Source organism: Pandoraea sp. CB10b_02 (genome assembly GCF_002216225.1).
In the GTDB taxonomy this organism is placed as follows: Bacteria; Pseudomonadota; Gammaproteobacteria; order Burkholderiales; family Burkholderiaceae; genus Pandoraea; species Pandoraea nosoerga.
Genome location: NZ_NJGW02000005.1, coordinates 114,815 through 170,606 on the forward strand (window position 1 = coordinate 114,815; position 55,792 = coordinate 170,606).

Below are 55,792 nucleotides of genomic sequence, written 5' to 3' on the forward strand. Positions count from 1 at the left end.
AGATGAACGGGCCGACCGTCTTGAACGGCAGACTCGGCAGGCTTCGCTGGACGGTGAAGGCGCCGATGTCGCTCAGGTGCGGCTTGAGCACGGCGAGAAAAGGACTGGAGGAACCGGTCATGGCGCATGTCTCCTGCGAAGGTCCGGTGTGGCACAAGGTGTGGCACAAAGTTTGGGACAAGGTGTCGGACGAGGTGTCATACGAGGTGTCAGACGAGGTGTCAGACGAGGTGTCAGACGAGGTGTCAGACACGGGGGATCGTGTCGGACGATTGTAGATGACATTCGGGCCGCCTTCCATGACATCCGAGGACGAGCGAAGCGCGGCGCTTCGCTCCTATAATGCAGGAATACCGAAACGCATACGCGCGCCCGTTGCGGCGCGCATGGACTTATGAACAAGGCTTTCGTCAAAGAAGACAACGGCGACGACGATGACGATCTCGACGCCAGCGCCCCCGAAATTCCCCCGGGCACCAAGAACTACATCACACCGGCGGGCTATCGCCGCCTCAAGGAAGAACTGCTCGATCTCATCGACAATCAGCGCCCCGAAGTGGTGAAGGTCGTGTCGTGGGCGGCGTCCAACGGCGATCGCTCGGAGAACGGCGACTACATCTACGGCAAGCGCCGCCTGCGCGAGATCGATCGGCGCATCCGCTTTCTCACGCGGCGCCTCGACAAGGCCGAAGTCGTCGACACGCGCCGCCAGGAGAACGTCGACCAGGTATTCTTCGGCGCCGAGGTGACCTACGCCGACGGCAAGGGCGACGAGCACACGATCATGATCGTCGGCATCGACGAGGTCGATCTCGAGCGCGGCCACGTCAGCTGGATTTCGCCGATCGCGCGCGCCATCACCAAGTCGAAGGTGGGCGACACCGTGCCGCTGCGCACGCCCGCCGGGCTCGAACAGATCGAGATCCTGGACGTGCGCTATCCGCCTTCGGAATGACGGTGAGTCGTCGGCGCAAGGGAAATCGTCGGGAAAGAGAATCGAAGGATCGCGCGGCCCGCACGCCTGAGGCGTGCGGCATGCCGCGTCAGTAGCTGCCGCGCTCGCGCGTGACGCGCATGGCGTGATTGGCGTGGACTTCCTCCTGATGCCGCTCGCTCGGGCGCTCCCGCGCCACGCGCATCACGTCCGGATTCACGCGAATGCGGCGCATCACGTTGGCCAGATGCACGCGATCGCTCACCTGGATGAGAAAGCGCAAGGTTGCCGATTCGTCCGGCACCACTTCGTCCATGCCGATGTGCACGATGTTCGCGTCCGATGCCGTGATATCGGCCGCCACGCGCGAGAACACGCCCCGGTTGTGACGCACCAGCACCTTGATGCCGACGTCGAACAGACGCCCCGGCTGCGGCGCCCATGCCACGTCGATCCAGCGCGTCGGATCCTTGCGATGGATGCGACGCGCGACCGGGCAGTCCGTCGTGTGGATCGCCATGCCCAGGCCAATGCCGATGTAGCCCATGATCGCGTCGCCGGGAATCGGCCGGCAGCACGCCGAGAACTGCACGGACATGCCCTCGGTGCCGGTGATGAGCACCGGCGGGCCGACATTCTCGTCACCGGTGCGCGGCGAATCCGGATCGTCCGGGCTGTCGGTGTCGTCGCTTTCCTTGCCGGACGTGAGCACTGCCAGACGCTTGGCCATGACCGCCGCCACGCGCCGGCCCAGTCCGATGTCGGCGAAGATGTCCTGCCGATCCTTGTTGCCCGTCCACTGCGCGAGCTTGTCCCACAGCTCCGGCGAGATTTCGCTCATCGTCAGGCCATAGCCCTTGAGCGCCTGCTCCACGAGACGCTCGCCGAGCTGCACCGACTCGGCAAAGCGCATCGTCTTGAGGTAATGACGAATCGCCGAGCGCGCCTTGCCCGTGCGCACGAAGCCGAGCCACACAGGGTTCGGCTTGGAATACGGCGCCGTGATGACTTCCACGATGTCGCCGTTCTTCAACTCGGTGCGCAGCGGCAGCAGTTCGTTATTGATCTTGACGGCCACGCACTGGTTGCCGAGATCGCTGTGTACGGAATAGGCGAAATCGAGCGCCGTCGCGCCGCGCGGCAGCGCCATGATGCGCGCCTTGGGCGTGAACACGTACACGGCATCCGGGAACAGGTCGATCTTGACGTGTTCGAGGAATTCGGTCGAGTCGCCCGTCTCGCTCTGAATGTCGAGCAGCGACTGCAGCCACTGGTGCGCGTGCTTCTGCACGTCGTTCATGTCGGCGCCGCCGTTCTTGTACAGCCAGTGCGCCGCCACGCCCGCTTCCGCGATCTCGTGCATGCGGCGCGTGCGAATCTGAAACTCGATCGGTGTGCCAAAGGGGCCGACCAGCGTCGTATGCAGCGACTGGTAGCCGTTGACCTTCGGAATCGCGATGTAATCCTTGAACTTGCCCGGCACCGGCTTGTACAGCGCGTGCAGCACGCCGAGCGCGAGATAACACTGCGCGTTGGACTCGACGACGACCCGGAAGCCGTACACGTCGAGCACCTGCGAGAACGACAACTGCTTCTCCTTCATCTTGTTGTAGATGCTGAAGAGCGTCTTCTCGCGGCCGAAGACGTCGGCGCTCACACCGCCGTCCTTGAGCGCCTTTTCGACGGCGTCGAGAATCTTGCCGACCACCTCGCGCCGGTTGCCGCACGCGGCCTTCACGGCCTTGTCGAGCACGGCGTAGCGACGCGGGTTGTAGTTCGCGAAGCTCAGGTCCTGCAGCTCGCGGTAGGTGTTGTTCAGGCCCAGACGATGCGCGATCGGGGCATAGATGTCGAGCGTTTCGCGCGCCACGCGGCGCTGCTTTTCCGTCGACGTGACGCCGAGGGTGCGCATGTTGTGCAACCGGTCGGCGAGCTTGACGAGGATGACGCGCACGTCGCGCGCCATTGCAAGCAGCATCTTGCGAAAGCTCTCGGCCTGCGCCTCTTCCCGGCTGCGAAACTCCATCTTGTCGAGTTTCGACAGGCCGTCCACCAGTTCCGCGACCTTCGGCCCGAATCGCTCGGCGAGTTCGGCTTTGGTAACGCCCTGGTCTTCCATCACGTCGTGCAAAAGCGCGGCCATGATCGACTGTGCGTCGAGCTTCCACTCGGCACAAATCTCGGCAACGGCAACGGGATGGGTGATGTAGGGCTGTCCGCTCTGGCGGTATTGGCCCAGGTGAGCCTCGTCGCTGAACTGGAAGGCTTCCTTGATCTGCGCGAGATCGCTTTCCTTGAGGTACTCCCCAAGCATGCCCTTCAGGCGGGCGATCGAAACGACCTCGTGCTTGCGCGGCTGCTCGGGCGTGGCGGTCGGACCGAACAGATGCCGGTACGACTGCTCGAGCAGTGCGTCGATGTACTGGCGTGTGGCGCTCTCGCCCTTTTTCTTCTTGCGCTCGGGCTTGGGCTCCCCCGCTTTGGGTTCATCCGCAGCGATGGACGCGGCCGGTGATTTCGCGTGACTCATACGTGTACCTGCGTCGTCGAGCGGCCCGGAACGTCACATCGCATCAGTGCAGTCTCCGATCAGAGCGGCACTTTCTTGAGCATCTCGATGCCGACCTGACCGGCCGCGATTTCGCGCAGCGCGACGACAGTCGGCTTGTCCTTGTTGTTCTCGAGCTTCGGCGTGTGACCTTGCGCCAGCTGACGGGCGCGGTAGGTCGCGGCGAGCGCGAGCTCGAAGCGATTCGGAATTTGTTTCAGGCAGTCTTCAACGGTAATTCGGGCCATAAGGAGGTTCCTTCTCAATGTAAGGCGTATTCTATCGCAGCCGACGCACCCTCGCGCAAAACGCTAACGCCGCACGCGGGCGCATCGTGCAATGATCGGTTACTCGTCTTCCTGGGGCGAATGAATGCCCAGTTCGACGAACAATTGCTCGTGGCGCGCACGCTGCGAAGCGAAGCGCAGACGCGTGGCCGTGACCACCGACTGGAGCTCGGCCAGCGCGCGCTGGAAGTCTTCGTTGATGATGATGAAGTCGGCCTCCGGCGCATGCGCCATCTCGCCGCCGGCGGCGAGCAGGCGTCGCGTGATCACGTTCGGCTCGTCCTGGCCGCGCTTTTTCAGACGCTCCTCGAGCGCGGCGATCGACGGCGGCAGAATGAAGATGCCGACCGCGTTGGTGAAGCGCTTGCGCACCTGTTGCGCGCCTTGCCAGTCGATCTCGAGCAGCACGTCGTGGCCGTCGCGCATCTGCTCTTCGATCCACACGCGCGAGGTGCCGTAGTAATTGCCATGCACTTCGGCGCTCTCGAGAAACTCTCCCTGCTTGCGACGCGCCAGGAACTCCTCCGTCGTCAGGAAGTGATACTGCACACCGTTGTGCTCGCCGGGGCGAGGCGCGCGCGTGGTGCTCGAAATCGACAGGCGAATTTCGGCGTCCTGCGCGAGCAGCGCGTTCACGAGCGTGGACTTGCCCGCGCCCGAGGGGGCCACCACCATGAACAGGTTGCCGGGATACTCGGCGTGCAGGGCGGTTTGCGGGACTTGCGATTGCGCGGACATGCTGACTTACTCCAGATTTTGCACTTGCTCGCGCATCTGCTCGATGTAGAGCTTGAGCTCCATCGAGGCATCGGCGAGTTCCTTCGAAGCGGCCTTGGAGCCGAGCGTATTCGCTTCGCGATTGAGCTCCTGCATCATGAAGTCCAGCCGTTTGCCGACCAGCCCCCCCTTGTCGAGGATGTGGCGCGTCTCCTTCAGGTGGGCATCGAGCCGCGTGAGTTCTTCGGCCACGTCGATGCGCACGCCGTACATCGTCACTTCCTGACGGATGCGCTCCGCGATCTCTTCCTTGCCCGGCGCCGTGCTGCCTTCCGGCACGACCACGCCCAACGCTTCCTGCAGACGATCGACGATCTTCTGCTGCTGCCGCGCGATCAGATCGGGCACCAGCGGCTGCAGTCCGGCGAGGATCGCTTCCATGCGCTCGATGCGCTCGATGAGGCTTGCCTTGAGCTGCGCGCCTTCGCGCCTGCGCACGTCGACCAGTTCGCCGATGGCGGCGCGGCCCGCGTCGATCACGGCATCGCGCAGCGCGTCGGCGCTCACCGACTCCTCGCCGAGCACGCCGGGCCAGCGCAGGATTTCACCCGTGCGCATGCGCTCCGCGTCCGGAAACAGCTTGAGGACCTGCTGCTCCAGGTCGGCCAGTTGCCTGACCGCGTCGAGATTGAGCGCGCCGCCCGCGCCGTTCTCCGGGCGCTGCACGTTGATACGAATATCGACCTTGCCGCGCGAGAGCTTGCCAGTGAGTGCTTCGCGCAGCACCGGCTCGCACGCACGCGCTTCTTCGGGCATGCGAAATGCCAGGTCGAGAAAGCGCGAGTTGACCGTGCGCAATTCGACCGACACGCTCGCGCCTGCGGCTCCATCGGCATGCGCAATGTCGCGCGTGACGCTGGCGTAGCCGGTCATACTGTAGAGGTTGTTGTCTTTCATCGGGGTGACCGGCACCACCGGCCCGTGACGGTTTGCCAGCGGGACGAAGCAGTAACCGGATTCGCATGCAATGGATGAAACGGGATTATCGCATTTTCCGGCCCGGGCGCGCCGGGAAGCGCCCGCGGCGCCGGGCCGTGCCGCCAAGCCGGGCGCATTTAGCGATACCATTCGGGTATTGCCGAATCCATTCCCCTCGCAGGACACTCACTCATGACGCAAATCACCCGCGCGGACGGCCGTGCGCAAGACGCGTTGCGCCCCGTGCGCATCACCCGCAACTACACCCGTTACGCCGAGGGCTCCGTGCTGATCGAATGCGGGGAGACCAAGGTCATCTGCACGGCGAGCGTCGAAGAAAAGGTGCCCAACTTCTTGCGCGACTCGGGCCAGGGCTGGCTTACCGCCGAGTACGGCATGCTGCCGCGGGCCACGCACACGCGCGGCGATCGCGAGGCCGCGCGCGGCAAGCAAAGCGGCCGCACGCAGGAAATTCAACGCCTGATCGGCCGTTCGCTGCGCGCCGTGTTCGACCTGCAGAAGTTCGGCCCGCGCACGATCCAGATCGACTGCGACGTGATCCAGGCGGACGGCGGCACCCGCTGCGCCTCGATCACCGGCGCGTTCGTCGCCGCGCATGACGCCGTCTCGAAGCTGCTCGCCGAAGGCAAGCTCGACGCATCGCCGATCCGCGCGCACGTCGCCGCCGTCTCCGTCGGTCTGTACCAGGGCCAGCCGGTGCTCGATCTGAACTACGCCGAGGACTCGGCGTGCGACACCGACATGAACGTCATCATGACCAGCGAAGGCGGGTTCGTGGAAATTCAGGGCACGGCCGAAGGCGCGCCCTTCACGCGCGCGCAGAGCGACGTGCTGCTCGATCTCGCGCATGCCGGCATCCGTCAACTGATCGACGCGCAAAAACGCGCGCTGGGAGTCTGACGATGGCCCTGCAAAAGATCGTGCTGGCCTCGAACAATCCGGGCAAGCTGCGCGAGTTCGCCTCGCTGTTCGAGCCGCTTGGCATCGAACTGGTCCCGCAGGGCATGCTCGGCGTGTCCGAGGCCGAAGAGCCGCATGTGACCTTCATCGAGAATGCACTCGCGAAGGCGCGCCATGCCGCCGCCGCGACCGGCCTGCCGGCGCTGGCCGACGACTCCGGCCTGTGCGTGCCGGTCCTCGGCGGCGCACCGGGCGTCTATTCCGCACGCTATGCCGCGCGCGCCGGCCGCGAAAAGTCGGACGCCGCCAACAACCGCCATCTGATCGAGCAACTCGCGCCGCATGCCGATACGCCGGGCTATCGCAATGCGTATTACTTCGCGGCGCTCGTACTCGTGCGCCATGCCGACGATCCGCAGCCGATCATTGCCGAAGGACGCTGGGACGGCGAGATCGTCGACACGCCGCGCGGCGCGCACGGCTTCGGCTACGACCCGCACTTCCTGATCCGCTCGCTCGACCAGACGGCCGCCGAGCTCGATCCTGCCGTCAAGAACGCGCACAGCCATCGCGCACGCGCATTGCGCGTGCTGCTGGAAAAGCTGGGCCGGGAGGCCTGAGCGAGATGAGCGGTCCGAGCCAGTCCCCGTCGCCCGTACAGAACTTCCTGCGGCCCGGCAAGATCAGTCTGCCGGCGCTGCCGCCGATGTCGCTGTATGTGCACTTCCCGTGGTGCGTGCGCAAGTGTCCGTACTGCGATTTCAATTCGCATGAGTGGCGTGGCGAGGGCGGCGCGCAGGCGTTTCCCGAACAGGCCTATCTCGACGCATTGCGGCAGGATCTCGAGCAGGCGCTGCCGCTGGTGTGGGGCCGCCCCGTGCATACCGTCTTCATCGGTGGTGGCACGCCGAGCCTGCTCTCGGCGGCCGGGCTCGATCGCCTGCTCTCGGACCTGCGCGCCCTGCTCCCGCTCGACGCCGACGCCGAAATCACCATGGAGGCGAACCCCGGCACGTTCGAGGCCGACAAGTTCCGCAGCTTCCGCGCGAGTGGTGTCAATCGACTCTCGATCGGCATCCAGAGCTTCAACAGCGAGCATCTGAAGGCGCTCGGACGCATTCATGATGGCGACGAAGCACGTCACGCCATCGAGATCGCGCAGGCGAACTTCGACAACTTCAATCTCGACCTGATGTTCGCGCTGCCGAACCAGACGCTGGCGCAGTGTCAGCAGGATGTGGAGACGGCGATCTCGTTCGCGCCGCCGCATCTGTCGCTGTATCACCTCACGCTCGAGCCCAACACGCAGTTCCACAAGTATCCGCCGGCGGTGCCCGACGAGGACGCCGCGGCGGACATGCAGGACTGGATCGCCGAGCGCACCGCGGCGGCAGGCTACGGGCACTACGAGGTGTCCGCATACGCGAAGCCGCATCGACGCGCGAAGCACAACGTGAACTACTGGGAGTTCGGCGACTATCTGGGCATCGGCGCAGGCGCGCACAGCAAGATTTCGTTTCCGCACCGCGTGCTGCGACAGATTCGTCACAAGCATCCGCAACGCTTCATGGAGGCCGCGGCGGCCGGCAATGCGATTCAGGAGACGCGCGAGGTCGATGCACGCGACCTGCCGTTCGAATTCATGCTCAACGCGCTGCGGCTCACCGAGGGCGTGAAGACCGAGCTGTTTGGCGAGCGCACCGGACTGCCGGTCGCGCGCATCGCGAAGGCACTGGACGAGGCCGTCAGGAAGGGGCTGCTCGCGGACGATCCGCAGCGTATCGCCCCGACCGAGCTCGGACAGCGCTTCCTCAACGATCTGCAAGGCATGTTTCTCGATCGCGAGGCCACCTGACGCGGCGGTCATTCGCGCCGCCCGCACCGCCCACCGGCGGCGCCGCAGCCAACGTCCGCCGTGCGAAACAATGCGACGCCATCCGGCGTCGCATTGTTTCGCTGCCCCCTCCCTCGCTCATCTCCCACCCATCCCCGCTCATCTCCCGCTCATCCCCCGACAACCGTCCCCATCTCCCGGAGCGCCTTGCGGATGATCTTGCCGGTGACGGTCATCGGCAACTCCGGCAGAAAGACGACCTTGCGCGGATACTCGTGCGCCGCGAGCCGGTTCCTGACGAAGCGCTGAATGTCCTGCGCGAGGTCGTCCGACGGCTCATGCCCTTCGCGCAGCACCACGAAGGCCTTCACGATCTCGGTGCGAAGCTCGTCGGGCTCGCCGACCACAGCAGCGAACTGCACGGACGGATGGCGGATCAGGCAGTCCTCGATCGGCCCCGGGCCGATGCGATAGCCCGCGCTGGTGATGACATCGTCCGAGCGTCCGGTAAAGGTGATGTAGCCCTGTTCGTCGATGAACCCGGAGTCGCCGGTGAGCAGGTAGTCGCCGCGAAACTTTTCCATCGTGGCGTCCGGGTTGTGCCAGTAGCCGAGGAACATCACGGGGTTGGGCCGCGCGATGGCGATATTGCCGACCGTGCCGACGGGCAGCGGGTTGCCGTCGTCGTCGACGATCGCCACGGCGTGGCCGCGCACCGCGCGCCCGATCGCGCCGGGCAGCGCGGGAAACTCGGCCGCGCATGACGACACGACCATATTGCACTCGGTCTGCCCGTAGAACTCGTTGATGTCGACGCCGAGATGCTCACGGCCCCACGCCAGCAACTCCGGCCCGAGCGATTCCCCGCCGCTTGCCACCGAGCGCAACTGCAGCGGCCAATGCTCGCGCGGCGACGGGACCGCGCGCAGCATCTTGAGCGCGGTGGGCGGCAAGAAGGTGTTGCGCACGCCGTGACGCGCCATCAGATCGAACGCCGCGACCGGATCGAACTTCTCGAACCGGCGCGAGAGCACGGGCACGCCGTGGTGCAGCGCGGGCAGCAGCACGTCGAGCAGCCCGCCGATCCAGGCCCAGTCGGCGGGAGTCCAGATCAGGTCGCCCTCTTGCGGGAAACCGTTGTGCGACGTCTCCACGCCCGGCAGGTGGCCGAGCAGCACGCGGTGCGCATGCAGCGCGCCCTTCGGCTTGCCGGTCGTGCCTGAGGTGTAGATGATCAGCGCGGGCGCATCCGCCCGGGTTTGGACCGCGTCGAAGTGGGTGTCGCGCGCGGCGATCGCGGGCCACAGGGCGAGCAGACCGTCTTCGGCAACGCCCCAGTCCTGGTCCTCGGCCACGTGGTGATGCGCTTCGGGCAGGTCGTCGTGCACGACATAGACAAGCCGCAGATCGGGCAGCTCAGCGCGAATGTCGTCGATCTTGCCGATGCTCGCGAGGTCGGTCACCAGCACCGTCGCACCGGAATTCTGCAGCCGGTAGGCGAGCGCTTCCGGGCCGAAGAGCGTGAACAGCGGCACGGCGATCGCCCCGAGCTTGTATGCGGCCACATGGGCGACGAGCGTTGCGGGCGACTGGGGCAGAAAGATGCCGATGCGATCCCCCGTCTTCACGCCGTTGGCGCGCCATTCGTTGGCAAGCTGGTTGGATAGTTGCTTGAGGACGTCGAACGTGAGACGCACATGCGAGCCGTCGGCGCTCTCGTGTATGAGCGCGAGACGGTTGCTGCCGTCGGCCCACTTGTCACAGACGTCGACGCCGATGTTGAACATCGTCGGGATCTGCCAGCTGAAGCCGCCGGCAGGGCAATCGACGAGGCGTTGGCCGCCGGCGTCTGAAGACGTCTCGTGGGCGGGGGTACGGGAGGTGTCGGCATCCATGCGCTGTCTCCGGGTCATGTCTGGCCTCGCACGGTGCGCGAAGGGCGTTCACCGCACGTCTTCAAGCATGATGCATGCCGGGCGCGGACAAGACAAGGGGCGAGGGCAAACTCGCGACAATCAGCGCAACGTGAAGCGATCTGGATGAGCTGAAGGCTTCATCAAGGCTTCACATGGCGCAATGAGCGGGTATAATGCGCGCTGCCGTGCGGTACCGCTGTGCGCCGGAAGTCCGGCGCCGATTCTCCCGGACCGCGCGCATCCCAGGCCGTCGCTCGAGACGGCATCTCCTGCCGCGACGCTGCGTCGCGCGCAACGCCCCGGAGGCGTGCCAGAGTGGTTTAATGGACTGGTCTTGAAAACCAGCGAAGGGGCAACCCTTCCGTGAGTTCGAATCTCACCGCCTCCGCCAGAACCCCGTTCGATGCGCGAGCCCGCGCGCGAGCCATGGTGCCCAGACCACCCGCGTCTGGCCATTTCTACAGGCCGCTGCAGTTTTTCCACTTCTCCCCCACCTCGCGGCATGGGCGCGCGCCGCTCGCCCTTTGGCATGGCAATTGCGTGCCCGTGAGCGGCACGTCAGTCGCTTACGAGGAGAGCCCATGGAAAGCTTGACGAATCTACTGGATGCAAAAGGCACGCCGCTCGACAGACAGCGGTTTACATGGAAAGAGATGGCCGGCAAGCCGATCAGCAAGCTCGACGACGACGCTTTCACGCGCGTGCGAGTGATTCTGATGAACGGCGTCGAGAGTGACGCATTGCGCCTCAAACACATCCTCTCGCGCATGTGCGGTGAACTGCGTCTGCCGCTCGCGCAGGTCCGGCGCGTCGAGCAGCACCAGGCCACCATGGTCAACTGGCTGCTCTCGGCCGATCATTCGCCAATCGAGACCACCATCGCATACGAGCAGGTCGCGGTGGAAGTCACCGCGGCGGTCGCGCAGGCCGAGCCCGACCCGTATCAGGCGCAAACCTATCGCTTCGGCCTGCTCGAAGACTTCGACCATCTCTATCGCTACTCGGCGCTGCTCGATCGCGTCGAAGGCAAGGACGCGAACAACATCCTGCAGGGCTATACCGACATCGTGCCCGGGCGCCCGACCCGCATCGAGCATCGCGCCCCCGAAGACGACATCCGCAACGCCTACGACCGCCAGCAGGCAGCGCTCATCACGAAAATACACTCGGCGATGATCACCGCAGCCGAATACCAGACGCACGACTACTACATGAACGTCGGGCCGACCTTCGCCGATCCGGTCGCACGCGCGCTCTACGCCGAGATCGCCTCCATCGAGGAGCAGCACGTCACCCAGTACGGCTGCCTGGCCGATCCGCGGGAATCGCCACTGGAGAAGTGGCTCGTGCACGAAGCAATGGAGGCCTACGGCTATTACAGCTGCGTCGCGCACGAACCCAATCCGCGCATCAAGGCCATCTGGGAGCGCTTTTTGGACTACGAGCTCGGGCACCTGAACCTCGTGTGCGAGCTGTTCAAGCAGCATGAGCGGCGCGACCCTGCCGAAGTGCTGGCCGGACCGTTGCCGAAACCGATCGACATGCGCAGCCAGCGCGATTTCGTGCGCGGCGTGCTGCACGCCGAAGTGCAGATGGGATCGAAGGGAACCGAGTATGTGCAGTCGACGCACGACTCGGAGGCCTCGCGCGCGTACCGCGACGGGCTCAACGCGGACGGCTCGCCGACCGACACCGTCGCCGCCGGCTACCAGTGGAAGCCCGGCACGGAACTCAACGTGAAGGCCGATTGATCGCCATTTGCGAGCCACCCGGGCCGTAGCCCCCACATACGACTTTGAGGAAAGACATATGAGCTCCCTGCCCAACGAAACGGTCAATCGAACAGGCTTCCTGTTCAATCCGGTCGACGGACGAGCGCTGCGCGACTTTGCCGAAGAACAGCCAGCGGACCCTGAGGGTCCGGTCACGTCCGTGGCGACCATGCGCGCGGCGTGCGCGGCCGAAGCCGACAGTATCGGCTCCATACCGGCCGACGGCGTTGCGGGCATGACGGCAACGAGCGGCTCCACGGACATCGCCGCGACCACGTGCTCGCCCATGTTCCTCGATCGGCTCGGAGAGCGGCTGGCGTTCGAGCGCAGCGGCGTGCGACTGTACGAAGCGCTGCTCACCAAGGTCGAGAGCCTTGGCGGCGATCCGCAAATGAAGGAGCGCCTCGCACACTTTCGCGCGGAGGAAGCCGAGCACTTCTCGCTGCTGGCCGAATGCATCGACAAGCTCGGCGCCGATCCCACCGCGCAGACGCCGGCCGCCGATGTCTGCGGGGTGACCAGCATGGGCTTCGTACAGGCGCTCTCGGATCCGCGCACCGACATCCCGCAGTCCCTCACGGCACTCCTTTCCGTCGAGGCAGCCGATCAATGCGGATGGGAACTGCTGATCACAATGGCCGAAGCCGAAGGACTCACCGAGATGGTCGAGAGCTTCGGCCGCGCACTCGAGCAGGAAAATGAGCATCTCACCACCGTGAAGGGGTGGCTCTCCGCCCTGGCCACGAGCGACGCCTGAGCCCGCGCGGGAAAGCGCCCTCCGTCCGCTCGCCCACTCGCCTGACCACGCGGCCCCTGCCCGCCGACCGACGAACCGGGAGCGACAAACTCAGCCGGCGCGCGAAGGGACGTGAGGGCACGTTCGGGACACGCCGCCGGGCAGGCCGACGGGCTGGCGCGCGGCCCCCCGGTGGGCGTCACGGTTCGAGATGCTTGCGCATCAGTTCTTCGAACCAGTCCAGGAATGCCGCCAGTCGCCGCGAGCGCTGGCGGCGATGCGGGTAGAGGAAAGAGACCGGCATCGCCGCCGCGCGGTGCGCGGGCATGACCTCCACCAGTTCGCCCGAGTCGAGCAGATGCTGCACGTCGAAGCGCGGAATCTGGATGAGCCCGAGCCCGGCGCGGCAACAGGCGATGTACCCTTCGGCGTTGTTCGTCACGACTTGGCTGGGCACGTCGAGCGTGCGCTCGGCGCCCCGCTCGTCCAGATATGTCCACGGCAATTCGCGTCCGGTCGTCGGCGACGCGTAGCCCACCATCCAGTGGTCCGAGAGCAGCTCCTCGGGTCGTTCAGGCGTCCCGTGCGTTTCGAGATACGCGGGACTGGCGCAGTTGATCAACGCGATCGTGCCCAGCGAGCGAACCACCAGGCTGCTGTTCTGCAACGCCCCGATGCGCACCACGCAGTCCACGCCTTCCTGCACGAGATCGACGGCGCGGTCGCTCGAGCGCAGGATCAGGCGCAGCCGCGGATGCCGGCGCAGCAGCGTCGGCAGCGCCGGTGCGATCCATCGGCGCGCGATGCGGCTCGGCACGTCGATCAGCAACTGGCCCGACACCTGACGCTGACTTGCGTGAAAGAGCAGATCGATCTCCTCGACGTCGGCGAGCAGCACACGCACGCGTTCGAGCAATTGCGTGCCATCGGCAGTGAGCCGTACCTGTCGTGTCGTTCGGTGCAGCAAGCGCGTGCCGACCTGCGTCTCCAATTGCTGGATGGCGGCCGACACCGACGCGCGCGGCACGTTGAGCGCATGGGCCGCCTTGATAAAGCTCCCCATCTCCGCGACCCGCACGAAGATCCGGTACTGGTCGAATCTGTCCATGTCCGATTATTGTTGGCAGCGCCTTGGCGAACGACAGACGCAAGCATAACCCGGAGCACCGCCTGACCGTAACGCGAGCGGCCCGCCCGCGCCCGCGCGCGCAGGCCTTGTTTCGGATTGCACGGCGCGGGGACTGCTGAGCCGAATCGGCGGCGCCTGGCGTCTACCCCACGCGACCCGGTTCGGCGGCGAAAGCCCCCGCGAAGGCGGCTCACTTGGTCGTGTACCCGCCGTTGATGAGGATCGTCTGCCCCGTGATCCACCAGCCGTCGCTCACCAGATGCCGGATGAACGGCACCACGTCCTCGATATCGGTAAGGCCGGTCTTGCTGAACGGCGACAGCGCGGCGGCCGTCTTGTGATACGCCACGGCGTCGGCGCCTTCGGCCGGATAGAAGAAGGGCGTGTCCATCGGCCCCGGCCCTACCGCGCTCACCGAAATGCCGCGCGCGCCGAACTCCTTCGCGGCGGCCCGCGTGAAGTGCTCGACCGGCGCCTTGGTGCCGGCATACGAGGCGTAGAACGGGGTGAAGGCGCCCAGCAGCGACGTCACCAGCGTGACGATCTTGCCGTTGTCGTTGACGTGCTTGCCGGCCTCGCGCAGGAAGAAGAACGCCGTCTTTGCGTTGACCGCGCTCATCTCGTCATATTCGGCCTCGCTGATCTCGACGAGCGGCTTCTTGAGCACCTTGCCCACGGTGTTGATCGCGATGTCGGGACGGCCCACGGCGTCGACGGTATCCGCGAAGAGCTTCTCCACCGCGGCAGCGCGCGTCAGGTCGCCCTGAAAGGCCACCGCGCGCGCACCCAGCGCCTCGATGGCGGCGACCGTCGCGTCCGCCTGCGCCTTGCTCGCCGCGCTGTTGTAGTGAATGGCAACGGCTTTGGCGCCCTGCTGCGCCAGATCGCGGGCAATCAGTCCGCCCAGGTTCTTGGCGCCGCCGGCAATCAGCACGACTTTGCCCTTGATGGAATGGTCTGCCATTTGGCTCTCCTTCACTGATCAATGGAGCCTCCAATTTAGCCATTGCCGGCCGGCGCATAAACCGGCCCAATCTGGATAGATCATCCAGAAAATCGTACTAATCACCGGCCGGCGAAAACGGCGCGAGTCGACGCCGGCGGCGCCCGGCGCCGCGGTTCCGAGCAGGCACCCATCCTTCAACTCTTATATAAGACATAAGACATTTGACCTTGCGAGCCGCAGGGACTAAAATCGCGATCAAAGCAGTACCCGCAAAAGCCGTGGAGGCCTGAACAGCCTTCCCCCGAAACGCACATCAGCAGGTCTCCCCATGCTTGAAAACTATCGTGCTCACGTGGCCGCTCGCGCCGCGCTTGGTATTCCCCCCCTGCCGCTCACGGCACAGCAGACCGCCGAACTGGTCGAACTGCTGACCAACCCGCCTGCCGGCGAAGAACAGACCCTGCTCGACCTGATCACGCACCGCGTGCCCGCCGGTGTGGACGAGGCCGCCCGCGTGAAGGCCGGCTTCCTGGCCGCCGTCGCCAAGGGCGAGACGGCCTGCGCGCTGATTTCGCGCGCCCGCGCCACCGAGCTGCTCGGCACGATGCTTGGCGGCTACAACATCCAGCCGCTCATCGAGCTGCTGTCGGACGCCGACGTCGGCACCGTCGCCGCCGACGCGCTCAAGAAAACCCTGCTGATGTTCGACCAGTTCCACGACGTCAAGGAACTGGCCGACAAGGGCAACGCCAATGCGCGCGCCGTGCTGCAAAGCTGGGCCGACGCCGAATGGTTCACTAGCCGCCCGGAAGTGCCGGAAAGCCTCACCATCACCGTGTTCAAGGTGCCGGGTGAGACCAACACCGACGACCTGTCGCCGGCCCCCGACGCCACCACGCGCCCCGACATCCCGCTGCACGCGCTCGCGATGCTCAAGAACGCCCGTCCCGGCATCACGCCGGAAGAAGACGGCAAGCGCGGCCCGGTGAAGTTCATCGAATCGCTCAAGGAAAAGGGCCATCTCGTCGCCTATGTCGGTGACGTCGTCGGCACGGGCTCCTCGCGCAAGTCGGCCACCAACTCGGTGCTGTGGTTTACGGGCGAAGACATCCCGTACATCCCGAACAAGCGTTTCGGCGGCGTGTGCCTGGGCAGCAAGATCGCCCCGATCTTCTACAACACGATGGAAGACGCCGGCGCGCTGCCGATCGAGCTCGACGTGTCGAAAATGGAAATGGGCGACGTGGTCGAGCTGCGCCCCTACGAGGGCAAGGCCCTGAAGAACGGCGAAGTCATTGCCGAGTTCCAGGTCAAGTCCGACGTGCTGTTCGACGAAGTGCGCGCCGGCGGGCGCATCCCGCTGATCATCGGCCGCGGCCTGACGGCCAAGGCGCGCGAAGCGCTCGGCCTGCCGCCGTCGAAGCTGTTCCGTCTGGCGCAGCAGCCGGCCGATACCGGCCGCGGCTTCTCGCTCGCCCAGAAGATGGTCGGCCGCGCCTGCGGTCTGCCCGAGGGCCAGGGCGTTCGTCCGGGCACGTACTGCGAGCCGAAGATGACGTCGGTGGGCTCGCAGGACACGACCGGCCCGATGACCCGCGACGAACTGAAGGACCTGGCCTGCCTGGGCTTCTCGGCGGACCTCGTCATGCAATCGTTCTGCCACACCGCGGCGTATCCGAAGCCGGTGGACGTGAAGACGCACCAGACGCTGCCCAACTTCATCAGCACGCGCGGCGGCATCGCCCTGCGTCCGGGCGATGGCGTGATCCACTCGTGGCTGAACCGCATGCTGCTGCCCGACACCGTGGGCACCGGCGGCGACTCGCACACGCGCTTTCCGATCGGCATCAGCTTCCCCGCGGGTTCGGGTCTGGTCGCCTTCGCCGCGGCCACCGGCACGATGCCGCTGGACATGCCGGAGTCGGTGCTGGTCCGCTTCAAGGGCAAGATGCAGCCGGGCGTCACGCTGCGCGATCTGGTCAACGCGATCCCGCTGTACGCCATCAAGCAAGGGCTGCTGACGGTGGCCAAGCAAGGCAAGAAGAACATCTTTTCGGGCCGGATCCTGGAAATCGAAGGGCTGCCCGACCTGAAGGTCGAGCAAGCCTTCGAACTGTCGGACGCTTCGGCCGAGCGCTCGGCGGCCGGCTGCACGGTGCACCTGAACAAGGAACCGATCATCGAGTACCTGAACAGCAACGTCACGCTGCTCAAGTGGATGATCGCGCAGGGCTATCAGGATCCGCGCAGCCTGCAGCGCCGCATCACGGCGATGGAACAGTGGCTGGCCGATCCGAAGCTGCTCTCGCCGGACGCGGACGCCGAATACGCGGCCGTGATCGAAATCGACCTGGCCGACATCCATGAGCCGATCGTGGCGTGCCCGAACGATCCGGACGACGTGAAGACGCTGTCGGACGTGGCCGGCGCCAAGATCGACGAAGTGTTCATCGGCTCGTGCATGACCAACATCGGTCATTTCCGTGCGGCGTCGAAGCTGCTCGAAGGCAAGCGCGACATTCCGGTCAAGCTGTGGGTTGCGCCGCCGACCAAGATGGACCAGAAGCAACTGACGGAAGAAGGCCACTACGGCGTGTTCGGCACGGCCGGCGCCCGTACCGAAATGCCGGGTTGCTCGCTGTGCATGGGCAACCAGGCGCAGGTGCGTGAGGGCGCCACGGTCATGTCGACGTCGACGCGCAACTTCCCGAACCGTCTGGGCAAGAACACGAACGTGTATCTCGGCTCGGCGGAACTGGCGGCGATCTGCTCGCGTCTGGGCAAGATTCCGACCAAGGAGGAATACATGGCCGACATCGGCGTCATCAACACCAACGGCGACAAGATCTACAAGTACATGAACTTCGATCAGATCGAAGACTTCAAGGAAGTCGCCGACACGGTGAAGATGTAAGTGTGATGCCCGACGGCGGCGCGTCCCTCGCAGGCGCGCCGCCGTTTCTTACGGGCCCAAGCGTTACGCGATGTGGTCCAGCGCCCTGGTGAACCGGGCGACGGCGCCGTCCACGTCGTGCAGTTTGTCCAGACCGAACAAGCCGATGCGGAAGGTCTTGAAGTCGTCGGGCTCGTCGCAGCGCAGCGGCACGCCGGCCGCGATCTGCAGCCCTTCGTCGGCAAACTTCTTGCCCGAGCGAATGCCATCGTCGTCGGTGTAGCACACCACCACCCCCGGCGCCTCGAACCCCGCTGCCGCCACGCTGCGGAACCCCCGCGCGCTCAGCAACGCGCGAACGCGCTTGCCGAGTTCGAGCTGCTCCGCCCTCACTTTTTCCAGGCCGTAGGCCTCGGTCTCCCGGATCACGTCGCGCAGCACCGCGAGGCTGTCCGTCGGCATGGTCGCGTGATAGGCGAAGCCGCCCTTCTCGTATGCCTCCATGATTTGCAGCCATTGGCGAAGGTCGCACGCGAAGCTCGTGCTCGTGGTCGTCTCGATCCGCTCGCGGGCGAGCGCGCTCAGCGTGACGAGCGCACAGCACGGCGAGGCGCTCCATCCCTTTTGCGGCGCGCTGATCAGCACGTCCACGCCGCAGGCCTGCATATCGACCCACACCGTACCCGAGGCGATGCAGTCCAGCACGAACATGCCGCCCACCGCATGCACCGCGTCGGCCACCGCGCGCAGATAGCCGTCGGGCAGCATCATGCCGGACGCGGTCTCGACGTGGGGGGCAAAGACCAGATCGGGCTTCTGCTCGCGAATCGCGGCGACGACTTCGTCGATCGGCGCGGGCGCGTATGCGGCCTGCCGCCCTTGCTCGACGGGACGCGCCTTGAGCACGATCGATTCGGACGGAATGCCGCCCATGTCGAAAATCTGCGACCAGCGGAAGCTGAACCAGCCGTTGCGAATGACCAGGCATTTCCTGCCGGTCGCGAACTGGCGCGCCACGGCCTCCATGCCGAAGGTGCCGCTACCCGGAACCACGATGGCCGATTTCGCGTTGTAGACTTTTTTCAGCCCGGCAGAAATGTCGCGCATCACGCCCTGGAAGCGCTGCGACATGTGGTTGAGGGAGCGGTCGGTGTAGACGACCGAATATTCGAGGAGCCCCTCGCGGTCGACATCGGGAAGTAGTCCTGGCACGTGCGCCTCCGGCAAATGAGGTAAATGAAGCCAAAGACCGATTCTAACGAATTCCGCCTGCGCCGGCCGCAGCCGCGAAGCCGCCAAGCCGTGCCATGAGAAGCCGCGAGAGAACATCGCACCACCCGCGGCCAGGCGAACCGGGCCGAGGGGATCCGAGCATGCATCAATCGTAGGCGCGCGCGTCCTCCACGAGCTTTCCGTCGGCGGGCAGCGTGCCGGCCGCGACGAAGTCCACTTCCCCGCGCAAGCGCGTCACGTCGCGCAGCGTCTCCCGCACGCGAGCCGCCAGCCCTTCAGGCGGGGCCCCGCTCGTCTCGCACAGCAGGCGCATCCGGTCGTCGCCCACTCGCCCTTCCACGCGCAAACGCACGCGCACGAGTTCGGGATAGCGCTTGCCGATCTCGCCAACCTGCCCCGGATGCACGAACATGCCGCGCACCTTGACCGTCTGGTCGGCGCGTCCAAGCCAGCCCCTGAGGCGCACGTTCGTGCGCCCGCAGGGGCTGATCCCCGGTTGGACGGCCGACAGGTCGCCCGTCGCAAACCGAATCAGCGGATAGTCCGGATTGAAGTTCGTCACCACCACTTCGCCGATCTCGCCGTCCGGCACCGGCTTCGTGCCGCCCGGCTCGACCAGTTCCACGAGCACGCTCTCGTCGACGATGAGCCCGGCCTGCGCGTCGCTCTCGAACGCGATCAGCCCGAGGTCCGCCGTGCCGTATAGCTGGCGCGCGGTAATGCCACGGCCGTTAAACCATTCGCGCAGCGAGGGCGGCAGCGCCTCGCCAGAGAGCGTCGCGCGCCGGATGCTGCTCAGGTCCGCCCCGGCCGCTTCGCCCTTTTCGATGAGAATCTTCAGGAATGAGGGCGTACCGGCGTAGGCCACGGGCCGCAGGTGCCGGATCGCCTCGAGCTGCAGCTCGGTCTGGCCGACGCCGGCAGGAAACACGCAGCAGCCAAGCCGCGCAGCGCCCGACTCGATCATCATCCCGGCCGGCGTGAAATGATATGAATACGTGTTGTAGACCAGATCGCCGCGGCGCAGCCCGGCAGCGTACATCGCCCGCGCGAAGCGCCACCAGTCGCTGCCGCGGCCGTCGGGTTCATAGATCGCCCCCGGCGACTGGTACACGTGAGCGAGCGATGCGATGGGCGTGGCATTCAAGCCGCCCAGCGGCGGGTGCCGCCGCTGGTGTGCGGCCAGGTCCGACTTGCGCGTGACGGGCAGCGCCGCCAATGCCTCGCGTGTGCGGATCTCGCTCGCATCGACCGCGCCGAGCGCCTGGGCGAAATACGGCGCGTGAGCGCGCGCGTGCGACACCTGCGCCGGCAGCGCCGCCAGCAGCGCCTGCTCGCGCGCCTCCGGCGCACGGATTTCGAGCGTGTCGAAGTAGTCGTCGTTCATGATGACGGGAATTCGTTGAAGTTTGACGGTCGGCTATGCGCGCATCGGTTCACGCGATCCAGCGTTTGCGCCGGCGGTAGCTCTTGACGTTGCGAAAACTCCCCGTGCTGCTGGCGCCGTCCTTGGCGATGCCCAGGTAAAACTCCTTCACGTCCTCGTTATCTCTGAGGGACGCCGCGTCGCCGTCCATCACGACACGCCCGTTCTCGAGGATGTAGCCGTAGTCGGCATAGCGCAGCGCCGCCATCGTGTTCTGTTCGGCGAGCAGAAAACTCACGTTCTCGCGCTGATTGAGGTCGCGCACGATGCCGAAGATCTCCTCGACGATCTGCGGCGCCAGTCCCATCGACGGCTCGTCGAGCAAGATCATCGACGGCTGCGCCATCATCGCGCGGCCGATGGCGCACATCTGCTGCTCGCCGCCCGACGTATAGCCGGCCTGCGACTTGCGCCGCGTCTTCAGGCGCGGAAAGTAGGCGTAGATGCGCTCGAGCGCGTGCTGTTGCGCGCTGCGCGAGGCGTGCCGCACATACGCGCCCGTGAGCAGGTTCTCTTCGATGGTCAGATGGCCGAAGCAGTGACGCCCCTCCATCACCTGGATCACGCCGCGCTTGACCAGACCGTTGGGCGAGAGCTTCTCGACACGTTCGCCGCGATAGTCGATGGTGCCCTTGGTCACTTCGCCGCGCTCGGCGTGGAGCAGGTTCGAGATGGCCTTGAGCGTCGTGCTCTTGCCCGCGCCGTTCGCGCCGAGCAGCGCCACGATCTTGCCCTGCGGCACTTCCAGCGACACGCCCTTGAGCACGAGGATGACGTGGTCGTAAATCACTTCGATGTTGTTGACGCGCAAACTCGCTTCCATGCTGCCTGGCTCCGTAAGTCGCTCATACCGGCGCTGCGCCCCGGCCGTGGCACTCGCCCCCACCCGCCGCGCCAGCGCGGCGCGGGCGAGCGAGACCGTTCATTACATCTTGTAGCAGGCGGGCGTAATGCCCTTCTCCTTCGCGTACTGCTTGGCGGAGGCCTCGAACAGCGGGTGAATCAGCCGGCGATTGCCCTCGATCCAGTCCGAGACAAGCACCCACTTCGCGCCGTCCCATTGCTGGATGCGGACCTTGCCCGAGCCTTCGTGATCGGTGCAGCTCGTCTTGATGTCGGGCAGCAGGCCGGTGGCACCCAACGCCTTGAGCCGTGCCGCGTCAATGTTCAGATTCTCGAGCGCCCAGCGGACCTGCACCGGCGTCATCACCTTGCCCTTGCCGAACTTGTTCTGGGCCGTATTGAGCGCCTCGACCGTGGCCACCGCCGCCGACACGCCGCGGTTGTACAGCACCGAGCCGACCTTCGAGGGGTCCTGCATGTTGCCCTTGCCCGCGCCGTAGACGACCTTCTCGATGTCGGCGATGAGCGGCACCTGCTTGCCCGCGACGTTCCAGGTGGCGCTCATGTAGCCCTTGGCCGCCGGGCCCGCGGGGACCGTGTCCTCCTCCGAGCCGGCCCACCAGCTCCCGATGATCTTCTCGCGCGGATAGCCGACTTTCTGCGCGGCCTTGAGCGCGGTCTGATTCATCACGCCCCAGCCCCAGAACACCACGTAGTCGGGGTTCTCCTGACGAATGCGCAGCCACTGCGCGCCCTGCTCGTTGCCCGGGTGCGCGACCGGAATCTCGATCAGATTGAACTTGTGGATCTTCGACTCGGCCTGCATGGCCACGATCGGCTCCTTGCCGTATGCCGAGTCGTGATACAGGAACACGATCTTCTTGCCGTTGAGCGAGCCGCCGTTCTTGTCGGCGAGGAACTTGATGATGGCCGAGGCCTGCATCTGGTACGTCGTCACCAGCGGGAAGGCCCACGGGAACACGGTGCCGTCCACCGCGTCGGTGCGGCCGTACCCCATCATCACGAGCGGCACCTGGTCGGTCGCCGTCTTGTCGATGAGCGCATACGAAATGCCCGTGGCCATCACGTGATAGGCCGTGCCCTTGGTGACAGGGTTCTTGCCCTTCAGACGCTCGTAGCATTCCACGCCCTTGGCGTTGTTGTACTCGGTCTCGCACTCCTCCCAGGTCAGCTTGACGCCGTTCACGCCGCCGTTCTTCAGATTCACGTATTGCAGGTAGTCGATGAAACCGCCATAGAAGGACTGCCCGTTCGCGCCATACGGCCCGACGCGATAGTCCGCCAGCGCGATGAACTGCTCGTTCGACTGCGCGAACGACGCGCTCATGCTCCCCATGCCGAGCAAGAGCGCCGTACCCAACGTGATCGCCAAGTGTTTCGTGTTCATGCTGTGTCTCCGTCTGTGGTTTTATTCATGGCAAGGCATACAAACGCCCCGGCGCGGCGCATGGCTCCCCATGCGCGCTGCCGGCGCGAAGTCAATGCGGGAAAGGCCAGATGCGCAGCTTCTCCTTGGCGATCTGCCAGAGCCGTGCGAGGCCATGCGGTTCGGCAATCAGGAAAAAGATGATGAGACCGCCGAACACCATCAACTGGATGTGGGAGACCGTCGCGTTGGTGAACGGCAGGTGCAGCACCGACGCGAGCGTGGGCAGCGCGCTGTCGAGCAGAATCGGCAGCAGCAGGATGAAGGCCGCACCCAGGAAGCTGCCGAGGATGCTGCCCACCCCGCCGATGATGATCATGAACAGAATGCGGAACGACAGGTCGAGCGAGAAGCCGTCCGGCTCGACCGAGCCGAGATAGCAGTAAGCGTAGAGCGCACCGGCCACGCCGCAATAGAACGAGCTCACCGCGAACGCCATGAGTTTCACGCGCATGAGCGGAATGCCGATGACCTCGGCCGCCACGTCCATGTCGCGCACGGCCATCCACGCGCGGCCGATATGCGAGCGCACCAGATTCTTCGCGACCAGCGCCATCACGCTGACCACGCCGAGCACGAACAGGTACTTGCGCACGGGCGTGTCGATGTCCACGCCGAGGATCGAGATCTTCTGCGCCGTAATGACGCCCGACGAGCTGTTGTTCGACAGCCATGGGAATTTCGTCAGCACCCACAGCACGAAGAATTGGGCGGCGAGCGTGGCGACCGCGAGATAGAAGCCCTTGATGCGCAGCGACGGCAACCCGAATGCGATGCCGACGAGCGCCGCGCATATGCCGCCGAGCGCGAACGACCCGAGGATCGGCATGCCCTCGATACGCAACTGGAAGTTGTATGACGCGTAAGCCCCCACGGCCATGAACGCGGCAGTGCCCAGAGAGAGCTGCCCGGCGTAGCCGGTGAGCAGGTTCAGCCCGAGCGCGGCGAGCGAGAACACCAGGAACGGCACCAGGATGGCCGTGAGCCAGTATTCCGACGCCACCCACGGCAGCACCCCGAACGCGATCGCCAGGACCGTGCCGAGCGCCACGCGGTCCTGCCGGATGGGGAATATCTGGCTGTCGGCCTGATAGGACGTCTTGAACTGCCCGGCTTCGCGATAGAACATGTGTGGCCTCTGCTATGAATGCTTGTGCATGCGTGCCGATGGCTTCCCGCCGGGAAGCCGGCCGGATCAGACGCGATCGATATGCCGCTCGCCGAACAGCCCCTCGGGCCGGACCAGCAGGAACAGCAGCGCGAAGACATACGGGAACCAGCCCTCGATGCCGCCGAAGTTGCCGGTGAAATGGCTTTGCAGCAACTGCGGGATGTAGATCTCGGCCAGCTTCTCCGCCGCGCCGATGATCAGCCCGCCGACGATGGCGCCGGGAATCGACGTGAAGCCACCGAGGATCAGCACCGGCAGCGCCTTGAGCGCGGTCATCGTGAGCGCGAACTGCACGCCGTTGCGCGAGCCCCAGAGCATGCCGGCAACGAGCGCGACGAACCCCGACACGCTCCACACCACTACCCAGATGCGCTGCAGCGGAATGCCCAGCGAGAGCGCCGCCTGATGATCGTCGGCCACCGCACGCAGCGCGCGGCCGATGCTCGTCGCCTTGAAGAACAGCGCGAGCAGCGCGACGAGAACCGCCGCTATGCCGGCCGCCGCCAGATCGAAGCTGCTCACGAGCAGACCGGTCGAGTCCATGATCGAGGCAATCGGCTCGTCGACGATACCCAGCGGCAGCGCACGCACCTCGTTGCCCCACAGCAGCGGCGCGAGCCCTTCGAGAAAAAACGACAGGCCGATGGTCGCCATGAACAGCGTGATCGGCGACTGGTTGACCAGCTTGCGCAGCACGAAGCGCTCCGTTGCCATGCTCACGAGCACCATGACCACGAACGCGCCGAGCGCCGCGGCCCAAAGCGGCAGCCCGTGCTCCATCAGCCCGACCACGGAAAGCGCTGCGAAATACACCATCGCCCCCTGGGCGAAGTTGAATACGCCGGAGGCCTTGAAGATCAGCACGAAGCCGAGCGCCACGAGCGAGTACATCACGCCCGAGAGCAGCCCGCCAATCAGGATTTCCAGAAAGAACTGCATCGATGTCTCCCTATCGCGAACACGAAGCCGGGCGGCCGCGGCCGCTCACGCCGCGGCGGCCGCGCCGTGCGCTGCGCCCAGATAGGCGCGGATGACCTCCGGGTCCGAGCGAACTTCGCCCGGCGTGCCGTCGCCGATTTTCTTGCCGTAATCGAGCACCACCACGCGATCGGAGATGTCCATCACCACGCCCATGTCGTGCTCGATGAGCACGATGGTCGTGCCGAACTCCTCGTTGACTTCGAGAATGAAGCGACACATGTCGCGCTTCTCCTCGAGGTTCATGCCCGCCATCGGCTCGTCGAGCAGCAGCTCGGGCTCGGCGGCCAGCGCGCGGGCGAGCTCGACGCGCTTTTGCAGCCCGTATGGCAGACGGCCGACCGGCGTTTTGCGAATGTGCTGGATCTCGAGGAAATCGATGATCTCCTCGACCTTCTCGCGATGCGCCATTTCCTCGCGCCGGGCGCGTCCCCACCAGACGGCCGTGGCGAGCAGGCCGGAGCGCATCTGCGTGTTGCGCCCCGTCATGATGTTGTCGAGCACGCTCATGCCCTTGAACAGGGCGATGTTCTGGAACGTGCGCGCCACGCCCTGGCGCGCGGCTGCCGTCGGATGCATGCGCTGGCGAACCTGCCCGCGAAACACGATGGTGCCCTGCTGGGGGTGATACACGCCGTTGATCACGTTGAGCATCGAGCTCTTGCCCGCGCCGTTCGGCCCGATGATCGCGCGGATCTCGTGCTCGAGGACGTTGAACGAGATGTCGGTCAGCGCCTTCACGCCGCCGAACGACAGGCTGATGTGCTGCAGGTCGAGCAGTACGTCGCCGGTCTTGCGTCTGTCATTGCTGCTGGTCGTGCCGTTCATGCCAACTCCCGCGAATTCGCTGCGGCTCGGTGCCGATGAAGGGGGACGCCGCTCACGTCAGGCCGCGCAACGCAAGCGCACAGGCGCAGGATCGTCGGCCGGGGAGCGAGCGCCGATCACGCGCGCCGCATGGATGGCGAGCGTGGCGCTCACGCTGCCCTCGCGACCGTCCTCGAACTTCACGCGCGTCTGCACGTACTGCGAGGTCTTGCCGGTGTAGAGCGCGTCGATCAGCACCTCGTACTTCTGCGCGATGAACGCGCGGCGCACCTTGCGCGTGCGAGTGAGTTCGTCGTCGTCCGGATCGAGTTCCTTGTGCAGAATCACGAAGCGATGGACCTGCGCGGCGGCAAAAGCCGGCTCGCGCGCCAGATCGGCATTCACCTGCTCGATGCAGCCAAGAACGAGTTCCGCCACGCGCGGGTGGGTGGCCAGGTCGATATAGCCGGCGTAGGCCAGATTCTGGCGCTCGGCCCAGTTGCCCACGGCGTCCATGTCGATGTTGATGAACGCGCAGACGTTATCGCGCCCGTCGCCGAAGGCCACCGCTTCCTTGATGTACGAGAAGAACTTGAGCTTGTTCTCGATGTATTTCGGCGCGAACAGCGAGCCGCAGGCGAGCTTGCCGACATCCTTGGCGCGGTCGATGATGCGAAGATGCCCGTCGGCGTCGATGATGCCGGCGTCGCCGGTGCGGAAGTAGCCCGCTTCGTCGAGTGCTTCGCGTGTGGCGTCCGGGCGCTTGTAGTACTCCTTGAGCAGTCCCACGCCGCGCACGAGCACTTCGCCGTTCTCGGCAATCTTGATTTCCATGCCCGGCGCGACCGGCCCCACGCTGTCGAAGCGTACCTCGCGATCGGGCTGCAGGCAGACGTAGGCGCATGTCTCCGTCTGCCCGTAGAACTGCTTCAGATTCACGCCGATGGCGCGGTAGAAGCGGAACAGGTCCGGGCCGATGGCCTCGCCGGCGGTGTACGCCGTGCGGATACGGCTCATGCCGAGCGTGTTGCGCAGCGGGCCGTACACGCACAGATTGCCCAGCGCGTACTGCAGCCGGTCGACGAGCGGCACCGGGCGTGCGTCGAGCACGGCCGCCCCGCAACGGTTCGCCACCGCCATGAAGTGCGAGAACATTCTGCGCTTCAGGCGGCTCGCGTCCTCCATGCGGATCATGACCTGCGTGAGCACGTTCTCGTACACGCGCGGTGGCGCGAAGTAGTACGTCGGCCCGATCTCGCGCATATCGGTGGCGATCGTGTCCGGCGACTCTGAGCAGTTGACGGTGAAACCCGCGACCAGCGCCTGCGCGTAGGAGAACAGATGGTCGCCGACCCAGGCCATCGGCAAATACGACAGCACTTCGTCGCCCGGGCCGAGCCGGTCGAATTCGCTGCCGTGCCGGGCCGCGCCGATCAGGCCGGCGTGCGAGTGGCATACCCCCTTGGGCTTGCCCGTCGTGCCGGACGTGTAGAGGATCGTTGCCGTGTCGTCGGGCGAGACCGCGGCCACCGCGTCGTCGAAGTAGCGCGGGTGCTGCGCGTCGAACGCGCGCCCCTGGGCGAGGGCGGCGTCATACGATTGCAGGCCTGCGGCGTCGTAGTTGCGCAGCCCGCGCGGATCCTCGTAGATGATGTGCGACAGACGCGGCACGCGCTCTCGCAGCTCGAGCAGCTTGTCGACCTGCTCCTGGTCTTCGGCGATGACGAAGTCGATCTCGGCGTCTTCGAGCACGTGGGCCATCTCGGCGGCAACGGCGTCCTGATACAGCGGCACCGCCACGCCCCCGAGCGCTTGCGCCGCGGTCATTGCCCAGTACAGCCGAACGCGGTTGTTGCCGACGATGGCCAGATTGTCGCCGCGCCGGAAGCCCGCGGCGGCGAGCGCGCACGCGAGCATGCGCACTTCGTGCGCGGCTTCCTGCCAGCTCCAGCACTGCCAGATCCCCAGGTCTTTTTCCCGATAGGCGATCTCGGCGCCTCGTGTGGCCGCATGCGCCAGCAACAAACGCGGGAAGGTGGTCCGCTCGTGCATGCCTGTCTCCTGTGTCTCGCCACGTTTCGACGTCCGTCGAGGGGCAGTGGCGTGGCTCGGTCGGCGCGCGTGCGCGTGGCACGCTGCTGATGCGTTTCGCGTCGGCAAACGACGCACTGTTCTTGTGGTACTGCCCTGTGGTCCTGCCTTGTGGTCCTGCCTGGTGGTCCTGTAATACGGCGCGACGGCTATGCCGGACAGCGGGCAGCTTCTATACTTGTGCTTCGGCGCCGTGCTTGCGCGCCAAGCGTGCTGTGTCTCGTCGTTGTCCGGCAAGGCGAAGATACCTCATGGCCCACGGCGGATTTGTCACCCGGATGACAATCGAGGGAAAATCCCTATATGTCGCTCGAAACCCTGTTGCAGCGCAGCGCGTGGGCGCAAGGGCTGACGCCCGAGCAGCGCGAGCGCGTGGTGTCGGAGATCCAGGTCCGCCCCGTCGAGAACGGCGGCTACGTCTGCCGCAAGGGCGACCCTACCGACGCCTGGTTCGGCGTCATCGAGGGTCTGGTGAAAATCACGACCGTGTCGGCCAGCGGCAAGTCGGTCACCTTCACGGGGGTGCCGGCCGGCGCCTGGTTCGGCGAGGGGTCGGTGCTCAAGCACGAAATCCGGAAGTACGACGTCATGGCGCTGCGCGACTCGGTGCTCGCCCACATGCCCATCGCCACGTTCGACTGGTTGCTCGATACCAGTATCCCGTTCAACCGCTTTCTTACGCTGCAGCTCAACGAGCGCCTGGGGCAGTTCATCGCAGCCGTCGAGCACGAGCGGCTGCTCGACACGGACGCGCGCGTCGCCCGTTCACTGTCGTCCATGTTCAATCCGAACCTCTATCCGTCGGACGACAACACCGTGCAGATCTCGCAGGAAGAGCTGAGCTATCTCGCCGGCGTGTCCCGCCAGCGGGTGAATCTGGCGCTCAAGGTGCTGGAACAGGCGGGCCTCGTGAAGGTCGACTACGGCGTGCTGACGATTCTGGACCTCGAAGGGCTGCGCGAATTCGGGATGTGACGGCCGGGGTTCGCCGCCCTGCCCACCCAAGGCAGCGCCGCCCTGCCCCCCTAAGGCAGCGCCGCCCTGCCCCCTAAGGCAGCGCCGCCCTGCCCGCCTAAGGCAGCACCGCCCCTTCGAAGCCCCCGCCCGCGCGTGCGATCACCACGCGATCCTTGCCGGAGCGCTTGGCGGCATAGAGCGCGCCGTCGGCCAGCGCCAGCCAGGCCGTCGGCGAACCGAGATCGGGCTCGTAGTTCGCCAGCCCGACGCTCAGCGTCACCGCGCCGGACGGGTCCAGCCCGCGCGTCGCTTCGGCAAACGCCGCGCGCACCCGCTCGAGCTTCTTGCGCGCCTTTTCGGCGGACTGCCCCTCGAACAACACGCAGAACTCGTCGCCGCCATACCGGCCACTGATGTCCTGAGCACCGAGTTGGTTCGCCAGCACACCGGAGAGCATGCGAATCAGCGAATCGCCTTGCAGGTGCCCGTGCACGTCGTTGATCTCCTTGAAGCCGTCGATGTCGATGAGCGCGATGCTCGCCGGACCGGTGCACCCGACACGTCCGACACGCCCGACACACCTGTCGGTGTAACAGGTCGTGAGCGCGCGCATCCAGGAGCGCCGATTGAGCAGCGAAGTGAGATCGTCCTGCTCGCTGATGCGCCTTAGCGTCCGCTCGCTTTGCGTGAGGCGTTTCGCGAGCCGGAAGCTCGTGAGACCGACGAGCGTGGGATAAACCAGCAGCAGCGGCAGGCTCGCGAGCAGTTCAGGCAGCGCGATGGTCGCCCTGAACGAGAAGCCGAGGACCGCGCCCGCGAGCACGCCGCCACAGAGCATTGCGAGCACGCCGTCGCGCAACAGGCGATAGCCGCCTGCCGACGCGTTGTGCATCAGCAGGACGGACACGAGCACCGCCGAGGGCACGCCGCTGAACTGCATGGCGACCACCCAGCCGCCGCCGAACGCGGAATCGCATAGTAGATTGCGTCGCTCGGCCGCGATCGGATCGGACGACGACATGGCGATGGCATGCGCGAATGCCGGCCACAGAAACGCGTTGAGCGCCCAGACGCCGTAGCCTAGATGTCCGAACGGGTGCGAGCCGCCGGCATGCCGGATCGCCGTGAAGACGGTGACGGCGCTCAGCGCGCAGCCCAGGCTTCGCAGTCCCAGCACGCGGCGCGAGAAGTCCCGCCCCCGTTGGGTCGAGGAGCGTGGCAGCGGGTAGGTCGATGGGTCCTTCATGTCGCCGGATTGGGAGGCGTGCTCGGGAACGGCCCGGGGGGCGAGCCGCGCGATGAAACGTCGCGGCCTGTGCGCCGCCACGCGCATTATGCCTGCGCACCGCTCGCGCTGCGCATGTCTCAAAACAAAAGGCCTGCGCACGTCCGCAGGCCTTTTGTTTTCGGGACGCCCGGCGCGCCGGCGCGCCACTCGTCTCGTCTCATCTCATCGCGTCGGTCATTTCGCAGCCGCGATCACGGCGATCTCCACGAGCAGATCGGGCGCGGCCAGGCGCGACTCGACGGTCGCGCGCGTCGGCGTGTTGCCCGGGCTCGTCCAGGCGTCCCACACGGCGTTCATGCCGGCGAAGTCGGACTCGATGTCCTTGAGCCACACCTGCGCCGACAGCAGGCGCGACTTGTCGATGCCGGCGTCCTTCAGATAGCCGTCGATCTTCGCCAGCACCTGCTGCGTCTGACCCGTGATGTCCTGGCTGCGATCGTCCGCGGTCTGGCCGCCGATGTAGACCGTCCCGTTGTGAACCACGACCCGGCTCATGCGTGCGTTGGTGTGATGGCGTTGAATATCGCTCATTGACTACGTCTCCAAAAAGTTCTCTACGTCAAACAAAAAAGGAAGCAGACCGGGATGCCCCGGAGATTGCGCCTACTTGGGAAAGCCCGCCCGCTCGCTCTGAAACGCCGGCGTCTCGACCGCATTCGCCAGCTCGCCGAGCGTGACCGGCTTGATCGGCGGCCGAATCCGGTAGTAGCCGACTTCGGGCACCGCACACCCTTGCGCCTGGGCCAGCAGTTCGGCGACCGTCTGGCCGCACAAGCGCCCCTGGCACGGCCCCATGCCGCAGCGCGAAAAACTCTTCGTCTGGTTCGGGCCCACACAGCCGAGCGCCGCCATCTTGCGCACGTCGCCGGCCGTGACCTCCTCGCAGCGGCAGACGATGGTGCTGTCGTCGGCCGGCGCCCGAAACGCCTCGGCCGGCCGATAGAGCGCATCGAGGAACGGACGGATCGCCGTGTGCGCGCGGAGCTCGCGGCGCAAGGTGAGCGCGCGCGAGTCGCGTTGGGTTGCGTCGAGCTTGCCCAGACGCGTCGCCGCCTGCAGCGCGGCAAGCCGCCCCGACGGCTCGGCCGCGAGCGCACCCGCGATGCCGGCCCCGTCTCCCGCGACGAAAATGCCCGGCAGGTTCGTCTCGCCCCATGCGTCAGTGCGCGCGCGCCAGCACAGCTGCGCCTCGTCCCAGACATGCTCGCAGCCGATCGAGCGCGTGACCTGCGTGTTCGGAATCACGCCCTGATGCAACAGCACCATCTCGGTGTCGATGCGCGAGGTGCGGCCGTCCACGACATACTCCACGGCCTCGGCGCGCGTCTGTCCGATCACCCGCAATGCTCGCACCTGCTTCACGTGCTCCACGCCGGCCGCACGAATCGCGCGAAGCAGCCTGAGGCCCTTCATGAGATAAGACGGTGCGCGCAGCGCGCCGCCGACATGGCGCAACGCCTCGCGTCGCCCGCTCGCTTCGGCCGTGTCGAGAATCGCGCGAACCGGCACCCCGGCGTTGATCAGCTGCCATGCGAACAGATAGAGCAACGGCCCGCATCCGGCCAGCACCGCCGGCGCCTGGGGCACGAGCGCGGAAGCCTTGAGCAGCGTCTGCGCCGCGCCCACGCCCATCACCCCAGGCAGCGTCCAGCCCGGAATCGGGAATGGGCGCTCCTGCGCGCCGGTCGCGAGCACGATGGCGCCCGCTTCGATCTGCAGCGTGCCGCCGCCCGGGCTCTGCCGCGTCACGCACACGCGCCGGTCGGCGCCGATCTGCCAGGCGAGCGTTTGCGGCCAGTAAGCGATGTCCTGCGCGCAGAAGGCATCGACGAGCGTGCGGCCGCGCAGGTAGTCCGGCCCGAGCACGCCGGGGTCGGCCAGCGGCGAGCGGCTCACGCTGCGATAGATCTGTCCGCCGGGCAGCGCGTTCTCGTCGATGACGAGCGGTGCGAGCCCATGACGCTTCGCTTCGAGCGCCGCGGCCAGTCCGGCCGGGCCGGCGCCCACGATCAACAGGTCGACGCGCTTTGCACTCATGCCACACTCCTCGCGCCGTCCATGCGGCGCAGCTGCATGCCTTCGCGCACCGGCGTCATGCAGCCCTGGCGGTTCGGCACACCGTCGATTTCCACCAGACAGTCGAAGCACACGCCCATCATGCAGAACGGCGCGCGCTCGCTGCCCGTCACGGGCGTGGTGCGGCAGGCCGTCACGCCGGCGAACAGCAGCGCGGCGGCCACATTCATGTCGCGCGGCACATCGACCGGCGCGCCCTCGATAAACACGCGCACGGTCGCACCATCCTGGCGCGCCAGCGACTTAAGCAGCGAAACGTTTGGCATAGAACTGATCCAGAAGCGCGGGTCGCGCAGCGCCGAGAATCCACGGCGCGATGGTTTCACAATGTGCGGCGGCAAGTGTCACGCCGCTGTGGCAGGTCGCAAGGAAGGCGCCGGGGCAGGCTTCGGACGCCTCGTAGATGGGCAACCCGTCGGCCGTCATCACGCGCAGTGCCCCCCACGCGCGCACGACGCGCACGTTCCTGAGCAGCGGGAACGGGGCAATGCCGCGCCGCGCGATGTCGGCCAGCACGTCGGGCGTGACGCCGTCGTTGAAGCCCACGTCCTCGGCCGAGTCGCCCAGCATGACCGAACCCTCGACGGTCTGGCGCACGTAGATGGTGGGGTAGGCGAGAAACGGCCTGACGCGCTCGGTCACGAGGATCTGACCGCGCAGTGGCTTGACCGGCGCGCTGAGTCCGACCATCGGCGCGAGCTCGCGGTTGCCCAGGCCGGCGGCCAGCACCACGCGTCCGGCGTCGATCGTCGCGTCGCCCATCTTCACGCGAAACGCGCCGCCCACGGGCCGGATATCGGTCACGCGCACGTTGGGCGCATATTCACCGCCCGCCTTCTCGAAGGCGTCGAACAGCGCGCGCAGCGTGTACAGCGGGCTTACGTGACCGTCGTTGGGCGAATAGATGGCGCCCGCCACGTCGGGCCCGATGGCCGGCAGACGTTCGGCAAGCGCGTCGTGATCGAGCACCTCGTAGCGCAGCGCCGGCTCGGCTGCCTGCAACTGGCGCATGCTCTCGACCTTGACGGCAAGCTCTTCGGGCGTTTGCGCGATGTTAAAGCCGCCCGGACGCTGAAAGCCGACCGACACGCCGGTCTTCGCGAACAGCTCGTCGGCAAAGCCCTGCCAGGTGTTGGCCGAATGCAGCGACCAGCGCGCGTAGTTGGTGCAGGTCGAGCCTTTGCCCTGCACCCAGACCAGCCCGAAATTGCCGCGTGCGGCCCGCAGCGAATTGTCCTCGCCGTCGCACACGAGCACGCGTTGCCCGCGCTTGGCGAGCCCGTAGGCAATCGCCATGCCGACGAGGCCGCCGCCGATGACGGCGATATCGTATGTTTTTTGCATGTTTCAGTGATTTCCAACCAGAACCTTGTTGAGCCCGTAGATGCGATCGAGCACCAGCATGACCGCCAGCGTGAGCCCGATGAGCAGTGTCGAGATCGCCGCGACGCTCGGGTCGACCGTCTCGCTCATGTTCATGTAGATGCGCACCGGCAGCGTGATCGTGGTGGGCGAGGTCACGAAGATGGTGGCGGTGAGTTCGTCGAAGCTGTTGATGAACGCCAGCACCCAGCCGCCGGCCACGCCCGGCACGATCGCCGGGAGCGTGACGCGCCGGAAGGTTGTCCAGCGGCCTGCGCCCAGCGAGCGCGCCGCGCGCTCGGCCTCGTCGGCCTGGCCCGCCAGCGCGGCCATGATGAGCCGCAGCGCATACGGGAAAATCAGCAGCGCGTGGCATGCGACCAGGCTCACGAACGAGCCGCCCATGTCGAGCAGCGTGAACAGGCGCAGAAATGCAATGCCGAGCACCACCGGCGGAATCATCAGCGGCGAGAGCAGAAACGAATTGATGGCGTCGCGCCCCGGGAAGCGATAGCGCGCGAGCCCCATCGCCGTGGGCACCGCCAGCGCCGTGGACACCGTAGCCGAGCTCACGCCGAGCCACAGGCTCGTGCGCAACGCCGACTGGAAGTCCTCGTCGCTCATGAGCGACGTGAACCAGCGCAACGAGAAGTGCCGCGCCGGAATCGAGAGGAAATTGTCCGGCGTGAACGCGACCAGGCACACCACCACCAGCGGCGCGAGGATGAAAACGAGGAACAACGTGTGGAACGCGAGTGCGGCCGCACCGTTGCGATCATGCTGAGTCATATGCGCTCCTTCTCCCCTGGTTCAGCCGAGACGGCGCGTGAAGCGCTTCTCGAGAGCGCGGTTGTAGCCGCTGATGATGGCCACGTTCACGACGAGCAGCACGATCGCGATGGCCGCGCCGAGCGGCCAGTTCAGGGTGCCGAGGAATTCGTCGTAGGCGGTGGTGGCCACGACCTTCAGACGCCGTCCGCCAATGAGCGCCGGTGTCGCGAAGGCGCTCGCCGTGAGGGCGAACACGATGAGACTGCCCGACAGGATGCCCGGCGTGATCTGGGGCAGCACGACGCGCCACATCACCGTGGCGCGGCCCGCGCCCAGCGAGCGAGCGGCGTTGGCCACGGCCGGATCGAGCCGCGTGAGCGAGGTCCACACCGAGAGCACCATGAGCGGCACGAGCACGTGCACGAGCGCCACCGTGACCGCCCCCATCGTGAACAGCATCTGCAGCGGATGATCGATCAGTCCCAGCCGGGCGAGCACGGTGTTGACGAGCCCCTCGCGGCCGAGCAGGATCGACCAGCCCAGCGTGCGCACGACGACCGAGATCAGCAGCGGGCCGAGCACCAACACCAGGCACAGCGAGCGCCACGGATCGCGCATGCGAAACAGGAAGTACGCCTCGGGCACGCCGACGAGCACGCACAGCAGCGTAACGCCCACCGAGAGCAGCAGCGTGCGCAGAAAGATTTCGTAGAAGTAGCTGTCGGTCAGAATATCGACGTAATGCTGCAGCGAGATCGTGGGCAGCACGCCGCCGAGGTTCGCGTCGAAGCCATGCAGGCTCAGCACGAACGTGAGCACGAGCGGCACGGCCAGCAGCACGATGAAGTAGAGCGTCGCCGGCACGACCAGCGCCCATCCGGCCCGACGATGCCGGGCCGCTTCAGGCGACAGCGCGCGCACGGCCTTCATGTCCGGCATGGCGGCCGCTTCGGTAGCGCCCGGCGAGCCCGGTCTCGATGTTGCGGCGTTCATGCGCCCTCCTGCACGAGACGCAGCGCATCGTCGGCCCAGTCGAGGCCTACCGCGTCGCCATCGTTGGCGGCCGCCGCGCCGTCGTTTGCGACGAGCACGCGCAGCTCGCCCAGCGCCGTGCTCACGGTGAAAACCCAATGATTGCCGTGGAAACTGCGCTGGCCGACGCGTCCGGCCACGCGCCCTGCCGTGGCGGACGTCAGGCGAATGCGCTCGGGCCGCAGGCTGAAGGTGGCCGTGCCCGCACGACTCGCATGCGAGGGCAGGCGCGCGCCGGGCGAGACGGCGAGCCGGTGCCCGTGCGCGTCGAGCACGGCGACGTCGCCGCGCACGTCAAGCCGGCCCGTGATGAGATTGGTCTGACCGATGAAGTGCGCGGCGAACGTGGCGCGCGGATCTTCGTACACGTCGTGCGGCGTATCGATGCGCACCACGCGCCCCATGTTGAGCAGCACCACGCGGTCGCTGATCGCGAGCGCCTCGGCCTGATCGTGCGTGACCATGATGGTGGTGGTGCCGACCTGGCGTTGAATGGCGCGCAGTTCGTCCTGCATCTGCTCGCGCAGTTTCGCGTCGAGATTCGACAGCGGCTCGTCGAGCAGCAGCACGGGCGGCGCGATCACCAGCGCACGGGCGAGCGCCACACGCTGGCGCTGACCGCCCGAGAGCTCGCGCGGGTAGCGCTGCGCGTGCTGGCCGAGATGCACCAGCTCGAGCGCTTCGCGCACACGCCGCTGTTTGGTCGCGGCGTCCACGCGGCGCATGTCCAGACCGAACGCCACGTTCTGTGCAACGCTCATGTGCGGGAACAGCGCGTAGCTCTGGAAGACGATGCCGAGCCCGCGCTTTTCCGGAGGCACCGGCGTGAGATCGCGGCCTTCGAGCAGAATGCGCCCGACGCTCGGCGCGACGAAACCGGCAATCATCTGCAACGTCGTGGTCTTGCCGCAGCCCGACGGGCCAAGCAGCGAGATGAACTCGCCCTGTGCGATCGACAGATCGACGCCTTCCACGGCCACGGTCTCACCGAAACGCTTGCCGAGTTGTTCGAGACGCAAATATGGGGTGCTCATGACGTTTGTCATCTCCTGCGCGCGGTTCGGTCAATCAACGTTCGATCTGGCGGTTCCAACGCTGCGTCCAGTCGGCGCGCTTGGCGTTGACCACGTCCCAGTCGACGCGCACGAGCTTGTCGATCTGCGCCGCCGACGGCACGCGCGAGGCCACCGCCATCGACAGTTGCGTCTTGCGGTTGGACGGCGCCACGCCCTGACTTTCGGCGAGTACGGCCTGCGTCTGCGGCGAGAGGATCGTCTGCACGAACTTCTGGGCAAGCGCGTCGTTGGCCGACTTGTTGACTACGCACATGCCCATGCCGAGCGCCACGGCGCCCTCCTTCGGATAGACGAACTCGACCGGAATGCCCTGCTGGCGCAGCGCCTGCACGCGGCCGTTGCCCCACACGGCGAGCGCGACTTCGTCGGCCTGGAACAGTTCGGCGATCTTGCCCGGCGACGGATCGAACGACAGCACGTTCGGTGCGATCTTCTCCATCTCTCGAAAGCCGGGGTCGATGTTGGCGTCGCTGCCGCCGTTGAGCTTCGACTCGACGAGCAGCGCGTGCAGGCCGTAGGTGTTCTTGATGCTCGGCATCACGAGCTTGCCCTTGTACTTCGGATCGGACAGCTCCTTCCACGAACTCGGCGCCGGCCACCCCTTCGCCTGGAACAGGCGCGTGTTGTAGGCGATGCCCGTCGCGATCAGGCCGGCTGCCACGGCGCTGTCGTTCTTGAACTTCGCGATGTCGTACAGATCGTGATAGACCGGCGCGTCGGCGAGCTTGCCGCAGAAGCCCATCTGGATCGCCTGGTACATCGGACCGTCGTCGAGGAAGACCACGTCCATGCCGGCCTTGCCCTTTTGCGCCTGGAGCTTCGCGAGCGTCGTCGTCGAGTCGCCCGGCACGATCACGACCTTGGTGCCCGGATTGGCCCGTTCGAAGCCGGGAATCACGTCCTTCTTGAGCATCTGTTCGAACGAACCGCCGTAAGCGCCCACGTATAGCGTGGTGTCGGCCTGGGCGGCGGTCGCGCCGAACACGAGCCCGGCGCAGGCGGTAACGAGGGCGGCGCGGCCCACCTTGCGAAGCGTTTGGGGAACGACAGTCTTCATCGGGAAGCTCCTTGCGTGTTGCGGTGTTATGTGATGTTATGGCCCGGCATTACGAGGAAAACTCAAACATTTGCGTTGTTTTCGTAGGGTCATTTTCGACACACTCACGGTCAAATCACATTTTTTTACCCGCCCATACAAAAATGTTATGGAGTGGAATGGCGAGGCTTCGATGAAAATCCGGCAACTGGAGGCATTTCGGGCGCTGATCCTGCGCCAGACGGTCACGCGGGCCGCCGAGATGCTTCACGTTTCGCAACCGGCGGTCACGCGCCTGATCAACGACCTGGAAGCCGACATAGGGTTTGCCCTATTCGACCGGATCAACGGGCGGCTGAATCCGACGCCCGAGGCACTCGTGCTGTTCGAGGAGGTGGAGCGCTCGTTCGCGGGGATCGACCGGATCGCGCAGACGGCCGAGCAGATCAAGTCGCTGCGGCGCGGTTCGCTGCATATCGCCGGGGCGCCGGCGCTGGCGCTGGAGTTTCTGCCCACCACGCTCACCGGCTTCATGCGCGAGCATCCGGGCGTGCGCACCACGCTGCTCGTCCACGCGTCGAGCAACGTGGTCGACATGGTCGTGGGCCGGCGGTGCGACGTCGGCTTCATCGCGCACCCGCTCACGCACGCGGGGGTGAACATCGAGACGCTGCATCGCGCGCCGATGCGCTGCATCCTGCCGCACGGCCATCGTCTCGCCGATCGCGACGTGATCTACCCCGAGGACCTGCGCGACGAGTCGTTCGTGTCGTATCCGAAGGAGTTCGACGGGCGGATGTACATCGACAGCATCTTCGCCGAGCGCCGGATCGATCGCGTGATGAGCGCGGAGTCGCAACTGTCGGCGGCCATCTGCGTGCTGGTCGAGCACGGCGCGGGGGTGTCGATCATCGACCAGGTGACGGCGAAGTATGCGGCCGGACGCGTCGTCGTCAAGCCGTTCGAGCCGACCATCCTGTCGGGCTTTTCGCTGGTCACGTCGAACCAGCATCCGCCCTCGCAGCTGGCCAAGGCCTTCGTCGAGTACACCAAGCAGCGCATGCTGGCGCTCTTCCCGGGGTAAACGTTAGTTCCTCCCAGCAATAGAGAAGGTGGCAAACGCTCCTAATTGTGCGTTTTTGCGCGGCACTACCATGACTTCACCGCGACTGTGTTTGCGGGCGATATCACGATTCTCAGGAGACATGGCAATGCTTCACGACCTTCCCGCGCGCGCCGACACGGTGCACTGGGGCTACTTCAATGCGGCGCAAAAACCGGTGCTGACCGTCAAGAGCGGCGATTTCGTTCGCGCCGAGGCGCTCACCCATCACGCCGGCGACGCGCCCGATCTCATGATGGACGCCGCCGTGCGCACCGTCTATGACACGATTCCCCACGAGGACCGCAACCCCGGCGTGCACATCATGACGGGGCCCATCTACGTGGAAGGCGCGAAGCCGGGCGACATGCTCGAAGTCCGCTACCTTCAGATGATCCCGCGCTTTCGCTACGGCGCGAACGTCGCCGCTCACTGGGGCCAGCTCTACGACGACTTCCAGAAAGAGCGCGTGACGATCTACGAGCTCGACGATCGATCGAACACCGCGCACGCCCTGTTCGCCTTCGACTATCCAGGCAAGCTGACCACGCCGGGCAAGGTGGTCGATCACCGCGAATGCTGCAAGCAACCCGCGCTCGCCGGCGTGCGGGTGCCCGTGCGTCCGCACCTGGGCACCGCGGGCGTGGCGCCCGATGCGACCGGACGCGTGAGCACCGTCGAGCCGGGGCTGCATGGCGGCAACATCGACAACTGGCGCATCGGCGCGGGCGCGACGATGTACTACAAGGTCCAGGTCGACGGCGGCCTCTTTTCCATCGGCGACCCGCACATCTCGCAAGGGGACGGCGAAATCAGCGGCACGGCCATCGAGGCGTCGCTCAACGTGCTGTTCCAGATCGTGCTGCGCAAGGACTTCACGTTCCCGTCGCCGTTGCTGGAGACGCCGGACTGCTGGATCGTCCACGGCTTCCATCAGGATCTGGACGAGGCAGGCAAGAATGCCGCACGCGACATGATCGAACTGCTCACCGAGCAGCAGGGGCTCTCGCGCGACGATGCCTACTCGCTCATGAGCGTGGCGGCCGACTTCGGAGTGACGCAGGTCGTCGACGGCACGCAAGGGGTGCACTGCACCATGCCGCGCAGCCTGTTCCCGCCCAGATCGTCAGACTCGTCGGACTCGTCGCAACCGACGGACTCGTCGCACTCGTCGCACTCGTCGGACCTGTCCGGCTCCGGCCGGAGCTCGGGCGCCTGACCCGGCACCGGCACGCGCCTGCATGGCAGGCGCTGCGTGCACCGAACGCCGGGCGCCCGCCGCCCGCACCACCCACTGGAGGTTTCGCATGCAATACGTCTACGTCGGGCGCACGGAGATCGTCGCCCTCATCGTCGGGCTGGTCACCGGCACGCTGTACTCGTGGCTCAACCTGCCCATTCCCGCGCCGAACGTGCTGGGGGGCATCTTCGCCATCATCTTCACGTATGCCGGCTATCTGATCGTGAACGCCTGGCGCCGCTCCGTGACGTTCGGCCGTCCGCCGGAACAAGGTTCGCTGCGCACGCGCGCGTCGTGAGGAGGCCATCATGGTAGAAATCACGTTGGGCGCCACCGAGCTGCAGGCCGCCGCCGTCGGGCTGGTGACGGGCGTCCTGTACACCAGCGTGCGCGCGCCGATTCCCGCGCCGAACGTGCTGGGCGGCATCTTTGCCATCGTTGGCACGTTCATTGGGTTCGTATTCGTGGCGGCGGTACGAGGCCAGTTGCACATCGGCTAACGCACCCGCACTATGAACGACGTTCCCGGCGCGGCCCCGGGCTTCTCCACCCCACGCCGCGACCGGGGACGTTCGTCATCATCGAGGGAGACCCGCTTTGGACCGCGCGCATTTTTCCACCGAATCGTATGCTCACGATCAGCGCGGACCTGCCTGGCAGGCGCGGTTGCTCGACGCGCGTCTGCATTTCCGCTCGCCTTCGTCGCGCGAGCCCTTGCACGGCACCTTACTCACGCACCGCACGCCCGGCGGCATCGAACTCTCGGTCATCGCGGCGACCCCGCAGATCGTGTCGGCCAAAGCCGGCGGCGAGCGCGGTTTTCTGGTGGTGATGTGGCTCGACGGCGAGGCGGAGCTCTCGTGCAACGGCAACAGCGAGCCGCTCGCTGCCGGCGACATTGCGTGCGTTCCCGGCAGCCAGAGCGCCGACTTCGTCGCAAAGACGCCGTTTCGCCTGATCTGCGTGCATGTGCGCCACGCGCTCATCGCCCCGCGCCTGGGCGGCACGCCGCCCGTGCATACGGGCAAGCTGCCCGCGAGCGTGGCGCCGCTTTTCGGCGGATTGCTCGGCGCTCTGGCCAGTCAGCTCGAAACCTTGCAGGCGTGCGGCCCGCAGGCGCTCGAGCCGGTCGAGAACGTGATCCTCGAATGCCTGGCCTCGGCGCTCGCGGCGGCCAAACCGCGGGCTGCTTCGGGGCTGTCGGCGTCGCGCGCCGTGGTGTTTGCGCGCATCTGTCACCGCATTCAGGCGCGTCTGGCCGAGCCTGACCTGTCGCTGTGCGCCATCGCGAAGGACGAGCACGTCTCGGATCGCTACCTGCGCAAGCTGTTCGAGGCCTCGGGGCAGAGCTTCTCGTCGTATCTGCGCCACAGCCGCCTGGAGCGCTGCTACGCGGATCTGCACAACCCCGCCTACGATCAGTTGCCGGTCTCGGACATTTGCTATCGATGGGGCTTCAACGACCCCTCGTACTTCAGCCAGGCGTTTCGCGAACGCTTCGGCATGTCGCCCAAGGCGAGCCGCGATCAGGCGCAGCGCGCTCGCGCACTGCCCGAGCGCTCGCGCATCTCGCGCGGACATCCCGACGTGCCCGCCAGTCTTGCACAACGCGCGTTGACGGCGGCAGGCCACGGGCATCGCGCGGCACACGCGGGCGCCGCAGCGCACGCGGCACGCGCGCATGGCAAGGCTCCCCACGACGCGGGACAGCACCACTATCTGCGCGCGACATGCGACACGGTGCATTGGGGGTATCTGAGCCATGATCTCGCGCCCGTGCTGACGGTAAGCTCCGGCGACACGGTCACCATCGAGACGCTCACGCAGCACGCCACCGATGATTGGGAGCGCATGGTCGAGGGCGATCCGGGCGCGCAGAGCGTATTCCACTGGACGGCCACGCAGAAAAACGTCGACCGACGCGGCGCCGGGCCGATGGATGCGTCGGTCTACGGGCGCGGTGCGGGCGAGGGCTTCGGCGTGCACATCTGCACCGGCCCCATCGCCGTCGAGGACGCCATGCCGGGCGACGTGCTGGAAGTGCGCATCCTCGATCTCTGGCCGCGGCCCAGCGCCAATCCCGCCCATGCGGGCAAGGCGTTCGGCAGTCATGCATCGACATGGTGGGGCTTTCATTACCAGGACATGCTCACGTTGCCGCGCGAGCGCGAAGTTGTCACCGTCTTCGAAATCGACTGTCACGGTGGCGGCGATGAAGGGCACGGCGGCCAGGCCGGCGCGGGTGGCGCGGGCGCTCATGGGGGCGCCCATGGCGGCAGTAGGAGCGGCGACGGCGTCGCGCGGGCGCTGTACAGCTTCCGCTGGACGCCGCAAAAGGATCCGTTCGGCGTGGTGCATCCGACTATCGACTACCCCGGCGTGCCGGTCGACCACGCGCGCATCACGAAGAACCATCGCACGCTCCGGCACGTGGAGATTCCACTGCGTCCGCATTTCGGCGTGCTTGCCGTGGCCCCGGCGCAGGACGGCCTCATCGATTCGATCCCGCCGTCGAGCTATGCGGGCAATCTCGATAACTGGCGGGTGACGCGCGGGGCAAGTGTATTTCTCAAGGTTGCGGTGCCGGGCGCATTGCTCTCGATCGGCGACCCGCATGCCTCGCAGGGCGACGCCGAGCTCGGCGGCACGGCAATCGAATGCTCGCTCACGGGCAACATCCAGTTGATCCTGCACAAGAAGGCGACGATCGCGCTCGACGCCCCGCACGCCGATCTGACCTACCCGCTGGTGGAAACGCCGACGGAATGGATCATTCACGGCTTCAGCTCGCCCAACCATCTGGCCGAACTCGGGCAGAAGGCGCAAAGCCAGATCTACATGAAGTCAACGCTCGACAGCGCCCTGCGCGATGCCTTCCTCAAGGCTCGGCGCTTTCTCATGCAGGTGAAGCGGCTCACCGAAGACGAAGCCACGGCCATCCTGTCGGTGGCCGTCGATTTCGGCGTGACGCAGGTGGTCAACGGCAACTGGGGCGTCCACGCCATCATCCGCAAGGGAATGTTCAGGGATTGATCGGGCCGGGCAGGCCCGCGAAAATGCGCAAAATCGGCAAATCGCCAGCCGATACATTGGCGGCCAAGGAGCGCAAATGAAACCCGAGACCCGTATTCGTTATGCCGAGCGCATGGCCCCCGTTCTGCGCTGGCTGGCCGATCATCCCGATGCCGCCCCGGACCTCTGTCATCTGGCGGACCTGGCCTGCCTGTCGCCGTATCACTTTCATCGCGTCTATCGCGCGCTGATGGGCGAAACGGTGAACGCTTCGGTGCAGCGCATTCGGATGCATCGCGCGGCGGTCGCGCTTGCGGAGTCGGACGCTTCGATGCGTGTTGTGGCCTCGCGTGCCGGCTATGAATCGGACGCGGCGTTCAACCGGGCTTTCGGGGCGTTTTTCGGCATGCCGCCGGGACGCTACCGCAACACCCGCTCCGCACCTTTCGATCCTCAGGAGCCCGCCATGTATCCCATCGCCGTCGAATCATTCCCGTCCACCACCCTTGCCGTGATCGAGCACACCGGCAGCTATCAGGAAATCGGCCCCGTCTTCGCGCGCGTGTTCATGCTCGCGGCCGCCCACGGCCTCGCTCGGCCCGACGTCGCAGGCTTCGGCGTCTACTTCGACGACCCGGAGCAGGTCCCCACCGACAAATTGCGTTCGCTCGCCGGCGTGCCCGTCGCCGCCGACGCGAATCTCGGCGGGGGCCTCGAGCGCTTCGACATCCCGGCCGGGCGCTGCGCCGTGCTGACCTACACCGGCCCCTACAACGAGATGAGCCAACCGTATCAATGGCTCTTTTCGGAGTGGCTGCCCGCGAGCGGTCTCGAGCCCGCCGACTTCCCGATGTTCGAGCAGTACCTCAACGATCCTCGCTCGACGCCGCCGGCGCAGCTGCGCACCCGGATCTGCCTGCCGGTGAAGTGAGCGCGAGCAGGGCCTGTGCCTGCGCGCGCAGGTCTTGCGCCATGGGATGGAAGGTAAACGGTATCGCGTGCGCGAGACCGCCCAGCATCTTGCGCGAGCTGCGCGAATACGCCGGGTCGTAGTGCTTCGTGATGAGCGCTTCGAACAGCGCGCGGCGCTCGCCGCGCTCGAGCAGCGTGAGCCACTGCTCCACCACCGCGCGGCCGTGCAGCGGCACGAGCTTGCGCAACTGCCCGCGAAAAGCGTCGGGATTCGCGAACAGATGCGCGTAGTCCTGCATCAGCAGATCGATACGTTCGGGCTGTGGCGCGCTCACCTCCACACAGCGCGTGCTGCGCATCGCCGTCATCAGCGATTCGGGCAGCGTAATGCGTCCGATGCGTCGGCTCTCGGCTTCGACGAACACCGCACGCGCCGGGTCGAAGCTGCGCAGCAGGCCGATGAATGCCGTGTCGAACGACTTCTGCGATGGCTGCCGCGCGTCGGGCATCGCCCCGAGCAGCGAGCCCCGGTGCACCGCGAGCGCTTCGAGATCGAGCGTCTGCGCCCCCGCGTCGGCCAGGGCATGGAGCAGACGCGTCTTGCCGCTGCCCGTGTGCCCCGCGAGCACGATGAGCTCGAGTGCGGCGGGCAAGGTGTCGAGCTGCGTTACCACGTCGCGCCGGTAAGCCTTGTAGCCGCCTTCGAGCTGGCGCGCGCGCCAGCCGATCATGTTCATCCACACCGTCATGGACTCGGAACGCTTGCCGCCGCGCCAGCAATACACGAGCGGACGCCAGTTGCGGGGACGATCGGCGAAGGTGGTCTCCAGATGCGCCGCGATATTGCGCGCGACCATGGCCGCTCCCACGCGCGTGGCCTCGAACGGCGACACCTGCGCGTACAGGGTGCCCACGATGACGCGTTCTTCATTGCTGAGCACCGGCGCGTTGATCGCGCCAGGCATATGGTCCTCCTCGAATTCGAGGGGCGTGCGCACGTCGACGATCTCGTCGAATTCCCCGGCACGCGAAAGCGGTACGCGTAGCGAATTCATCGTGCCTCCGCCGCGAGCGGTGCGCAGTGCGCGCCATACGGCGTGCGCGACGTCGCCTGAGGCGCCATGGCGGCCCCGCGCACGCTGGCCCGGACTTTCGCGGCCCGGTCGATAATGCGTGTCGCCGCCTCGGCGTCGCCCTCGCCTCCCAGCGCCAGCGCGTAGTCGTCGAGCAGTTCGGCATAGACGTAGGGCGCCTTGCTCTCGGCTCCCGCGCGCTCGAGCGAGCCGACGGCACGGCCGAAGTACGTAGCCGAGCGCGCGTACTGGCGCTGCGCCAGCGACAGGCGCGCCAGTTCGATCAGTGCGGGATAGCGATAGCGTCCCGTCAGGATGTCGAGGTCGTAGGCAAGACTCAGTTCGCGCTCGGCTTCGGCATAGTAGCAGCCCACGCCGAGCGCTCGGCCGTAGTGCAAGTGCATGGCCGCGCGCTGTGCGGCCGGCCAGGCCGACTGGTCCGCCACGAGCACTGCCTGCCCGAAGGCGCGTCGCGCCGCGTCCCAGTCGCCGCGCACCTCGGCCGCGCCGCCTTGCGCGGCGTAATCGGGGCCCGGCGGCCCGGGCGGCGGCGTACTACAGCCGGCCGCCGTCAATACGGCGCCCAGCGCACAAGCGGCACTCAAACACGTCAGGGATCGGATCATCGGTAAGAACATCGCTACCAGCTATTTCGTGGCGCGGGACGCCTCCGCCCGCGCTCGCCCGACAGGATACACTTGGCGCGCCCCGGCGCGGCGCCATGCGATGCGGCGCGCCTTGCGAGCGCGGTCCAAAACCGCGATGATCGACCTCTGGCCGCCCGCGCCCCAAAAGGAGACATCACCATGCCACGCAGCACCGCCGAAAAACGCGCCGCCTTTCGCGAACTCCATCTTGCCGGTTGCTTCGTCATCCCCAATCCGTGGGACGCCGGCAGCGCGAAATATCTCGAACACGCGGGCTTCAAGGCTATCGCGTCCACCAGCTCGGGCTTCGCGTGGTCCACGGGCCGCGCCGACAACGGCGTGACGCGCGAGACCGTGCTTGCGCACCTGCGCACGCTCGTCGAGGCGACCGACCTGCCGGTCAACGCCGACTTCGAAAACGGCTTCGGGCGCACCCCCGACGAGGTGGCCGAGAGCGTCAAGCTCGCGGTGGCGACCGGCGTCGCGGGCCTGTCCATCGAAGATTCGACGGGTGACGCCAACGCCCCGCTCTTTCCCATCGACGAAGCGCTCGCCCGCCTGCGCGCGGCGCGGCGCGCGATCGACGACGCCGGCGGCGACACCCTGCTCGTGGGCCGGGCCGAGAACTTCTTCGCCGGCGTGCCCGACCTCGAGGACGCCATCGCGAGGCTGCGGGCCTATGCCGCGGCCGGCGCCGACTGTCTGTACGCGCCCGGCATCCAGTCGGCCGAGCAGATTCGCGCCGTGGTCACCGCCGTGGCGCCCAAGCCGGTCAATGTGCTGATCGGGGCGACCTCTCCCTTCACGCTGCAGGATCTCGCCGACCTCGGCGTGCGCCGCGTGAGCGTGGGCGGCGCGCTCGCGCGCGCGGCATGGGGCGGCTTCATCCATGCCGCGCAAGCCCTCGCGCAGGGCCGTTTCGACGGTTTCGACGGCGCCGCCAGCGGCGCCACTCTCAACGGACTGTTCGGACAGAGGGTCTGACGGCCGCGAGCACGGCGGCCATGCGTGGGCATTGCATCGGCCTTGCACCACCCTTCGCAAGCGCGCGCGGGACAGCGGTATATGACCAGTGACTTTTCGTCGATGGACGCCGGCAGGGCGCGCCGGGACAATGCGTTACCGGCCGACGCACCGCGCTCGCCGCCCGTGGGATTCACGGCGCGCGCGGCATGCGCGGCGCCTCATTCGACGGAGTGTCCTCATGAATCAGCCCCTTCCCCCGGGCGCCGCGCACGACGCCTTTGCCATTCCCACGCCGCTTGGCGCACCGCTGCCCAGACCGCGCGTCTTCGATAGCGTCGAGGAGGAGCGCGCCGACCGGAAGCTGCGTCTGGCCGTCGCTTTCCGGATCTTCGCGCGCTTCGGCCTGGCCGAAGGCATCGCCGGGCACATCACGGTGCGCGATCCCGAGTTCCACGACCGCTTCTGGGTCAACCGCTACGCCCAGCACTTCTCGTCGATTCACCCGGACGATCTGATTCTCGTCGACGAAGCGGGCCGCCTGCACCACGGCGACGGCCCGGTCAACGCCGCGGCCATGGCCATTCACGCGGGCATCCACGCCACCCTGCCCCATGTGACGGCCGCCGCTCACACGCACACCACTTACGGCCGCGCCTTCTCGGCGCGCAACCGGGCGCTCGCGCCCATCAACCAGGAGGCATGCCTCTTCTTCGAGGACCATGTGCTGTTTCGCGGCGACGTGCTGGTGCTCGGCGCCGAGGAGGGCCGTCGCATCGCGCAGTCGATGGGCCACAAGCGCGCGGCCGTGCTGCTCAACCACGGCCTGCTCACGGTGGGCTCCTCGGTGGATGCGGCCGCCTATCGTTTCCTCGCGATGGAGCGCTGCGCGCAGGTGCAGCTGCTCGCCGAAGCCGCCGGCCCGATCGAGGTGCTCGGCGACGCCGAGGCGCGCGAAGTGCACCGGCTGCTCGGCTCGGATTACGTGGCCTGGCTCGGTTACCAGGGGCTTTACGAGCAGGTGCTGCGCGAGTGTCCCGACCTGCCGGCGCGATAGTCGTTCACGGCGCGGCGCAGCCACGTATCGAACTGACGCAGCGGCGCCCAGTCGCTGCGCTGCGCCGGCGTCGAATAGTAGATGGTCTGAGGATTGGCCAGCGTATGCGCATGCGCCTGCACGAGCGCGCCGGTGGCCAGCTCGCGCTCGACGAGCACGCGCGGCAGCAGCGCCACGCCCAGTCCCGCAACGGCTGCGTTGATCGCCATGATGAACATGTCGTAGCGCTGCGCGCTGCGTTGCGGCTGCACCGTCTCGCCCGGGGGCAAACCGAGCGACGCGAGCCAGTCGTCCCATGCGCGCGGCAGGTCGCGCGCACAGATCCACGACAGCGACGCGATCCGCTCCAGCGAGAGCGACGGCTCGCCCTCGAGCAGGCGCGGCGCGGCCACGAGCATGAGGATGTCGTCGGTGATGAGCGCCGTGCCGGGCATGCCCGGCCACAGTCGCGTGCTGAAATAGATGGCGGCGTCGAACGCCGAATCGTCGAAAAAGGCCGGCTGGTCGCGCCCGAGAATGTGCAGCCGCACGTCGCGCGTGCTCGCGTAGAAATCCTCGAGCCGCGGGATCAGCCACTGCGCCGCGAAAGTAACGCCCACCGCGATTTCGAGCGCGGTCTCGCGCCCGTGCTGCACCACGTCGAGCGTGTCGCGCCGAATCTGGTCGAGATGCACGCGGATGCGCTTGGCGTATTGCGCGCCGGCCGGCGTGAGTACCAGCCGCTGCTTCACGCGCTCGAACAGCGCCACGCCGAGATGCCCTTCGAGCTCGCCCACCCGCTTGCACACGGCCCCGTGCGTGAGCGCGAGTTCCTGCGCGGCCCGCGCGAAATTCTGGTGACGGGCGCTGGCCTCGAAAGCCTGCAACGCCGAGAGGCTGGGGACGCCCAGACGCATGCTGTCTCCTGCGGGAAAACGATCTTGCCCGACAGTCTATGCGAAGGGGCGTGAGACGACAAAGCGGCCTGCGGGCCGGACCATGGAAGCCAGGTCCGGGGCCCGGGCCGCCGTGCGGCGAACAACGAGCGGGCTTATTCCACGTGCGCCACGCCGCCCGGGAGCACCGCGCCGGCTGCGACCTCGCGCGGCAGTGCCCACGTCATCCAGTTCGAGCGCAGCGCCAGCACCAGCAGAAAGGCCACTGCCGCCAGCGCGCCGAACGTCGCGAAGCCCATCTGGTAGCTGCCCGTCGATTCCTTGGCAATGCCCATGATCACCGGCAGATAGAAGCCCCCGATGCCGCCGGCCGCGCCGATGATGCCTGACATCAGGCCCGTTTTGCCCTGCCAGCGCTGCGGCACGAGCTGGAACGTCGCCCCGTTGCCCAGGCCGAAGCACACGTAGACGAGCACGAGCAGCGCGATGCCGGCGCCCTGCGGCGGCATCCATGCCGCGAACACGAAGTCGCAGGCCGAGATGGCCGCGAGCAGCAGCACGAGCGCACGCACGCCGGAGATGCGGTCGGCGACCAGCCCGCCGATCGGGCGCACCAGCGCGCCGAGGAACGCCAGCAGCGACATGAACAGCCCGGCTTCGATGCGCGGCATGCCGTACAGCGAGATGAGCAGCGTCGTCACATAGGAGGACATGCCGACGAAGCCGCCGAACGTGATGCTGTACACGAGCATGATCACCCATGTGTCGCGCTCGGCCAGCACGCCGCGATAGTGGCGCGGCAGCACCGCAATGGCGAGCAGCGCACCGAGCACCGGCAGCAGCAGCACCCCTGCCTTGCCTTCACCGAAGGCGCCGGCGTGCACGCACAGGACCAGCGCGATCAGGCCGGCCACCGTGATGAAGAAGCTCGTGAAGGCGCGCGGCGCACTGCCCGACTTCGCGCCCTGATCCTTGGCCCAGAACACCAGCGCCAATGCGGCGAGCGCGAGCAGCGGCAGCGCGGCGCCGGCCGCATGCGCCCAGCCGAAATGCTCGGCGAGCCCCGGGAACATGAAGCCGTCGAGCACCGCACCGACGTTGCCCGCGGCGGCCAGTCCCAGCACCAGCCCCTGCACCTTGGGCGGATAGTTGCTGCCCGCCATCGGCAGCGCCACGGCGAAGCTCGCGCCGCCGATGCCGAGGAACACGCCGAGGACGAGCAGCAGCGTGTAGGACGGCGTGCCGGGCATGAGCAGCAGCACGACCGACGGAATCGCCGAGAGGGCGAGCCCCATGAGCGCGATCTTGCGGCCGTCGTATGCCTGATAGAGATTGCCGAGCGTGACGCGCAGGATCGCGGCGCCGAGCACCGGCACGGCCACCAGAAAGCCGGTCTGCGCCGGCGTCATCGTGATGTCCTTGCCGATGAAGGGCGCCAGCGGGCCGAACATCACCCAGACGGTGAAACCCGTGTCGAAGTACAGAAAGCACGCAACCAGCGCGCGCCAGTTGCCACTTTTCAACGATTGCGTGAGCGTGCTCATGGAGTTCCTCGTGTTCGTGAGCCGAAAAAAAAGCGCCCCGAAGCCGTGCGCCTGCGAACAGGCTCGATGACTTCGGGACGCCGTTGCCCCGTCTGGATTCGGTGCGGAAAATTCGCTTGCCTTCACTCGGCCGCCATTGGCCTTGCATCACCTTTAGCAAGCAGCGTGCCAGGCGCCCGGGCGTTGAACACGGGCGTCCGGTAAACGCCCGGGCCACGGGGCTTCGCGACGTGCGAGCCGACAGCGGTGCGGCGTGGCGGCGCCCGAGCGTGGCGCCCACGCCCGGCGCGCGCATGACATCTCAACGGGCACGATGCCGCATCGCGATGCGGCGGCGCACCATTAACGTGCGACGCCGCGCTCCAGCGTGCGCCGCCGTGCTCGAGCGTGCCCACGCCCCGCGCCCGCTGGACGCCTCGCCGGCGGCGGTGTACCTTGGCCGCGAGCCGCCCCTCGTCACGCCTGCTCTCGAACGCATCGCCTTTGCCGCCATGAACGCCGACTTTTTCCCGCACCTGCTGCGCTTTCACCCTCGTTTGCTGCTCGCCATTGGCGTGGGCATTCTCGCGGGCGTGTTCGCGCAAGGGCATTTCAATGGGGTGACCCGCACGCTGATCGGATGGAACGCGGGCGCGTGGGCCTACCTCGCCATGATCTGGTTCATGATGGTCACGGCGCCCAAGCGCAGCATCGAGCGCTTCGCCGAGCAGGAGGACCAGAGCGCGGTGCTCGTGCTGAGCGTCGTGAGCCTCTCGGCGATCGCCAGCGTGGCCGCCATCGTCCACGAGCTTGCCAGCGCGAAGTCGGGCGCCCCGCATCAGACTTCCGAGCATGTGCTCTTCGCCGCCGCCACGCTCATCGCCGGCTGGTTCCTGGTGCCGACGATCTACACGCTGCATTACGCCCGCCTGTACTTCACCGATGCGCAAAAGCCGTTCGCGCTCGTGTGGCCCGACCGCGATTGCGATCCCGACTACTGGGACTTCCTGTACTTCTCGTTCACGATTGCCGTCGCCTCGCAGACCGCCGACATCGCGCTCGCCTCGCGCCGCATGCGGCGCGCCGTGCTCGCCCAGGCCATCCTCTCCTTCTTCTTCAATCTCGCCGTCCTCGGCCTGTCCATCAACATCGGCGCGAGTCTGCTCAGCTAGCCACGCACCGGCCCTGGCGGCACGCGTCGGCGCATGCGCTGCGGCATGGCGTCGCAGGGCCGGCCGACATGAAGCCCTTTGAAAACATACATCTGAGGCGCGCCCCGGCGACCGGCGAGGCCGCGTCAATGCGCCGCATGTGACGACTTGTCACGCGTGCTGCACAGCAGCATCTCCTAACATGTACGCAAAACAAGCGGCAATGAAATATCAGAATTGCCGCACATGACAGGGTTTATTTGCCTACATAGAGCGCAACATGACTGCCGCCCCCGACGCCCTTGACCTGGCGCGCCTGCAATTCGCATTCACGGTCTCCTTTCACATCGTCTTTCCCGCCGTCTCCATCGGCCTTGCCAGCTTCATTGCCGTGCTGGAGGGCCTGTGGCTCAAAACGCACGAGCAACACTATCTCGACCTTTGCCGTTTCTGGTCGAAGGCCTTCGCCGTGTGCTTCGGCATGGGCGTGGTCTCGGGCGTGGTGATGGCCTATCAGTTCGGCACGAACTGGTCGGGCTTTTCGAGCTTCGCGGGCGCGGTCACCGGGCCGCTGCTCACCTATGAGGTGATGACCGCCTTCTTCCTCGAGGCAGGCTTTCTCGGCATCATGCTGTTCGGCTGGAATCGCGTGAGTCCGCGCGCGCACTTCGCAGCCACGCTTTGCGTGGCCATCGGCACGCTGATCTCGACGTTCTGGATTCTCGCGTCGAACAGCTGGATGCAGACGCCACAGGGCTACGAGATCGTGGACGGCCGCGTCGTGGTGCTGTCATGGTGGGACGTGATCTTCAATCCGTCGTTTCCGTATCGCCTCGCACACATGAGCATTGCCGCGTTCGTGGTCGCCGCGCTCGTCGTGGCCGGCACCGGCGCCTGGCATCTGTTGCGCGGGCGCCGCGATCCGGCCGTGAAGACCATGTTCTCGATGGCGATGTGGCTGCTGTTGATCTTCGCGCCGCTGCAAGCCTTCGTCGGCGACCTGCACGGGCTCAATACGCGCGAGCATCAACCGGCGAAGCTCGCGGCCATGGAAGGCCTGTGGGAGACGAAGACGGGCGGCACGCCGCTCAACCTCTTCGGCTGGCCCGACATGCAAGCGCAAACGACGCGCTACGCGCTCGAAGTGCCGCATCTGGGCAGCCTGATTCTCACGCACAGCTGGGACGGCGAAGTGCGCGGCCTGAAGGAATTTCCGAAGGACGAACGCCCCAACGTACCGCTCGTGTTCTGGAGTTTTCGCATCATGGTCGGCCTGGGTCTGGCCATGATCGCCGCGGCGCTCGCTGCGGTCTGGCTGCGCCGCCGCGGCACGCTGTTCACCTCGCGCGGCTTCGCGCGGGTCATGCTTTGCATGTCGCCGGCCGGGTTCGTCGCATTACTCGCCGGATGGGTCACGACCGAGGCGGGTCGCCAGCCGTGGGTCGTCTACGGCGTGATGCGCACGGCCGAAGCGATTTCGCCGGTGAGCGCGCAGCAGGTCCAGGTGTCGCTATTCGTGCTCGTGCTCGCCTACGTCCTCGTGTTCGGCACCGGCGTGTACTACCTGCTGAAGATTCTGCGCAGCGGCCCGGCGCTTGCGGCACAGGCGCACGAACGCGTCCGAGCTCGCGGGGCCCGCCGCGCGCCGCAGCCCCTCGCGAACGCCGCGCCCGAGCCGGGCGCGTCCGGCCGGCGGCAAACGCCTGCGGCGCCGAACGCTTGAGCGCGGCATCGCATCGACTTCCTTCGAGACTGTTTCCGGACTTTCCATGGACCTGACCTTAGCCTGGGCCGCCGTCATCGCGCTCGGCCTGTTTCTCTACGTCGTGCTCGATGGCTTCGACCTCGGCATCGGCATTCTCTTCCCGTTCTTTCCCGATGCGCGCGAGCGAGACACCATGATGAATTCGGTCGCACCCGTGTGGGACGGCAACGAGACCTGGCTGGTGCTCGGCGGCGCCGGCCTGCTCGCCGCCTTCCCGATGGTGTACTCGGTGCTGCTCTCGGCGCTATACCTGCCGCTCGTGCTGATGCTGGTGTGCCTCATCTTCCGCGGCGTGGCATTCGAGATTCGCGGCAAGTCCCGTCGCACGCGGCAGTGGTGGGATCTCGCCTTCATCGGCGGCTCGGCGGGCGCCACGTTCTTCCAGGGCGTAGCGCTGGGCGCCTATCTTTCCGGCATTCCCGTCGAGAACGGACAATTCGCGGGCGACGCCTTCGCGTGGGTCACGGCGTTCAACCTGTTTACCGGCATCGGACTGCTGGTGACCTACGCACTGCTCGGCGCATGCTGGCTGATCGGCAAGACCGAAGGCGATCTGCAGCGCCGCCTGCGCGTGCTCGCCTGGCCGCTCACGCTGGCACTGGTGGCGACGATGGCGGTCGTGTCGCTATGGACGCCGCTGCGCGTACCGCTGGTGGCCGCGCGGTGGTTCGGCGGCGAATGGTTCTGGCGTTGTCTGCCGGTGCCGTTCCTCGTGGCGATCGCGGCACTCGTCATGCGCCGGGTATTGCGCCGCGCACACGACGCCACGCCGTTCTGGCTGGCCATCGGCCTCGTCTTCCTCGGCTACAGCGGCCTGCTCGTGAGCGCGTATCCGTATGCGATCCTGCCCGGCGTCACGCTGTGGGACGCCGCCGCGCCGCATTCGAGCCTGTCGTTCACGCTCTGGGGCGCGGCCTTCATCATTCCCGTCATCATCGGCTACACGATGCTGGCGTACTGGGTCTTTCGCGGCAAGGCGACACACGATGCGCACTATCACTGATCTGGTCCGGCCCGGCGTGCGTCGCCATCGCGAGCGCGCTACCATGCAAGGCGCATGGCAGCGCACGCTCATTCGCTGGGGATGGTTCGTCGCGCTGTGGTGTGCCGGGGTGGCGGGCACGGCGTTGCTCGCGCTTCCCTTCAAGCTCATCATCGCCACTGCCAAATAGGAGGCACGCCCATGAATCGCCTTTTCCTGCCGATCGTTTGCCGCCTCGCCGGTGCGCCCGCCATTGCCGCAATGCTGGGCGCCGGAGCCGCACATGCCGAAGGCATGAGCGTCTCGTCGAGCGCGTTCGCGGATAACGGCATGCTGCCCGCCGTGCACGCGGGTGCGGGCGAGTGCGGCGGGCAAAACATGAGCCCGCCCATCGCCTGGAAGAATTTGCCGCAGGCCACGCGCAGCGTGGTCATCACCATGAAGGATCCGGACGGCGCGAAGGGCGGCGGCGTGGTGCACTGGGTGGTCTACAACGTGCCGGCCACCGTCTCGTCGCTCGCCGCCGGCGCGGCCAACGAAACAAGCGAGCAGCTCACCGTCGGCAAGAACGTGAGCGGTGCGATGGCCTACCGGGGCGCATGTCCGCCGCTCGGCGATACGCCGCATCACTACATCATCACCGTGACGGCCACCGACCTCGAGCCGGGCCGCCTGCCGCCGGGGCTCGACGCCGCCGGCCTCGCGCTCGCCTTGGCCGGCCACACGCTCAGCGGCTCGACTATCGTGGCGCGCTACGCTCGGTAAGCAGTGCCGGGGGCCGGCGCCGACGGGGAACGGACGCTTACTTGTCGCGAGCCAGCGCGAGGAACTCCGTGCGCAGCGCGAGATTGGGCTGCAGTTCGCCGAGCATGGCCGACGTCACGGTCTCTTCGCCGGCCGTCCGAATGCCGCGGCTTTCCATGCACATGTGGCGGCACGACACCACCACGCCGACGGCTTTCGGTTGCAGATGCGTCATCAGGGCTTCGGCGATCTGCGTGGTCAGGCGCTCCTGCACCTGCAGGCGGCGCGCGAAGCAATCGACGAGCCGGGTGAGCTTGGATAATCCGACGATCTTGCCGTTGGGCAGATAACCGATGGTCGCCTTGCCGAAAAACGGCGCGAGATGGTGCTCGCAGTGGCTGTAGACGGGAATGCCGCGCACCACGATCAGTTCGTTGTATTGTTCGGCGCCGTCCTCGAAGACCTTGAGGACCTCGGCCGGGTCCTGCTCATAGCCGGCGGTCCATTGGCGCCAGGCCTTGGCCACGCGCGACGGCGTTTCGTGCAGGCCGGGGCGATTCGGGTCTTCGCCGATGTGCTTCAGGAATCGCTTCCAGTCGTTTTCGTCGAACGTGTCGTGAGACATATCAGTCAGGCTCCTTGCATGAGGTCCGGTGCGCTGCGCCGCTGCCGCTCTGGCTATCGTGGACGCGCCCCGTGCGCCGCCGGACATGTGCGCACAATAGCAGAGAGTCTTCGCCCGCGCATGGCGCCCGGCGCAATTGCCGCCCTCCCCGCTTTTGCGCTAAGGTGAGAGCGGACCCATGCAACGCAAAGGGCGCGTCATGCCGGCATACCCCCGTATGTGCACTACCGCGATGATCGTGAGCGCTTCACGGACGCTGGCCGCCCTGGCGGCTGTGGTCGCGCTCGCCGCATGCGGTGACGCGGGTCCCAAACCGTGGCAAGGCTATGTCGAAGGCGAGTTTGTCTACGTCGCCTCGTCCCAGGCCGGCACGCTCCAGGCGCTACGCGTCGCGCGCGGCCAGCAGATCGACGCCGGCGCCCCGCTCTTCGATCTCGAATCGACGTTCGAGCTGGCCGCGCAAGCGCACGCGCGCGAGACGCTGGCGAGCGCCGAAGCGCAATTGCGCGATCTCGCCACGGGCAAACGTCCCGACGAAATCGCCGTCTCCGAAGCCCAGTTGAGGCAGGCCATGGCTGTGCGCGACAGGGCCCTCGCGCAGTTCGATCGCGATCAGGCGCAGTACGCCGCGGGCGGCATCTCGCGCGAACAGCTCGACGCGAGCCGCGCCGACGCGCGCAGCAGCACGGCGCGCGTGCAGGAACTGCTAAGCAGTCTGCGCGTGGCGCGGCTGCCGGGCCGCGAAGCGCAGCGTCAGGCGCAGGCCGCGCAGGTCGACGCCGCGCGCGCCTCGCTCGCGCAAGCCGACTGGCAGCTCGCGCAGAAGCATCCGCGTGCGGGCGCCGCCGGGCGCGTCTATGACACCCTCTACCGCGTGGGCGAATGGGTGGCGGCTGGCAGCCCGGTGGTGCGGCTG

At 66.7% G+C, this 55,792-nt stretch carries 52 protein-coding genes and 1 tRNA gene (2 of these 53 cut by a window edge); 23 read left to right on the forward strand and 30 right to left on the reverse strand.

Annotated features, from left to right (window positions below; genetic code table 11):
* A protein-coding gene (locus CDN36_RS07280; protein ID WP_287496358.1) for a pirin family protein crosses the window boundary here: on the reverse strand, window positions 1-121 show its 5' portion. It extends 779 nt beyond the left edge of the window; the window shows 121 of its 900 coding nt (coding positions 1-121); it begins with the start codon at window positions 119-121; its stop codon lies beyond the left edge, outside the window.
* Window positions 122-394: 273 nt separating this feature from the next.
* Between CDN36_RS07280 and greB the strand changes: the two genes are divergently transcribed.
* On the forward strand, window positions 395-955 hold the full coding sequence (greB, locus tag CDN36_RS07285) for a transcription elongation factor GreB (protein ID WP_287496359.1): 561 nt from the start codon (window positions 395-397) through the stop codon (window positions 953-955).
* 88 nt (window positions 956-1,043) lie between these two features.
* Here the strand turns inward: greB and CDN36_RS07290 are convergent, their stop codons facing one another.
* From CDN36_RS07290 to CDN36_RS07305, 4 genes are all read right to left on the reverse strand, one after another.
* Window positions 1,044-3,464, reverse strand: coding sequence for a RelA/SpoT family protein (locus CDN36_RS07290; RefSeq protein WP_287496360.1), 2,421 nt, complete (start codon window positions 3,462-3,464; stop codon window positions 1,044-1,046).
* Between the two features lie 59 nt (window positions 3,465-3,523).
* Window positions 3,524-3,730, reverse strand: coding sequence for a DNA-directed RNA polymerase subunit omega (gene rpoZ / locus CDN36_RS07295; protein ID WP_039397582.1), 207 nt, complete (start codon window positions 3,728-3,730; stop codon window positions 3,524-3,526).
* A gap of 99 nt (window positions 3,731-3,829) precedes the next feature.
* Window positions 3,830-4,507 carry a guanylate kinase gene (gene gmk, locus CDN36_RS07300; RefSeq protein WP_287496361.1) on the reverse strand — a complete coding sequence of 226 codons (678 nt, stop codon included), beginning with the start codon at window positions 4,505-4,507 and terminating at the stop codon, window positions 3,830-3,832.
* Window positions 4,508-4,513: 6 nt separating this feature from the next.
* Window positions 4,514-5,443, reverse strand: a complete 930-nt coding sequence (locus CDN36_RS07305) for a YicC/YloC family endoribonuclease (RefSeq protein ID WP_174966367.1) — start codon at window positions 5,441-5,443, stop codon at window positions 4,514-4,516.
* A gap of 213 nt (window positions 5,444-5,656) precedes the next feature.
* Between CDN36_RS07305 and rph the strand changes: the two genes are divergently transcribed.
* Genes rph through hemW form a run of 3 tightly spaced genes read left to right on the forward strand, consistent with a single transcriptional unit; the run spans window position 5,657 to window position 8,240 of the window.
* The gene (rph, locus tag CDN36_RS07310) at window positions 5,657-6,385 is read left to right on the forward strand and encodes a ribonuclease PH (protein ID WP_150555720.1); all 729 of its coding nucleotides are present in this window, start codon (window positions 5,657-5,659) and stop codon (window positions 6,383-6,385) included.
* 2 nt (window positions 6,386-6,387) lie between these two features.
* Window positions 6,388-7,005 (forward strand): RdgB/HAM1 family non-canonical purine NTP pyrophosphatase, encoded by a 618-nt coding sequence (rdgB, locus tag CDN36_RS07315; RefSeq protein WP_150555719.1) that lies wholly within the window; start codon window positions 6,388-6,390, stop codon window positions 7,003-7,005.
* Window positions 7,006-7,010: 5 nt separating this feature from the next.
* Window positions 7,011-8,240 (forward strand): radical SAM family heme chaperone HemW, encoded by a 1,230-nt coding sequence (gene hemW, locus CDN36_RS07320; RefSeq protein ID WP_287496362.1) that lies wholly within the window; start codon window positions 7,011-7,013, stop codon window positions 8,238-8,240.
* Between the two features lie 149 nt (window positions 8,241-8,389).
* On the opposite strand, the gene CDN36_RS07325 is transcribed toward hemW, so the two are convergent.
* Window positions 8,390-10,114 carry an acyl-CoA synthetase gene (locus CDN36_RS07325; protein WP_287496363.1) on the reverse strand — a complete coding sequence of 575 codons (1,725 nt, stop codon included), beginning with the start codon at window positions 10,112-10,114 and terminating at the stop codon, window positions 8,390-8,392.
* A gap of 322 nt (window positions 10,115-10,436) precedes the next feature.
* Between CDN36_RS07325 and CDN36_RS07330 the strand changes: the two genes are divergently transcribed.
* The 3 genes from CDN36_RS07330 (at window position 10,437) to CDN36_RS07340 (ending at window position 12,664) form a co-directional block, all read left to right on the forward strand.
* Window positions 10,437-10,526, forward strand: a tRNA-Ser gene (locus CDN36_RS07330).
* A 190-nt stretch (window positions 10,527-10,716) separates the two neighbouring features.
* The gene (locus CDN36_RS07335; RefSeq protein WP_287496364.1) at window positions 10,717-11,886 is read left to right on the forward strand and encodes a hypothetical protein; all 1,170 of its coding nucleotides are present in this window, start codon (window positions 10,717-10,719) and stop codon (window positions 11,884-11,886) included.
* A 58-nt stretch (window positions 11,887-11,944) separates the two neighbouring features.
* Window positions 11,945-12,664: a DUF892 family protein gene (locus CDN36_RS07340; RefSeq protein ID WP_287496365.1), complete on the forward strand. Its 720-nt coding sequence runs from the start codon at window positions 11,945-11,947 to the stop codon at window positions 12,662-12,664.
* 178 nt (window positions 12,665-12,842) lie between these two features.
* On the opposite strand, the gene CDN36_RS07345 is transcribed toward CDN36_RS07340, so the two are convergent.
* A complete protein-coding gene (locus CDN36_RS07345) occupies window positions 12,843-13,751 on the reverse strand; it encodes a LysR family transcriptional regulator (protein WP_287496366.1) in 909 nt (302 codons plus the stop codon).
* A 211-nt stretch (window positions 13,752-13,962) separates the two neighbouring features.
* On the reverse strand, window positions 13,963-14,736 hold the full coding sequence (locus CDN36_RS07350; protein ID WP_150555707.1) for an SDR family oxidoreductase: 774 nt from the start codon (window positions 14,734-14,736) through the stop codon (window positions 13,963-13,965).
* Between the two features lie 310 nt (window positions 14,737-15,046).
* On the opposite strand from CDN36_RS07350, the gene acnB reads away from it, so the two are divergent.
* Window positions 15,047-17,632, forward strand: a complete 2,586-nt coding sequence (gene acnB, locus CDN36_RS07355; protein WP_287496367.1) for a bifunctional aconitate hydratase 2/2-methylisocitrate dehydratase — start codon at window positions 15,047-15,049, stop codon at window positions 17,630-17,632.
* Window positions 17,633-17,695: 63 nt separating this feature from the next.
* Here acnB and CDN36_RS07360 read toward each other — a convergent pair whose 3' ends face one another.
* The 8 genes from CDN36_RS07360 to CDN36_RS07395 form a co-directional block, all read right to left on the reverse strand.
* Window positions 17,696-18,823 (reverse strand): aminotransferase class V-fold PLP-dependent enzyme, encoded by a 1,128-nt coding sequence (locus CDN36_RS07360; RefSeq protein WP_287496368.1) that lies wholly within the window; start codon window positions 18,821-18,823, stop codon window positions 17,696-17,698.
* Window positions 18,824-18,989: 166 nt separating this feature from the next.
* Complete coding sequence (locus CDN36_RS07365) at window positions 18,990-20,231, reverse strand: phenylacetate--CoA ligase family protein (RefSeq protein WP_150555704.1); 1,242 nt, start codon at window positions 20,229-20,231, stop codon at window positions 18,990-18,992.
* A 49-nt stretch (window positions 20,232-20,280) separates the two neighbouring features.
* The gene (locus tag CDN36_RS07370) at window positions 20,281-21,093 is read right to left on the reverse strand and encodes an ABC transporter ATP-binding protein (protein WP_150555703.1); all 813 of its coding nucleotides are present in this window, start codon (window positions 21,091-21,093) and stop codon (window positions 20,281-20,283) included.
* Window positions 21,094-21,195: 102 nt separating this feature from the next.
* Window positions 21,196-22,470, reverse strand: coding sequence for an ABC transporter substrate-binding protein (locus CDN36_RS07375; protein WP_241014105.1), 1,275 nt, complete (start codon window positions 22,468-22,470; stop codon window positions 21,196-21,198).
* A 142-nt stretch (window positions 22,471-22,612) separates the two neighbouring features.
* The gene (locus CDN36_RS07380; protein ID WP_150555701.1) at window positions 22,613-23,689 is read right to left on the reverse strand and encodes a branched-chain amino acid ABC transporter permease; all 1,077 of its coding nucleotides are present in this window, start codon (window positions 23,687-23,689) and stop codon (window positions 22,613-22,615) included.
* Between the two features lie 66 nt (window positions 23,690-23,755).
* Window positions 23,756-24,670 (reverse strand): branched-chain amino acid ABC transporter permease, encoded by a 915-nt coding sequence (locus CDN36_RS07385; RefSeq protein WP_287496369.1) that lies wholly within the window; start codon window positions 24,668-24,670, stop codon window positions 23,756-23,758.
* Window positions 24,671-24,715: 45 nt separating this feature from the next.
* On the reverse strand, window positions 24,716-25,537 hold the full coding sequence (locus CDN36_RS07390) for an ABC transporter ATP-binding protein (protein ID WP_287496370.1): 822 nt from the start codon (window positions 25,535-25,537) through the stop codon (window positions 24,716-24,718).
* A 57-nt stretch (window positions 25,538-25,594) separates the two neighbouring features.
* Complete coding sequence (locus tag CDN36_RS07395) at window positions 25,595-27,568, reverse strand: AMP-dependent synthetase/ligase (protein ID WP_287496371.1); 1,974 nt, start codon at window positions 27,566-27,568, stop codon at window positions 25,595-25,597.
* A gap of 342 nt (window positions 27,569-27,910) precedes the next feature.
* Here CDN36_RS07395 and panV point away from each other — a divergent pair, with 342 nt between their 5' ends.
* Window positions 27,911-28,582, forward strand: a complete 672-nt coding sequence (gene panV / locus CDN36_RS07400; protein WP_150555697.1) for a pandorabactin biosynthesis transcriptional regulator PanV — start codon at window positions 27,911-27,913, stop codon at window positions 28,580-28,582.
* 97 nt (window positions 28,583-28,679) lie between these two features.
* Here the strand turns inward: panV and CDN36_RS07405 are convergent, their stop codons facing one another.
* From CDN36_RS07405 to CDN36_RS07445, 9 genes are all read right to left on the reverse strand, one after another.
* Window positions 28,680-29,810 carry a sensor domain-containing diguanylate cyclase gene (locus CDN36_RS07405; protein WP_287496372.1) on the reverse strand — a complete coding sequence of 377 codons (1,131 nt, stop codon included), beginning with the start codon at window positions 29,808-29,810 and terminating at the stop codon, window positions 28,680-28,682.
* Between the two features lie 216 nt (window positions 29,811-30,026).
* Window positions 30,027-30,383 carry a RidA family protein gene (locus CDN36_RS07410; RefSeq protein WP_141571936.1) on the reverse strand — a complete coding sequence of 119 codons (357 nt, stop codon included), beginning with the start codon at window positions 30,381-30,383 and terminating at the stop codon, window positions 30,027-30,029.
* 72 nt (window positions 30,384-30,455) lie between these two features.
* Window positions 30,456-31,889: an FAD/NAD(P)-dependent oxidoreductase gene (locus CDN36_RS07415; protein WP_287496373.1), complete on the reverse strand. Its 1,434-nt coding sequence runs from the start codon at window positions 31,887-31,889 to the stop codon at window positions 30,456-30,458.
* Window positions 31,886-32,194, reverse strand: coding sequence for a (2Fe-2S)-binding protein (locus tag CDN36_RS07420; RefSeq protein WP_150555694.1), 309 nt, complete (start codon window positions 32,192-32,194; stop codon window positions 31,886-31,888). The genes CDN36_RS07415 and CDN36_RS07420 overlap by 4 nt, the downstream gene beginning before the upstream one ends.
* The gene (locus tag CDN36_RS07425; protein ID WP_150555693.1) at window positions 32,172-33,272 is read right to left on the reverse strand and encodes an NAD(P)/FAD-dependent oxidoreductase; all 1,101 of its coding nucleotides are present in this window, start codon (window positions 33,270-33,272) and stop codon (window positions 32,172-32,174) included. The genes CDN36_RS07420 and CDN36_RS07425 overlap by 23 nt, the downstream gene beginning before the upstream one ends.
* A 3-nt stretch (window positions 33,273-33,275) precedes the next feature.
* Window positions 33,276-34,079 carry an ABC transporter permease gene (locus CDN36_RS07430; protein ID WP_287496374.1) on the reverse strand — a complete coding sequence of 268 codons (804 nt, stop codon included), beginning with the start codon at window positions 34,077-34,079 and terminating at the stop codon, window positions 33,276-33,278.
* Window positions 34,080-34,100: 21 nt separating this feature from the next.
* The gene (locus CDN36_RS07435; protein ID WP_502920346.1) at window positions 34,101-35,000 is read right to left on the reverse strand and encodes an ABC transporter permease; all 900 of its coding nucleotides are present in this window, start codon (window positions 34,998-35,000) and stop codon (window positions 34,101-34,103) included.
* A 50-nt stretch (window positions 35,001-35,050) separates the two neighbouring features.
* Entirely contained in the window at window positions 35,051-36,127 is a 1,077-nt protein-coding gene (locus CDN36_RS07440) for an ABC transporter ATP-binding protein (protein ID WP_287496376.1), read from the reverse strand.
* A 34-nt stretch (window positions 36,128-36,161) separates the two neighbouring features.
* The gene (locus tag CDN36_RS07445) at window positions 36,162-37,226 is read right to left on the reverse strand and encodes an ABC transporter substrate-binding protein (protein WP_287496377.1); all 1,065 of its coding nucleotides are present in this window, start codon (window positions 37,224-37,226) and stop codon (window positions 36,162-36,164) included.
* A gap of 172 nt (window positions 37,227-37,398) precedes the next feature.
* On the opposite strand from CDN36_RS07445, the gene CDN36_RS07450 reads away from it, so the two are divergent.
* From CDN36_RS07450 to CDN36_RS07475, 6 genes are all read left to right on the forward strand, one after another.
* Complete coding sequence (locus CDN36_RS07450; RefSeq protein ID WP_241014103.1) at window positions 37,399-38,289, forward strand: LysR substrate-binding domain-containing protein; 891 nt, start codon at window positions 37,399-37,401, stop codon at window positions 38,287-38,289.
* A 127-nt stretch (window positions 38,290-38,416) separates the two neighbouring features.
* The gene (locus CDN36_RS07455) at window positions 38,417-39,526 is read left to right on the forward strand and encodes an acetamidase/formamidase family protein (RefSeq protein ID WP_287496378.1); all 1,110 of its coding nucleotides are present in this window, start codon (window positions 38,417-38,419) and stop codon (window positions 39,524-39,526) included.
* A gap of 88 nt (window positions 39,527-39,614) precedes the next feature.
* The gene (locus tag CDN36_RS07460; protein WP_287496379.1) at window positions 39,615-39,845 is read left to right on the forward strand and encodes a XapX domain-containing protein; all 231 of its coding nucleotides are present in this window, start codon (window positions 39,615-39,617) and stop codon (window positions 39,843-39,845) included.
* Window positions 39,846-39,855: 10 nt separating this feature from the next.
* Entirely contained in the window at window positions 39,856-40,047 is a 192-nt protein-coding gene (locus CDN36_RS07465; RefSeq protein ID WP_150555686.1) for a XapX domain-containing protein, read from the forward strand.
* A gap of 97 nt (window positions 40,048-40,144) precedes the next feature.
* Entirely contained in the window at window positions 40,145-42,580 is a 2,436-nt protein-coding gene (locus CDN36_RS07470; RefSeq protein WP_287496380.1) for an acetamidase/formamidase family protein, read from the forward strand.
* A 76-nt stretch (window positions 42,581-42,656) separates the two neighbouring features.
* Window positions 42,657-43,490, forward strand: coding sequence for an AraC family transcriptional regulator (locus CDN36_RS07475; protein ID WP_150555684.1), 834 nt, complete (start codon window positions 42,657-42,659; stop codon window positions 43,488-43,490).
* On the opposite strand, the gene mnmH is transcribed toward CDN36_RS07475, so the two are convergent.
* Together mnmH and CDN36_RS07485 are read right to left on the reverse strand one after the other, a co-directional pair.
* Window positions 43,426-44,526, reverse strand: coding sequence for a tRNA 2-selenouridine(34) synthase MnmH (mnmH, locus tag CDN36_RS07480; protein WP_287496381.1), 1,101 nt, complete (start codon window positions 44,524-44,526; stop codon window positions 43,426-43,428). The two genes, CDN36_RS07475 and mnmH, sit on opposite strands and share 65 nt — an antisense overlap.
* Window positions 44,523-45,149 carry a hypothetical protein gene (locus CDN36_RS07485; protein ID WP_150555682.1) on the reverse strand — a complete coding sequence of 209 codons (627 nt, stop codon included), beginning with the start codon at window positions 45,147-45,149 and terminating at the stop codon, window positions 44,523-44,525. The genes mnmH and CDN36_RS07485 overlap by 4 nt, the downstream gene beginning before the upstream one ends.
* A gap of 201 nt (window positions 45,150-45,350) precedes the next feature.
* On the opposite strand from CDN36_RS07485, the gene CDN36_RS07490 reads away from it, so the two are divergent.
* Both CDN36_RS07490 and CDN36_RS07495 read left to right on the forward strand, forming a co-directional pair.
* A complete protein-coding gene (locus tag CDN36_RS07490) occupies window positions 45,351-46,175 on the forward strand; it encodes an isocitrate lyase/PEP mutase family protein (RefSeq protein ID WP_287496382.1) in 825 nt (274 codons plus the stop codon).
* Window positions 46,176-46,395: 220 nt separating this feature from the next.
* Window positions 46,396-47,211 carry a class II aldolase/adducin family protein gene (locus CDN36_RS07495; RefSeq protein ID WP_150555680.1) on the forward strand — a complete coding sequence of 272 codons (816 nt, stop codon included), beginning with the start codon at window positions 46,396-46,398 and terminating at the stop codon, window positions 47,209-47,211.
* On the opposite strand, the gene CDN36_RS07500 is transcribed toward CDN36_RS07495, so the two are convergent.
* Together CDN36_RS07500 and CDN36_RS07505 are read right to left on the reverse strand one after the other, a co-directional pair.
* Window positions 47,166-48,107, reverse strand: a complete 942-nt coding sequence (locus tag CDN36_RS07500) for a LysR substrate-binding domain-containing protein (protein ID WP_287496383.1) — start codon at window positions 48,105-48,107, stop codon at window positions 47,166-47,168. The two genes, CDN36_RS07495 and CDN36_RS07500, sit on opposite strands and share 46 nt — an antisense overlap.
* Window positions 48,108-48,241: 134 nt before the next feature.
* Entirely contained in the window at window positions 48,242-49,630 is a 1,389-nt protein-coding gene (locus CDN36_RS07505) for an MFS transporter (RefSeq protein ID WP_150555678.1), read from the reverse strand.
* Window positions 49,631-50,121: 491 nt separating this feature from the next.
* Here CDN36_RS07505 and CDN36_RS07510 point away from each other — a divergent pair, with 491 nt between their 5' ends.
* From CDN36_RS07510 to CDN36_RS07530, 5 genes are all read left to right on the forward strand, one after another.
* The gene (locus tag CDN36_RS07510) at window positions 50,122-50,781 is read left to right on the forward strand and encodes a DUF1345 domain-containing protein (protein WP_150555827.1); all 660 of its coding nucleotides are present in this window, start codon (window positions 50,122-50,124) and stop codon (window positions 50,779-50,781) included.
* 259 nt (window positions 50,782-51,040) lie between these two features.
* Window positions 51,041-52,483: a cytochrome ubiquinol oxidase subunit I gene (locus CDN36_RS07515; RefSeq protein WP_287496384.1), complete on the forward strand. Its 1,443-nt coding sequence runs from the start codon at window positions 51,041-51,043 to the stop codon at window positions 52,481-52,483.
* A gap of 46 nt (window positions 52,484-52,529) precedes the next feature.
* Window positions 52,530-53,528 (forward strand): cytochrome d ubiquinol oxidase subunit II, encoded by a 999-nt coding sequence (gene cydB, locus CDN36_RS07520; RefSeq protein WP_287496385.1) that lies wholly within the window; start codon window positions 52,530-52,532, stop codon window positions 53,526-53,528.
* Window positions 53,512-53,697 (forward strand): hypothetical protein, encoded by a 186-nt coding sequence (locus tag CDN36_RS07525; protein ID WP_150555675.1) that lies wholly within the window; start codon window positions 53,512-53,514, stop codon window positions 53,695-53,697. Before cydB ends, CDN36_RS07525 begins: the two co-directional genes overlap by 17 nt.
* A gap of 11 nt (window positions 53,698-53,708) precedes the next feature.
* Window positions 53,709-54,272, forward strand: a complete 564-nt coding sequence (locus tag CDN36_RS07530; protein ID WP_287496386.1) for a YbhB/YbcL family Raf kinase inhibitor-like protein — start codon at window positions 53,709-53,711, stop codon at window positions 54,270-54,272.
* A gap of 37 nt (window positions 54,273-54,309) precedes the next feature.
* On the opposite strand, the gene folE is transcribed toward CDN36_RS07530, so the two are convergent.
* Entirely contained in the window at window positions 54,310-54,876 is a 567-nt protein-coding gene (gene folE / locus CDN36_RS07535) for a GTP cyclohydrolase I FolE (RefSeq protein ID WP_150555673.1), read from the reverse strand.
* 232 nt (window positions 54,877-55,108) lie between these two features.
* Between folE and CDN36_RS07540 the strand changes: the two genes are divergently transcribed.
* A protein-coding gene (locus tag CDN36_RS07540; protein WP_150555826.1) for an HlyD family secretion protein crosses the window boundary here: on the forward strand, window positions 55,109-55,792 show its 5' portion. Its footprint extends 276 nt past the window's final position; the window shows 684 of its 960 coding nt (coding positions 1-684); the start codon lies at window positions 55,109-55,111; its stop codon lies off the right edge, out of view.

Excerpts from the sequence above, each read along its gene's own strand:
- greB (WP_287496359.1), top strand. The coding sequence starts at position 395 with ATGAACAAGGCTTTCGTCAAAGAAGACAACGGCGACGACGATGACGAT.
- CDN36_RS07290 (WP_287496360.1), bottom strand. The coding sequence starts at position 3,464 with ATGAGTCACGCGAAATCACCGGCCGCGTCCATCGCTGCGGATGAACCC.
- rpoZ (WP_039397582.1), bottom strand. The coding sequence starts at position 3,730 with ATGGCCCGAATTACCGTTGAAGACTGCCTGAAACAAATTCCGAATCGC.
- gmk (WP_287496361.1), bottom strand. The coding sequence starts at position 4,507 with ATGTCCGCGCAATCGCAAGTCCCGCAAACCGCCCTGCACGCCGAGTAT.
- CDN36_RS07305 (WP_174966367.1), bottom strand. The coding sequence starts at position 5,443 with ATGAAAGACAACAACCTCTACAGTATGACCGGCTACGCCAGCGTCACG.
- rph (WP_150555720.1), top strand. The coding sequence starts at position 5,657 with ATGACGCAAATCACCCGCGCGGACGGCCGTGCGCAAGACGCGTTGCGC.
- rdgB (WP_150555719.1), top strand. The coding sequence starts at position 6,388 with ATGGCCCTGCAAAAGATCGTGCTGGCCTCGAACAATCCGGGCAAGCTG.
- hemW (WP_287496362.1), top strand. The coding sequence starts at position 7,011 with ATGAGCGGTCCGAGCCAGTCCCCGTCGCCCGTACAGAACTTCCTGCGG.
- CDN36_RS07325 (WP_287496363.1), bottom strand. The coding sequence starts at position 10,114 with ATGGATGCCGACACCTCCCGTACCCCCGCCCACGAGACGTCTTCAGAC.
- CDN36_RS07335 (WP_287496364.1), top strand. The coding sequence starts at position 10,717 with ATGGAAAGCTTGACGAATCTACTGGATGCAAAAGGCACGCCGCTCGAC.
- CDN36_RS07340 (WP_287496365.1), top strand. The coding sequence starts at position 11,945 with ATGAGCTCCCTGCCCAACGAAACGGTCAATCGAACAGGCTTCCTGTTC.
- CDN36_RS07345 (WP_287496366.1), bottom strand. The coding sequence starts at position 13,751 with ATGGACAGATTCGACCAGTACCGGATCTTCGTGCGGGTCGCGGAGATG.
- CDN36_RS07350 (WP_150555707.1), bottom strand. The coding sequence starts at position 14,736 with ATGGCAGACCATTCCATCAAGGGCAAAGTCGTGCTGATTGCCGGCGGC.
- acnB (WP_287496367.1), top strand. The coding sequence starts at position 15,047 with ATGCTTGAAAACTATCGTGCTCACGTGGCCGCTCGCGCCGCGCTTGGT.
- CDN36_RS07365 (WP_150555704.1), bottom strand. The coding sequence starts at position 20,231 with ATGAACGACGACTACTTCGACACGCTCGAAATCCGTGCGCCGGAGGCG.
- CDN36_RS07370 (WP_150555703.1), bottom strand. The coding sequence starts at position 21,093 with ATGGAAGCGAGTTTGCGCGTCAACAACATCGAAGTGATTTACGACCAC.
- CDN36_RS07375 (WP_241014105.1), bottom strand. The coding sequence starts at position 22,470 with ATGGGGAGCATGAGCGCGTCGTTCGCGCAGTCGAACGAGCAGTTCATC.
- CDN36_RS07380 (WP_150555701.1), bottom strand. The coding sequence starts at position 23,689 with ATGTTCTATCGCGAAGCCGGGCAGTTCAAGACGTCCTATCAGGCCGAC.
- CDN36_RS07385 (WP_287496369.1), bottom strand. The coding sequence starts at position 24,670 with ATGCAGTTCTTTCTGGAAATCCTGATTGGCGGGCTGCTCTCGGGCGTG.
- CDN36_RS07390 (WP_287496370.1), bottom strand. The coding sequence starts at position 25,537 with ATGAACGGCACGACCAGCAGCAATGACAGACGCAAGACCGGCGACGTA.
- CDN36_RS07395 (WP_287496371.1), bottom strand. The coding sequence starts at position 27,568 with ATGCACGAGCGGACCACCTTCCCGCGTTTGTTGCTGGCGCATGCGGCC.
- panV (WP_150555697.1), top strand. The coding sequence starts at position 27,911 with ATGTCGCTCGAAACCCTGTTGCAGCGCAGCGCGTGGGCGCAAGGGCTG.
- CDN36_RS07405 (WP_287496372.1), bottom strand. The coding sequence starts at position 29,810 with ATGAAGGACCCATCGACCTACCCGCTGCCACGCTCCTCGACCCAACGG.
- CDN36_RS07410 (WP_141571936.1), bottom strand. The coding sequence starts at position 30,383 with ATGAGCGATATTCAACGCCATCACACCAACGCACGCATGAGCCGGGTC.
- CDN36_RS07415 (WP_287496373.1), bottom strand. The coding sequence starts at position 31,889 with ATGAGTGCAAAGCGCGTCGACCTGTTGATCGTGGGCGCCGGCCCGGCC.
- CDN36_RS07420 (WP_150555694.1), bottom strand. The coding sequence starts at position 32,194 with ATGCCAAACGTTTCGCTGCTTAAGTCGCTGGCGCGCCAGGATGGTGCG.
- CDN36_RS07425 (WP_150555693.1), bottom strand. The coding sequence starts at position 33,272 with ATGCAAAAAACATACGATATCGCCGTCATCGGCGGCGGCCTCGTCGGC.
- CDN36_RS07430 (WP_287496374.1), bottom strand. The coding sequence starts at position 34,079 with ATGACTCAGCATGATCGCAACGGTGCGGCCGCACTCGCGTTCCACACG.
- CDN36_RS07435 (WP_502920346.1), bottom strand. The coding sequence starts at position 35,000 with ATGCCGGACATGAAGGCCGTGCGCGCGCTGTCGCCTGAAGCGGCCCGG.
- CDN36_RS07440 (WP_287496376.1), bottom strand. The coding sequence starts at position 36,127 with ATGAGCACCCCATATTTGCGTCTCGAACAACTCGGCAAGCGTTTCGGT.
- CDN36_RS07445 (WP_287496377.1), bottom strand. The coding sequence starts at position 37,226 with ATGAAGACTGTCGTTCCCCAAACGCTTCGCAAGGTGGGCCGCGCCGCC.
- CDN36_RS07450 (WP_241014103.1), top strand. The coding sequence starts at position 37,399 with ATGAAAATCCGGCAACTGGAGGCATTTCGGGCGCTGATCCTGCGCCAG.
- CDN36_RS07455 (WP_287496378.1), top strand. The coding sequence starts at position 38,417 with ATGCTTCACGACCTTCCCGCGCGCGCCGACACGGTGCACTGGGGCTAC.
- CDN36_RS07460 (WP_287496379.1), top strand. The coding sequence starts at position 39,615 with ATGCAATACGTCTACGTCGGGCGCACGGAGATCGTCGCCCTCATCGTC.
- CDN36_RS07465 (WP_150555686.1), top strand. The coding sequence starts at position 39,856 with ATGGTAGAAATCACGTTGGGCGCCACCGAGCTGCAGGCCGCCGCCGTC.
- CDN36_RS07475 (WP_150555684.1), top strand. The coding sequence starts at position 42,657 with ATGAAACCCGAGACCCGTATTCGTTATGCCGAGCGCATGGCCCCCGTT.
- mnmH (WP_287496381.1), bottom strand. The coding sequence starts at position 44,526 with ATGAATTCGCTACGCGTACCGCTTTCGCGTGCCGGGGAATTCGACGAG.
- CDN36_RS07490 (WP_287496382.1), top strand. The coding sequence starts at position 45,351 with ATGCCACGCAGCACCGCCGAAAAACGCGCCGCCTTTCGCGAACTCCAT.
- CDN36_RS07495 (WP_150555680.1), top strand. The coding sequence starts at position 46,396 with ATGAATCAGCCCCTTCCCCCGGGCGCCGCGCACGACGCCTTTGCCATT.
- CDN36_RS07500 (WP_287496383.1), bottom strand. The coding sequence starts at position 48,107 with ATGCGTCTGGGCGTCCCCAGCCTCTCGGCGTTGCAGGCTTTCGAGGCC.
- CDN36_RS07505 (WP_150555678.1), bottom strand. The coding sequence starts at position 49,630 with ATGAGCACGCTCACGCAATCGTTGAAAAGTGGCAACTGGCGCGCGCTG.
- CDN36_RS07510 (WP_150555827.1), top strand. The coding sequence starts at position 50,122 with ATGAACGCCGACTTTTTCCCGCACCTGCTGCGCTTTCACCCTCGTTTG.
- CDN36_RS07515 (WP_287496384.1), top strand. The coding sequence starts at position 51,041 with ATGACTGCCGCCCCCGACGCCCTTGACCTGGCGCGCCTGCAATTCGCA.
- cydB (WP_287496385.1), top strand. The coding sequence starts at position 52,530 with ATGGACCTGACCTTAGCCTGGGCCGCCGTCATCGCGCTCGGCCTGTTT.
- CDN36_RS07525 (WP_150555675.1), top strand. The coding sequence starts at position 53,512 with ATGCGCACTATCACTGATCTGGTCCGGCCCGGCGTGCGTCGCCATCGC.
- CDN36_RS07530 (WP_287496386.1), top strand. The coding sequence starts at position 53,709 with ATGAATCGCCTTTTCCTGCCGATCGTTTGCCGCCTCGCCGGTGCGCCC.
- folE (WP_150555673.1), bottom strand. The coding sequence starts at position 54,876 with ATGTCTCACGACACGTTCGACGAAAACGACTGGAAGCGATTCCTGAAG.